Here is a 57671-nt window from a genome sequence, read left to right as displayed (position 1 = left end):
CCTTGCATAACACATAAACAAGCGCGGTTATACCAAGCCAGCGAGTCATTCTGATTCAATTGAATGGCTCGATCGAATGTCTCCATTGCTGACTCCAGCGATCCCAATTGCATCAGCGCCACACCCCGAATTGTTAAAAAGCTAGCAGATTGCTTGGGATAGTCTGCAATACTGTCGTCACAATAGGTTAAAACTGCGTTGTAGTCGTTTTGTTCGAGTAAATGCCATCCTCTTACAATAGCAGCCACGTCAGGCAGTAACAGTTGTCCCTGCTGGTAGTAGCCACTGTGCCAGCCATCGACAAACTCGATCGCAGGTTCGCTCGTGGCATGGAGTTGATTCTCATCATTTAAGCGAACCTGGCGAGGGCGATCGCAAACGATGCAGACGTTTTCGTAGGGAACAATCCAGCCGCAGGTTGCTAACAGTTGCCGCATCGCTGCTTGAGCCGCATAGTGAGATGCTTGCATCGGCGAAGCCTCTTGCTGTGCATACATCTGGCTGACCCCGATCACCTCAACAAGATCCTCTGGAGTCAGGTATGCTCGTGGTTTGATCGCATCAAAATCTGACCCACAAGCCACCATCTGCTCAGAGTTCAGAAACCATAGATAGGATTCAGCCGACTCTTGCCAAATTTGAGTCCCTAAGCTGGCGCGAATCGCTTCACCGGGCTGGAACTGCATCATCTCCCACATGGCTTTCCAGGCTGCTGACCCCGCAGGCATAGCTGACTGCACTAACTGTGCCACGATCGGCTGACCTAGAGTTTCACTGGGAACTTGGGTTTTCTGCTCCAGCCCACACCGTTCTACGCCTGCTAGGGGGCTGTCAAAGAAGTAGATTTCAGGGGTGGCTTGTCCGATTGCCGCATACATTGCTGTAACGGCAGCCGTCGCTTCAACGCGATCGATTGGGTGGGTCAACACCGCTTGATACTGCTGTTGTAGTTCTGGGGGTGGTGTGAGCGGGGTAGCGGGGTCATGATCTGCAGCAAAAACAGTGAGGCGCTGAATTCTCACCGAACTGTACTCCAGTTTGGGCAAGTTGAGCAAAGGACTGGTGTCTGCGATCGGATTACCGCTGATGTACAACTCGCGCAGGTTTATCAGCGATCGCAAGGGGCTGATATCGCTAATCTGATTGTTGACCAAATTCAACCATGTCAGCTTGGTGAGAGTTGCGAGGGGACTAATATCGGTAATTTTTGCACTCCGACAATCTATATAAGTCAGTTCAGTTAGCCCTTGCAACGGACTCAGATCTGAAACTAATTCACTTGAAAGATCCAGTTTAGTGAGCTTAGTTAAGAAAGCAAGCGGACTTAAATCTGTAATCGAGGTCTTCCAGCTACTGATTCGTAATTCAGTCAATTTGGTGAGAAACTTCAGCGGACTCAAATCTGCAAGACATTTGCTTCTAATCTCAAGATAGGTCAGCTTAGTTAGCGTTTGCAGCGGAGTTAAGTTCTCCAGTTCATAACCTTCTAGTTCCAGATGGGTTAACTGAGTTAGCGTTTGCAGTGGAGTCAAATCCTCAATTCTACGGACATTCAGCCTGGTCAACCGAGTTAGCCGACTCAGAGGTGTTAGATCGAGCCAAGATTCAGCCTTGATTTCGGAGTCAACCACCAATTCTAGATAGGTCAAATTTGTTAAGGTGGCTAACCGATCTAGATCCGCAGGCTGTCGGATCGTGAGTCGAGGCTCCCTTGGTAAATCCTGACAGCGACTTAATGGGCTAAAATCCGTGATGTCGTTGTCGTCAATTTTCAAATTCGTCAAATTTGGCAAGCTGACTAGAGGGCTAATGTCAGTAATTTGGTTGTCGTCAATGTACAGACGCTCTAGGGAAGTAAGCTGGGCGATCGTTTCTAAGGCGCGATCGGTTAGTTTGTTACTCGATAGATCGAGGCTCTTCAATTGCGTTAAGGCAAGCAAGGGACTGAGATCGATCACCTCCGTCAGTTGATGATCTCGATCGCCAGAAAGCTCAAGCTGGGTCGAATTCTTCAAAGCTTTGAGAGAGGACAAATCTGTGACAAAGCTTCGTGAGAGGTTTAACTCCCTCAACTCAGTCAAAGCAGCAAGAGGACTCAGGTCGATAATGCTGTTACCACCAATATTGGGGATACCACCTATATAAGTGCTACCACTTAGGTCGAGTTTAGTTAACTGAGTTAAGGCAGCAAGAGGACTCAGGTCGATAATGCTGTTACCACTCAAATCGAGTTCAGTTAAATTGGTCAAGGTCGAAAGAACGCTAATGTCAGATAGTTTGCTGCGATCTGCCCAATCCTTTGCATTACCCTTAATATCTAGGCTGGTGAGATGTGTAAAACATACCAACGGACGCAGATCCGTAATCTGGTAGGAATACCCACCACAGTCGCGGAGGCTTAGTTTTGTACTTGCTAAAATGATGCGTTCTGTAATCTCAGCTTCTAGATCTGTCCTAACTTCATCAGGTAGCAAATCCCATACATCGCTCAAAGTGAAGGATTTGTAGTAGTCGCTAAGATCTAATTTTGTGCAAGCTGAAGAAACGCATTCTATAACCACTGCATTATATGACTCTACTGGTTCGCCCTGCTCCCAGTTCAACAAGTACCCTAATTCGATCGTGTCTTTCAACGCTTCGACGGTACGTTTTGCTTCTGCTGGTAGGCGATCGATGGCGCGGCACCAATCAGCAAAAGTCTTCAACTTGCTCAGGTCATTTTGGTTCGTCATACAATCGACGCTCAGTTTTCGGATGGCTCGGATCGAAATAACTTCACAACTTCTCTATCCGCAAGTTCGTTTCCTTCCAAAACCTACACACCTCTTGCCCTACTCAAAGCAGCTAGGTTGCAAAAGGTTTGTTTCTGAGTAGGACTCAAATCTGCATAATATCAGCCTACTTTGCTGCCTAAATAGACTGCTTGGATAACAAAGTACTGTAGCTATTATTGAACTAGAAGTTTGTGCGTAACATACCCAAACGAGTGATTAAACTGAAAAAATTATCTACAGTGCCAAATTAAGATGACATTAGACGCATTTGTGTCGCTGTGCAAAACCCCTGCTGTTGCATAGTTGCAGAGAGAACTTGGTCAGTGACCGCATCAGTTATCAGAATTACCAAGCTTACTTTTCCACTTAAAGCTACCTAGCTTTAGCTATGCTTCTTTAACGACATTATGTGTCTCCACGAAAAAAGTCACTGTACACAACTTGTCAGGGTAGAAAATCAGAGAGATTTGCGTTTGCCAATGAAAAGCAAACGGTGGGACAACGAATCTACAGCTTGACTCGTGAGGCATACCATCAACTGCTGGATATGGTACACAGCTTATTGCTCAAAGTCGCACTTGAGGGTAAGTGTTGGAGATGCTAATGCCTGGTTAAAAAGCATTCACTCTTTTTATTCTTTCATTGGAACTTACCAAGTGCTGAGAACATCAAACTGGACATAGCCTTTGAATTTCGGCGCAACGAGAGCGACAGAAGAGGAGCAAGTTCTCCGCTGCTGGTGCAAGGTTGATTGACAGCTTGGATTGAAGTAACAAATGCGTTTCCACCTTTACCACTCCACTGATAGCGATTCTCTATATGGCGCAGGTTCTTCACCAGCTTTGAGATGATTATTGCTATTGAACAGAACTTTGGTCGGGCGGTCGTAAACAATGCAAACATCCTCAAACGCAAAATGCCAGGGACAATTTTCTATTAATGCTAGTAGTGTGTGCCACTGCTCTGCAAAATTATGATTACAACCTAATGTCTCAGTGAAGAAATCTAACATTGCAATATCACCAGCGGCTCCAGCGATCGCTCTAATTTGTTTGTGTGTTTCCACGACGAGTGGACATTTTAACTGAGCTTCGAGTGCAGCAATAGAGGGATGAAGTAAATAGGACAGTTTAGCACCGAGTGCATAACTTTGCCGTCGCCATAGCTGAGTCCATAGAAGAGGAGTAACTTGCTTCCTTAATTGCTCGTGCATACCACTGGCAACTGCAAACAGGTTACACGGAGGCGTACTTGAAGGAGGATCACCAAACTGTTGCAACACTTGGAGAGGACTGTTACAGAAAAGGATGTTGGGTTCCTCAAACCCCATAAGCTGATATGCAGATTTGATAGTATTTGCTGCATGCTCATGCTTCAGCTTATCCGTTGATAAGGCTATCGATTTCCATTTCTTCCAACAATTTAGGACTAAAAACCGCTGCTCTGGCGTTAATTCAGTAATCATTGAAATGCTTTCACTATGAACAATAAAAGTGACCTATTAAACTGGCACTGAACTGTAAAAAAAGACCGCCTCATAGCTAAAACTTTCACAATCTCCATGCCTTTAATTATGCTTCAACACTCCAATAGCAGTTTTGCCAGAGCAACAGTGGAAATTTTCCGTATACTAAGTTGTTAGCCTACTTCGTTTCTAGGCTGAGGTGCAGTTTAAAGGCTATCTGTTATTGCTGTATCAAATCAGGGTGAGCCTGTGTGAAGGGTCGTAATCGTTGAGCAACGAGCGGCTAAATTTTGATTTGTCAATATTTTATTACAACAAAAATAATCCATGAGGGTATTGTCAGGGTGCAATCGCCTTGCTTACGTTTGAACACAAACTCCAAAACGGGTAGCTGTGGAAGAAGTAAGCAGATAGAGATTTTGCAGATTGTAAATGCCAATTCACTCACCTGTGAAACCATGAGAGAACAAAAGCCTACGCTTGTCGATTTTCGTCAGGCAAATGCCTAGGATGCCTTGTTGCCAAATTCGGCTGTTTTTGCAAATGCAGCTTGGAACAATCTCTACCTTGAAGTTCATGAACAACCAAAGTTTGCACTAGATGAGCATCGGCAAACCATGTATGTGCTTGCTCATATGCTGTCGCGCTCATCAGGAGAGCGTTGGTTCGACGGCAAGCGCAACTATGAGCAGCGAAACATTGGAGATGTTGCCATTTGCCCTGAAGGAGTGACGCATCGCTGCAATTGGGAAACTGCGTCGCGATTCATGATTTTAGCAATAGAGCCTGAACTACTTAAACAAATGGGTCAGGATTGGATAAATCCTGACCAGATCGAACTCATTCCTCAGTTTTCAACTGGAGAAGATGTTTTGATGCATGGCATATTAACGAGATTCAGAGAAGAATTGGAAGCACAAGAAATCAGCAATTACTTACTCATTGATAGTCTCAAAATAGCAATGACTATTCACTTGTTGCAAAGGTATAGCACTACGAAACCGAAGCCTGCTGAGGCAAATAACGGATTGTCTAAAGCGAAGCTTCAGCAGGTGACAGAATACATCAACGAGCATCTTGTTCAGGACTTGAAACTCAGTGAAATCGCCGCGCTCGTCCAACTCAGTCCTTATCATTTTTCTCGCCTATTTAAGGAAAGCATGGGCGTAACATTGCACCAATATATTTTGCAGCGTCGAATTGAAAAGGCAAAATATTTGTTGAAGTACAACCACTTCAGCATTTCAGAAGTTGCTACCAAGGTGGGCTTTTTTGATCAAAGCCACTTGACGCGCTATTTCAGACAGATTGTTGGTGTCACGCCAAAACAATTCCTGAAAGGCTGATTGCTTGCGATCTCAGATTGAATATCAGGCAAGTTTCATTAGGGAGAGCGATCGCAAGATTTTCCTAAAAACTCCGCAAGATCTTCCTAGAACCTGACCTATTAAGTTTTTTAAGCTATCAACAGAATCTACATAACATCCCAAATTCAGGTATTTATGCGAGTTTTGATCAGTATGTAAGATCCCAATTCGGGCAGATATGCTTACTTTTTATCCGCATAAGATCGAAGTTTGCACACTTTGAAAAGACAGGGCTATTACGAGACCGATTTGCGTGGTTCGCGATATGAAACTGTGGGAGCAGGGTATACCTTTATTCTTTAAGGGAGATAAATAATGGGGATTCAAGAAGGTTGGAAGTGGTGTAACAAGTGTCAAGTTATTTCTTTTGCTGGGGATTCTTCACTTGGTAGATGCTCTGCTGATGGTCAACACGATTACAATGGAAGCGGAAATTATACGCTCAGACACGATGACTCTACTGTGGACTTGCAAAGACGCATCTTCAGCGTGTGCTCACCGTTCTAGCGATGAACTTGGCTCAGATTGTGTCTTGGCTTAAGGGAGAGCCATTACTTAAACTTCGGGTGTCACGTTTTGCAGCACTAGCACCGACATGAGATACCCATACCACACTCGCCAACAGCAACCATCCCTATACAAAGGTGAACAGCGAAGTGAATCTTTGCTTCATCCGACTGATGCTCAAACGGCTAGCGGTCAATTAAATACCAAAGGGGTTTTATAGAAATTTCAAGAGCGAGTTGTTAACTTCACCCTAAAGAGTGAGTGACGATAGTCCAATACTGTAGCTACCTTGAGAAGCAGTACTGTATCAGTTTGGCAAATGAGATAAATAGTACTGTTCTTCAATGCCTAGGTAAACCCACTATTGATTTCTGTGAAATTCATTGCATTGCAAAGGGCTGTATAGCGACATAGTGGTCAGTGTATTGACAGTTTGGCTTAGCTCCATCATCAATGTTTTACTTTCATGGCAAATTTTCGCGCCATTCATGCAGTTGGTGAATCATTAAGGAGCTACCTGCGTAATATATATCCTACCGATCTTCCGACTTTTGATATCCAGCTGATTTCTAGTAGCAAACTTGCAGGAACTGAGGAATTAAGTAACGCTTTAACTTTATTGTTGCACCGAGTTACTACTAATGAGCATCTACGCAATAGCCAGTTAGGTAATGGAAATGGACTGTCTGCTCGAAAAACTCCCCTTGCATTGGATCTGCATTACTTAATGACTGTGTGGGCAGATAATGCAGCCGATGAGCAAATTGTATTGGCTTGGGCAATGCAACAGCTTCATCAGTATTCTTGTTTTGATGCATCGTCTCTGTCGCCAGAAGCAGGTTGGGGAACAGGAGAAACGATCGAACTGGTTCTGGTCGATTTGAGTAGTGAGGAAATCATGCGAATTTGGGATCGTTTGAAGCCTTCGTACCATTTGAGTGTGGCATATGTTGCTAGAGCCGTGCGGATTGATCCCGGACATCAGGAGGATGCCCTTCCAGTTGTAGCGACCCGCTTTGCTTGGCAAGCACAGGAGGAAGGGTGATGCTGGTTCAGTCCATTGATCGCAGTGTGTTGGGAACTGTGCGGTTTCTAGATGCAATTACAGGAATTCCGATTCGCGATCGTCTATCAGTCACGGCACCCGGAATACGCTTGATTCGCAATCGCAGCGGTGATTTTGTGATAGCCGATGTTCTCGGCAATCCAAATTTACAGGCGTATTGTTCGACCTTTGTTCATCCTACGGGAACACCTGATTTAGAATTAGAAAGCGTTTCAATTCAATTACAAGTAGTCGATCCAACGCTTCGATATCTCCCCCGTCAGCGAATTATTCGTCTGCCTCGTAATTCTAATCCTGCTACTGAAAATTCCTTGTTTCAACCCGTTGCAGTGCAGTTGTATCGTTCACCCATTGCTCAAACTGCACCGGGATGGGGGGTTCTTCGCGCCACTGTCGTGAATCAGTCGAGCAATGAGCGATTGCCCTGGGCGTTGATTCGAGTGGTGCAGAGCAGTCCTGCGAACATCACGCTTGCCCAAGCTGATTGGCGTGGTGAAGCACTGATTGCAGTACCAGGAATTCCGATCCGAGTTTCTGCCACCGGAACTGACTCTGTGTTAACCAACGAAGTCAACGTCACGTTGGAGGTGTTGTTCGATCGAGAATTGCAGCCCATTTCTGCTACTGCTGATCTGTCGTCACTTACTGATCCAAATCCGAACTATGTTCCAGATCCTGATTATTTAGAAGCCACAAAGGCGAGTATTCGCTCTGGAAGCCTGACTTATTCGTTGGCTTCTGGTCGCGATCGCTCTGCCACTCTAGCCGTTTCGTTGTCCTGAGTCATTGTCTGCCATACCTTTTGTTAGTTAAGGAGAAACGACTGTGCCTGAATATCTTGCTCCCGGTGTCTATGTTGAAGAAACCAGCTTTCGCTCCAAATCGATTGAGGGAGTTGGCACTAGTACGACTGCCTTTGTCGGTCTAACCCTGAAAGGTCCGGCTGGGATCACACCCGATTTGCTGACCAGTTTCAGTGATTTTGAGCGGGTCTACGGTGGACTCAACGACATCAATGGCAAACCGAATTACATCGCTCATTCTGTACGAGCTTATTTCGACAATGGCGGTTCCCGTTTATATGTCTCACGAGTTCTTGCCAGTGGTGCGGAGGCTAGGTCAGACAATTTACTGCCTAGTGGCGAGAAAAAAACCACAGCGTTGTTCAAGTCGCGCTTTGAAGGGGAAGGCGGAAATGGCAAAATCAGCCTAATTCAAAAGGAATCTCCAACCAGTAAACAAACCTTGGGTAATGCTCCGGTTGGCAGCATTCTGCAAGTCAAAGAGACAGAAAAGGGGACAGAAAAGAAGTATTTTCTGAAACAAGCTGATACCAAACAGTTGGATGACTGGAAGGCAGGCGACACTGCTTTGAACCAGAATGATTTAAACCCTCCTTTGCCCTCCGGTGTTTCGCCCCTGCCGCCACTCCCACTTCCACCGACTCTGGATCTGATTACAGTCACAGTCGTCGTTCGTGATCCAAACGGCACCGAAGTCATTTACGACGATCTGGGGTTAGATGCTCGCCATCCTCGCTATATTGGCACTGCTTTGGCGATGTCTCCCCAGCGGCGATCGGACTTTATCAGCAATCCGTTTGCCCTTGTGATCAATCCAGGCGATCCAACTGCTCCAAGCAGTACAAGCGTCAATGCGCTTGAGTTGCGAGCGGCAATCTTTGGCGCTACTTCTCTGCGAGAGATCACCCTAACGGGAGGCACCAACGGGAGCGATCCCACTGTGGGTGGTTACAAGTCTGCCTTACAGGCTCTGGAAGCGTTAGAGGATGTCGCGATCGTCGCAGCTCCGGGACATTCTGCCTATTCAGAAGAGCTGTTTTTAGCCGTTCAGCAAGAACTACTCAATCATGTATCGCGGCGAAAAGCGTATCGTGTGGCAATCCTGGATACGCCTAAAGATGCAAATTTAACCCAAGCTAAAGCTGTGCGAAGTCGGATTGATTCAACCTACGCCGCCCTTTATTATCCCTGGGTTGTAGTGGCGAATCCGCTAGCAAAACCAGGAGATGTCGCGCATTCTGAGTTAGCACTTCCGCCTTCGGGGTTTGTTGCTGGTATCTATGCCCGCAATGATGTGGAACGGGGGGTTTATAAAGCGCCGGCTAATGAGATTGTCCGGGGTGCTTTGCGGTTTGAAACCGACATTAATTTTGCTCAACAGGAAGTCTTGAATCCGCTTGGTATTAACTGTTTGCGTTTCTTCTCTGGTCGCGGCTATCGCGTCTGGGGTGCCCGGACTGTGAGTTCTGATCCGGAGTGGAAATATATCAACGTGCGGCGCTATTTCGTCTATTTAGAAGCTTCTATTGATCGCAACACGCAATGGGCAGTCTTTGAACCCAACGGAATGAGTTTATGGACAAATATTCGCGACACAATTTCTGCATTCTTGTACAACGAATGGCTATCGGGGGCACTGCTTGGCAGTACTCCTCAAGAAGCCTTTTTTGTGCGGTGCGATCGCTCCACGATGACCCAAAACGATTTAGACAATGGGCGGCTGATTTGTCTGATCGGCGTTGCCGTGATTAAGCCCGCTGAGTTTGTCATTTTCCGAATTGGTCAAACCACTGTAGAAGCGCGGAGTTAAGAGACTTTCACAGACACAGCCTGTAACCCAGCAATTATTCATACAGGAGACGACTAATGGCAGCACGAGATTATCCATACGGGGCGTTCAACTTTCGGGTGGAAATTGGTTCGGGGGAAACAATGGGAGGCTTCTCAGATGTTTCGGGGCTCAATACTGAAATCACGATCGCCGAGTATCGCAATGGCAACGAAAAAGAAAATCACGTTCGCAAAGTGCCAGGAATGCATAAGGTTGGAGATGTCACTCTCAAACGCGGCATTATCGACTCGAAAGGTTTGTGGGAATGGATCAAAGAAACTCGCCGCAATGGTTACACCACTAAAAAAGAGGTAAAAATTGTGCTGCGCGATGAAGCAGGCGCAGATGTGCAAGCTTGGAAATTGCGCGGTGCCACCCCAATAAAATATACCGGACCTACGCTTGCTGGAAAGGGTGGGAGTGATGTGGCGATGGAAGAATTGGTGCTGTCTGCGGAAGCGATCGAGATTGAATAACCCGTTGCTGCTTTTATCTGAGATTCACCTGCATGAACCGTCTCGTCTTTGAAACTCAATCGGTTGTGCTGTCCAGTGACCCGAATCGCACTGATGTTGCGTGCTTTATTGGGTTCGTGGGCAGGCGAAACACTCCCTTGCCAGCCAACGTGCGTCGCTGGTTGGAACAGGGATGGGCAGGGGCGGATCTAGATGCTCTGCTAAACATTCCTGTCTTGATCGATCGCTGGGATCTGTTTGATCAACTGTTCGCCTGGGATCAACGGAATTACAACAATCAGGGATTACAAGGCGCAACTTATTTGGGGGCAGCCGTGCGATCGTTCTTTGCTCAGGGAGGCAGCAGGTGTTATGTGGTGCGGGTCGGCGACCCGTGGACTGCCAAGACTGAGCGGGTTGATCGCCTGGCACAAATCAAAAAGCTAATTCCAGGCTATCCAGAGCGTTTAGAGGTTGCGGCGATCGATCGCCGCAGTTGGGCAGGAATTGGACATTTATTTGGTTTGCCGGATGTTTCATTTGTTTGTTTGCCTGATCTACCAGATGCCGTGCAAGTGCAAATGCCTCCCGTTGAAGAACCAGAAATTGCTGCCCTTGAGCAGTTTGTTGAATGTTCTGAACTCGCAGCACCCCCGCTTAAAAATCGGGTAGCTCTCTCCTTGCAGGTGCCGCAGTGTGATGCAGCCGGATATGCAGATTGGGCGAGAGCCGTGCATCTTGTGGCTGAATTGCTGGTGCAGTCGCATCGCAGTACACCTTCTTTACGAGAAGTGCAGTTGGTCGTTGCGGTTCCGCTACCAATTCCTGGGGTTGCAGTAGAACGAAATTTACTAGCATCAATGACTGGGGCAAATCCCCCCCTCGCAAATCATCCTCGCGATCATCAAGATGGAATTGCCAGCGCATTTGTCCAACTTGTCTATCCTTGGGTGCAAACACCGGGATCATTGAATCTCCCTCAACAGCTTGAAAGCCCTGATGGAGTGTTGGTTGGAATTCTTGCCCGCACTGCGATAACTCTTGGCAGCTTTCGCAGTGCTGCGAGTTCGCATCTTGCCGATGTGCAAATTCTCTCTCCGGTCCTGACTCGTGACCAACTGTATCAGCCCTACCTAGATCAGCCGACCGCTACGGCTGCACATCATAGCCTGATTGAAAGAGTTTCTCTGTTGGGTGCCACTCCGGCTGGGCTACGGCTCTTGTCGGATGTGACAACCAGCCTTAACGAAGAGTATCGGCTTGCCAGCGTCAATCGCTTGGTGGCGCTAATTCTTCGCACTGCCCGTCGTTTGGGTGAGGAATATGCCTTCAGCGCTTCTGGGGCAACCCTTTGGAGCCAGATGAAAACGAGTTTAGATCGTGTGCTGCTTGGTCTTTTTCAAGCAGGGGCACTGTGGGGAAAAACGGCTGCTGAAGCATTTCAAGTTCGCTGCGATCGCACCACGATGACGCAATCCGATCTGGACAATGGTCGAACGATCGCCACTGTGCAGTTTACAGCCGCAATGCCTATCGAACAAATTACCCTCACCCTTGCCATGAACGAGGGCGGACAGTTGTCTTTGTCTCGCGACCACTAATTTTTACTCAAATCACTGTTTATCCTCATGCCAGACCTACTTTATCCGCTACCAATGTTTCGCTTTTGGGTGGACTTCGATGAAGCCCGCCTCAGCGGCAGTAGCAATGCCTCGATTCCTCTCTGTGGAGGAGCATTTTCAGATTGCACTGGATTGGAAGCCACGATGGAGCCAAAAGTGATCAAAGAGGGGGGACGTAACTATGGAGCTGCCCAACGAGTTGGTACCGTAACCTTCGCCACCGTCATTCTCAAGCGTGGCATGACCACAAGTCGTGATTTGTGGAGATGGTTTGAAATAGCAAGCCTGCAAGGGGCTTACACCTATCGACTAACTGTCACGATTACCTTGTTTGATACCGCAGGAGATGGAGTTATGTCTTGGCAACTCGACAAAGCCTTGCCAGTTAAGTTCAAATCAGCCGATTTTAATGCCAAATCAACTGACATTGGAATTGAAGAGTTGCATCTCGCCCACGAAGGGTTGCGATTACTCGACATTCCCCGACGATTCTCTTTATCCGGCATTGGAGGGTAAGCATGACTGAAATTCAGCTTGCAAAGCTTACACCGCGATCGGGTAGTCGGTCTGCGATCGAAGTGCAGTTTAATCCAGTTTCTCTGGACTACAGCGTAACTAATTCACTAACGCCTAAAGCCGATAGTAAGACGCAGTACACGACTAAAACTAGCGCGAAGCTGTCGCTAGCTTTAGTTTTTGATACGACTGATTTAGGTCAGGATGTGCGATTGCGGACGCAGAAGATTGCTAACTTGATGAAACCAGATTCGGACAAGGCTCCGCCAGTGGTTGTATTTGAATGGGGGACATTCAAGTTTGAAGGCATGATCGATTCTTACAAGGAAACACTGGATTTCTTTGCCCCCAGTGGCGTTCCCCTGCGAGCAACGATTAATCTATCGTTTGCTGCACAAGATGAAGTTTTTGAAGGAGATCAAGACAACGCCAAAGAGCGCTCCAAAGATCCTCTAGTTATGAGTGTCTCCAGCGGAAACAGTCTTGCTGATATCACCTCTCTTGGTGGCAATCCTGCTGCTTTTCGCGCTTTGGCATCTGCTAATTTTCAAGAGACGATTCGGTTTCCCAGCGGCGCGATCGCGCTCGATGCCAGCATTCAACTTAATCCTCCAGTTGCCTTTGCCACCGGACAGGTGAGCATAGGGGCAGGGGTGGGATTGGGAGTCAGTGGTGGGATTACAGCCGGAATTAGTGGTGAAGCAGGCATTAGTGGTGGTATCGATGCCGGGATCAGTGGTGGTACAGGTATTGAGGGTGGTATTGGCATCAGCGGTGGCGCAGGAATTCGCGGCAATGACAGTTCAATCGCCCGTATAAGTGGCAGTTCGTTTGCAGGTTTGCGATCGCCTGTGCAATTGACGCGATCGCAAGTTCGGTTAAATACCAGACACCTGATTCAGTCCAGCGAGTCATTTAGCTATGCCACAGGTGCGGGAGCCAGTTTTCAGGTAGGCGGACAAGCGAGTAGCGAAGGTTCTGCCAGCCTGAGTGCTGATGTGGGGGGGGCTGCCAGTTTGCAAGGTCGTATTCAATTTAATGGAGGTTAGTGATGCCCGTTGTGTTTGATGAAGTGCAAGGCAGTGTTGTTGCAGATGAAGCGACTCCTTCTACTGAGCCACACCCGGACCCCCGACCGACTCAACCAGATCCCGAAAAACTGCATCACTGGCTCCGCCACCGCGATCGTCGAGCGGCTCGATTAAAAGCTGATTAAACCCTTCTCATTCACCTGTTGCCCTATGCCTGAAGCTCCTACTACAACCCTGGCAGTCTATAGCGCCCGTCCCACGGTGCAAATTAACTTGCAGTCCTACGCTAAGGTCAGCGAGTTGCTGATTGGGATGGAGATGGTCGAGCAAGAGGGGGGGCTGTCATCCTTAGAGTTGCGATTTAACAATATTGCTAGCGATCCAGAGGGAGGGGCAGGGCTGGCATTTGAAGACGATCGCATCCTTAAACTGGGAGCGGCGATTGCGGTCTATAGCGGTGATGAAATGGCTCCCCAAGAGATTTTTCGCGGCATGATTACTGGCTTGGAAGCAGAATTTTCAGCGGATGGCGCACCGACCTTGCTGGTGCTAGCAGAGGACAGCTTGCAGCAAGCACGCATGGCAAGACGCACCCAGATCTATGAAAATCCCTCTATTGCGGATCTTATTCGCCAACTTGCTCAACGACTGAGCCTGACCCCTATCATTACGGGCTTTACCGACGCGATTACTACTCAGGTGCAGATGGATGAAAGTGATTTGGCATTTTTGCGGCGAGTGCTAGCAAGGTATGACGGTGACCTGCAAGTGGTGGGGACGGAACTGCATGTTTCGCCGCGTGGAGAGGTTCGGCGTGGTAGCTTAGAACTGCATATTCATAGCCAACTGCGGCGAGTTCGTATTCTTGCTGACCTTGCCCATCAGGTAACTCAGATAACGGTAAGCGGTTGGAATCCAGAGCAGGGGCAACCATTTGCGGTGAGCAGCACGGGTGTTCATCGCGGTCCAGGAACTGGATGGATGGGTGCTCAGATTTTGGCAAATGCGGTTGGAAGTCGGTCGCATCATATTGCCCATCTCGCGGCAACAAGCGAAGCCGAAGCTCATGCGATCGCGGATGCAGCGTTTGATGCCCGCGCTCATCGCTTTGTCCAAGTTGAGGGTACGGCAGAAGGCAATCCGGCTTTGCGGGTGGGAACGCATGTTTCATTACTGGGAATGGGCGATCGCTTTGACAACAGTTACTACGTGACTCGCGTGTGTCATCGCTTCGATGGTATCCGTGGCTATGAAACAGATTTTGAGGCAGAGAGCGCCTTTTGGGGCGGTGGTAGGTAAAGGCTGAAATCACAATGCACAAATCATCGTTTGGAGTTGACGGATGCAATCAACACTTTTTGAAATTCCCACAGCAGGCACATTTAATAGTCATTATTTGGCAGAAGTGGTATCGGTAGACGATCCACTTAACTTAGCGAGGGTACAGGTGCGGCTCTTCAACTTCAACGGTGTAGACGATCAAAATGCCGCAATCTGGGCACGCGTGGCAGTTCCGTTTGCGGGTGCAAATCGCGGTGCCTTTCTGCTGCCCGACGTGGGTGATGAGGTATTAATCAATTTTGTGAATGGCGATCCACGTTTGCCGATCGTGGTGGGGAGCTTGTGGAATGGCAATGCCAAGGCACCAGAACGTTTGGGGGGCGATCGCGTTGATCGCTGGACGCTGGTCGGCAAAGCTGGAACCCGAATCGCGATCGTTGAGGAAAGTGCTGGAACTGCAACGATCTCGTTTGAAACACCAAACGGCGTTAGCGGCACATTGACCGATGCAGACGGAGGCAAGATGGAATTTCAAGCAGCAGGGACAATAATTACCGTCGATCCATCTGGTGTCTCAGTCCAGACACCCAGCAAGCTAACCGTGAGCGCGAGTCAGGCTGAGGTTACTGCGGGCATGGTAACGGTAAACGCTGCCTTGTCCCAATTTTCGGGTGTTGTGAAATGTGATGTGCTGCAAGCTACAACCGTTATTGCCAGCACTTATACTCCAGGAGCCGGAAACGTATGGTAATGCAGGTAAATGTACAGACAGAACCGAGAGTGCATCATGAGATTGTTTTACAGGGAGTTGGCAGCAGTCAACTGCAAGACAAACCCAATTCAGGATTTGCAGAGGGTCTCAAACCTGTGATTTTGAAGCGCACTGATCCCGATTTTATTGCTGGGATTTTGACAGAATTGGCAGGCGATCGCGGTGTTGCTGACCTGTCTGGGCAAATTCAACCTTCGCCAAATCAGGAATTGACGCTCCTCCAACCCGTACATCGCACCTTCTATGTTGCCATGTTGGAAGTAGTCTGTGATCCGCTTAGAAATCCTCATTTGCAATCGCGGCTCGATCCGCAAAAAATTGAGAGTGCTGGTTTAGTGGTAAGGCGCATATTTGAAAAAGATAAGGAAAAAGATGATTTACTAGAAAGCAACTTATCTCAAAGCAGCAGTTCGTCGAAAGAAGGTACATCTAAACCGATTCACATGGGCTGGCGACAGCAACGCATTTGGAACGACCAGCAGCGGAAATGGACGAGATCGCAGAGCTGGGTCGAGTTTGTTCCGCCCCTCTCAGAGAATGAAGATCTCGACCCTGACCCTAGCCGCCGACCTAGACAAACGGTTTTACATCCTGAGATTGATCGGTTTTCGCCAAAATTTTCAGAGACTGTGTCTTCATTATTTGTTGCACCGCCGGAAATCTGTACCAAGACTGGACGCACAATTTTGTATGGCTTAATTCCCGTAACTAGCTTCGAGGTGAGTGAATCCCCTCCGCTTCTTCCTAATCTAACTCTAGACAAGCAATATCAACTTGATCGCCTCATCAAAAGACTCTATTTACCCTACTACCTTCACCGAGGCAAATCTCGCCCTGAAACTAATGCAGGAAACCGGTTTATTGTAACTGCGGTAGATGCAATCTTGACCGATCAAAAACGGTTTACTGTAACTGCGGTAGATGCAATCTTGACCGATCAAAGCAGTGCTGAGAACCGTCACCTGACTAAGTTCATTACCTCGTTACAGCACTTAAAATTGCAGTTCAATGCGTTTGAGCAGGCTGACTTTCTGCTGTTGCTCAATCAGCTTTCGATCACAACTCAAACTGAGCAAGTTCAACCCTTGGGGGACTTTCTTCAGCAGGCAGCCCGCATTTTAGTCGATCGCGAAGAAGGAACCTTTGAAATGCCCCTGATGTGGTCGAAAGTATCATCCGCTCAGAGCCAAGCAATCGTGGAGATGATGCGATCGCAGTGGATGAACCACCTTGCCAAGATTACAGCAGGCGAAGGACGCTACGACGATTTAACCGCTCGATATCAAGTGCGAGCATTTGTCCGGGTCAAATCGCCAGATAGTTGTCCGCCTAAAATTACCTGGAGTGAATATAGCAACCCATTCACGATCGCTCCTTGGTACGCCAACAACCCCGATCTGCCGCCCGTCAGAATTACGCTGCCTGATGTTCTCGACGCTAAAGCGATCGCTGCCATTAAACCTAACGTTGCGTTTGCCGTACCGCCCAGGCTATTTAATTTTCTGCGAGATAATGATGACTTAAAAAAACTGCTTGACGGCAAGGGTAGCAATAGCGACGACAGCGGCTTTGACTGGATTTGCTCGTTCAATATCCCCATCATCACGCTATGTGCGTACATCGTTCTCAATCTCTTTCTCAAACTGTTTAACTTTGTGTTTTGGTGGTTGTTCTCGATCAAAATCTGTATTCCGGTTCCCAAAGGGATTTTCCCCAAGAAATAATGTTTCCCTCGTTATCACTAAATTCTTTCCTATGTTGCCTCCTCCCCTGCTCAGTTTTCCACTCTTGCCTGTCCCCGACGATCACGGACAACTCACGTATCCCACACTAGAAATTAGTGTGCGCCAGATCATCCAGGTGATTTTGCGAACGCGCCCCGGTGAGCAATTAATGCGTCCAGAGTTTGGTGCGGGGTTAGAAAACTTTTTGCATGAACCAAATACCCTAATGACGCGACGAAGAATTCGCGATCGCATCGCCGAGTCGCTTACTCGCTGGGAACCGCGCATTCTACTCGATCGTGTGGAAGTTGAAGAAGTACCTGATCAACCGGCTCATTTACGAGTGGGGATTTTGTACCGACTGCGACGATCAGGCGTTGTTCAAGAACTCGGGTTAACGATGCAGCTAGAAGATAACTAGAGGAATAGACAATGCCGATTCCCATTCCGTCGCTTGATGATCGCAACTTTGAAGACTTAGTTGAGGAGCTTATTGCCCGCATTCCGGCACATACCCCGGAGTGGACCAATCCCCGCTCAGGCGATCCGGGGCGGACGTTACTGGAACTGTTTGCCTGGTTGGGCGATACCCTGCTGTATCGCGCTAACTTGATTCCAGAGCGGCAACGATTAGCCTTTTTACGATTGTTGGGAGTACCCCTGCGTCCAGCGGTTCCAGCTCAGGGCATTGTCAGTTTGGCGATCAATGACACGATCACAACAGCCTCATCAACTCTACAACCCTATGTCACCATTAAGGGTTCGGTAAACTTTGAGACCCGCAGTGAAATTACCGTATTTCCCGTCACGGCGATTGCCTATCACAAAGCACCTCTTACCCACGCTGAACAAGCCAAGTATGCCAACGTGGTGACGGGTTTACAGCAAATTTATCAACTGCCACCAGGAGCCGCTGCCCCATACTTCACCAAACCTGTGTTTGCGAATGGACAACCAGACATCGCGGGATTTGATATTGTCCAAAAAACGTTAGATCACTCTCTCTGGGTGGCGTTACTTGCGCCAAAACTGGAATCGGATGTCGTTCGTCAAGTGCGGGAAACGTTGGGCACAAATCCTACAGGCGGGCAACCGCTGCTGAATGTGGGCGTTGTACCTACGATTGCCTTTGCAGATGAGTTTGAAGAGATTCGTTCCCGCATTCAGATTCCATTTGTTTGGGAAATCAGTACGGGTCGTACGATAGCTGGCAACCCCCAATATATACCGTTGCGGGTGGTGGCAGATTCGAGTGCAGGCTTGACTCGGCAAGGGGTGATGCGGCTAGCGCTGCCTGCTACCAGTCAGATTGGTGTTCCTAGCAATGACGTGCGAACTTCGGAAGGATTGATGGCAGGCACAGGCGACTCTCCCCCGCGTATTGATACGCCACAAATTGCTAATCGCCTAGTGGCATGGTTGCGCTTGCGTCCAACCCGGTTGGATACGCTCTCGCTCTCGCTCAGTTGGGTCGGCATCAACGCGGTCGAAATTGACCAGCGCCAAACCTTAACTGCACGAGTGATTGGAACGAGCGATGGCAGCGCAGATCAGGTCTTCGCGTTACCCGATACATCTGTTGAACTGGCGACGCTGCAAATTGAGGTGGAAGAACCGGATCAGGGCTGGCAACCGTGGAGCGCGATTGAGGATTTGGCACTAGCGGGACGGGAAATCACCAATGGTTCAGTTTACCAACCAGATAGTGAAGCCGGAACGATTCGATTTGGGGACAGTTTGCGGGGCAGAATTCCCGGAACAGGGCGGCGAATTCGGGTTGCCTTCATGAGATCGGGCGGCGGTACTAGCGGCAATTTACCCCCCGGACACTTAACCGAAGTGGCAACTGCCAAATTGCTAGACGGCAAACCACCCACCGCAAAACTCAAAGTTGTGCAACCGCTCGCCACTGATGGCGGCAGTGATGCAGAAACTCTAACAGAAGCCGAACGACGAATTCCAGATTTGTTTCGCCATCGTGATCGCGCTGTGACCGAAGACGATTATCGCCGATTGGTCGCGACTGCACCGGGGATTCGAGTCGGACGAGTTGAAATCTTGCCGCGCTTTAAGCCACAGCAGCGACGAATGGGCGTTCCCGGCGTGATTTCAGTTATGGTTTTGCCGCAGCAAGGCTCAACGGAACCGCCTAACCCCCGCCCCGATCGCCTGCTTTTAGAAACCATTCATGCCTACCTTGACAGTCGCCGCCCGTTGGCAACCGAACTTTATGTGATTGGCTGTGACTACCAACCTTTGGGAATTAGCGTGGCAGTGCAGATTCAGGATGGCTTTGGGCAGGACAGCGTTTTGGTAGACGTGCGAGAAGCCCTGCGTCGCTTCTTGTGGTCATTACCATCCGGAGGTTCTCAAGGCAAAGGCTGGCAATTGGGCAGAGCCGTATCTGATCGGGAATTAGAGGTAATTGTGGCGCGGGTGCCAGGAATCAGTACGGTTGAGGAACTGTATTTATTTCGGAAGCAGCAAGGACACGGTGACTGGCAGCTAATAAAGGCAAACGGCAAGGTTGCTAGCCTGACCCTGGCTCCATGGCAGCTACCGGAATTGCTAGCTGTGGTTGCAGTGGTGGGTTCAGCAGCCCCTAAAACCTTGGTTCCGTCCTCGACGGGAAATGGAACTTGGAATGGAACGGTTCCGGGTGCAAACGATGCAGGCGCAGGTGGCTCCGACAATGGAACCGGAACCACTAGCGTCGCGGTGCCTGTTGTGCCGGAGGTGTGCTAGATGGATGCGAACGGACTCCGGTTCTGGATGCTGACGCAGGCGGAACATTGGCAGATTGCGAGTGATTCACCCTCGTTGGTATATAACCGTGAGTGTGATCGTTTGCACCTTGCCAGTCGGCGACCTAGCAGACTTGCCTCACCTGCACCTAGTGGAGCGACTCCCGAATCTACCGCCCGCTCACGCTTGGAGCAAGTGCCTCAAACCCGCGATCGTTACGATACTCGAGCCTTTTGGGACGCAACAGCAAAGCAGATCAAAGCAACCGGGGCACTCCCGACTGCTATTCCAATTATAGGTTTGTCCACTGATGAGCGCCCGACTAGCTTAATAATGGGCTACGACGATGTGCTATACGGGGCGCTGGAAACCGGAGTGGTTCTACTGGTTGATCGGCGCGAACGCTGGCAGCCTTTTCGCCTGATTGCAGAAAACTTCCATCCTTGGCGATTAGCTGCCGACTCTTCTGGTGGTGTGTGGGTACTTGATCGTACCCGACATCTAATTGGACGTACCCAGGGATTGCCTCGTTCTCCTCATACCTTGATTGCGTCGCCATCTGATCAGTTTCGTACTTGCCCCGATGCGTTGACCGCTCCAAAACTTACGATATGGACTAAAGCGATATTGCCCGTTGGCGAAGAACCCGTGGCGATCGCATGCAGTCCTGATGGCGTTTTGGCAGTATTAACCTGGGTAGGGGAGCGATCCCAGATTCGTTGTCTGAATCAGTTTGGTGAATGGACAACCGCTGTCATTCTGGAAGATACACAGTTTGCTTACAGTTTGACTTGGGTAGACAATCAGCGCATCGCGGTTTTGTTGCCACACCTTACAACTGAAGCGCTAGTGTACGAAGTTGTTGAGTCAATCAACCAGTCCCTAGCTTCAATGCAGCAAGACGGGGTTTTATCGTCAGTATGGGTAAAGACGAAGCATCCTAGCGTTGCGGCGATCGGAGATTTTCATCCCCTGCGCGACTTTACTAACAGTGCGTTTGTTGCGGGTGTCACTCTGCCGCCGCACTATCTCGTACCAAAGGGTACTGCCCCGCTCTATCCCCTCTCCCTCCAAACGTTTGTAGAATCTGGGGAAACCCTGGGTGGATCTCAAGTCGGCGATCAGTGGTTGCCCATTGATAGCGGTAGTACGCAAACCGTTTGGCATCGTTTGTACCTAGAAGCCATAATTCCGCCTCATTGCGGCATCCAAATCTTCCTAGCGGCAACCGATAGTCACCAGATTGAAACGGTGCAGAACTGGTATGAACATCAGGTGGGGGAAACATTTGCAGCAGGGGATGGCACCACTCCACGCGCCGTTTGGATGTCCGCCACCTCAGAAGTGCCCTACCATCCTGGCTTACTCAATATGCCTCCAGATCCCCAAAAATCGGGACTGTTTACCGTGCTGATTCAACGAGCTAATCGGACGGTGAGATCGCTGCAAGGTCGCTATTTATGGGTGCGAGTGCGACTCACAGGAGATGGCAGCCATACTCCAGAACTAGCAGCACTGCGAGCGTATGGCTCTCGCTTTTCCTATCTGAATCAATACCTGCCGGAACTGTATCGCGAACAGGTGTTTGGCAGCGATCGCGATCAGGTTGGACGTAGTACCCCTGCCGATTTTCTCGAACGCTTCCTGGGCAATATTGAAGGCATTCTCACGCCGCTTGAAGACAAAATTGCCAGTGCTTACTTATTGAGCGATCCCCGGACTGCCCCCGAAGAGGTGCTGGAATGGTTGGGGAGTTGGATTGGGATTAGCTTTGATTCAGTTTATCCAGTTAATCGACGCAAGCAGTTGTTGCAAGCGGCTCCCACATTGTTCCGTAAAAGGGGCACGTTGGCAGGCTTAAAGTTGGCACTAGAACTAGCAACTGGTAGTATCTCCGGCGGTGAAATTGTGGTGCTGGAAAACTTTCGGCTGCGGCGCACTTTCGCCACAATTCTAGGGGCTGACTTGGCGAATGAAACCGATCCGCTGTTGGGCGGTCTTGTCATCAGCGGCAATTCTTACGTGGGTGACACGCTCATTTTAGGTGATGAAACGCACCGGGAATTTTTAGCACTGTTTTCTGCCGATTTACCAAACCGTCTGCTTCAGCGGGCTGCTCCTGCGACTCAGACACGAAGACCCAACGCAACCACGCAATCCACAACAGCAGCGATCGGCGAATTTTTTGATGAACTTGCCTATCGCGTCACTGTGTTTGTGCATCAGGAGGTGGAACCGCAAAATCTAGGTTTAATTCGACGGGTTGTGGAACTGGAAACGCCGGCGCATGTAGAAGCCCGAGTAGTAACAACCTCCCATCCCTTTTTAATTAGTGTGGCATCGCTAGTAGGTGTAGATACTTATTTAACCTCTGAAGTCAAACCTCGTGCAGTGAGAGTTGGACGTAGCCGCGTTGGACTAAATGATGTGATTCAGCGTCCTGCCAGTCTCGATCCTCGACTAGAGGGCGGCATCGATCCGGCAGTCTATAAGCAGCGATCGCCAACGGCTGACATTGCCGCTCCAACCGCGATCGCTCAAGGGCAGTCTTTCCAACTTGATGCCAGCACTTCTCAAGCTACAACAGGGAGGAATCTTACTCGTTATATCTGGAAGCTTATTCAACAACCGTGACCGTTTTTCTCACTCAGGTTTACCCAGGAGATCCCAATGGCAACTTTTAGCTTAAATACCCCTATCGAAACGATTGAGCCCAAAATTGAAGTTACGGTTGATCCCGCACAGCCCCTCGCGGCAGGCGTTTACCGCTTTCAACTCGTGGTCGTGGACGACAGCGGCAACGCGTCCGATCCTCAAGTTGTGGAAGTGGTAGTGAAGGATTTGCAACGTCCAACTGCTGTGATTGACGCGCCCCCTCAAGCTGAATTTGGCAAAAGTTTTACTCTGTCTGGTGAGCGCTCCACAGATCTCCCCCCTGGAAAGATCGCTAAGTATATCTGGCAAATGGTGCCGATTCCGCAGCGTCCAATCCCAGGTCCAATCCCAATTATTCGCCGTCCTCCAGTCTCGCCAACTCCACCCAATCCTTAACCTTATAAAGGACAAACCTGTCATGCCAACCTTTGCGCCCGATCAACTGATTGTTACTCAAACCCCCACTGTTGTTGTAGAAGCGGGTCTACAACCGGGTAAATACACGTTTCAACTAATCGTTGAAGACGAGGCAGGCAATCAAAGTGTCATCAGTGAAAAAGTTGTTGAAATTACAGCGCGGAGTTAAGGATGAGTAATCACAGTAATGGGTCAAACTCGCTACCAGAAATGGTCGATCCCCTGGTCGAATCCTCTGATACAGCATCGCCAGATCGTCTGTACTATGCCACTGGAGTGCTGCTCGATGCGGAAGATTTTCAAGCCGAGCAACTTTATCACCGTAGTCGGCTGGCGCGATCGCTGGCGTATTTACAGGGAGGCGGCACTCTAGCAGGGTTGCGTGTCCGATTTCAACCTGATCAACCTGCAACCACAGGCACCAATCCGCAGCCTGCCAAAGAGGAAGAGGTGATTGTGGAACCCGGTTTAGCCCTCGATCGCCTTGGTCGCCTCATTGAGGTTCCGAAACCATCTTGTATTCGGCTTAAACGTTGGCTCGTCAACCAGCGAAAGAACGCAAATAGTTTGAACGTTCACACGGAGGGCAGCAACCAATTTGTGATTGCCGATGTATTTCTCCGGTTTGTGCCACATGAACGGGGCAGAACGCCCGCGTTTGCGGCAGGTGCATTTGATGCCTTAGATGCCGTCGCGCCGTCGCGGATTCGCGATAGCTATGAATTGAAACTGATTTTGCGGCAGGAAGACCAGCCCCAACTGCCGCAACAACCGTGGCATATTCCCGATTCATCCGCTGCCAGCAGTCCCCCCAAGCCGCTATCAACGATCGCCAATTCTACAGAGCGATGGACTAAACTCCGCGACCTGATTTTCGATTCCTGGCAGTCTGGAACTCAACATTGGGAGCACGATAACCCAAACCGCTTACCTGAACAAGGCGACGAAAAAAGCCTAATTCATCCCACATCTCTGTTTCTTGCCCGCTTCAAAATTCCCGTTTCCCTCGATAGTTCCGGTAAACCCGTTCGCACTACTACCAGTCCTGAACTTAACAACGATGATCGCGTCTTTGTCTATACGACGGGCGCGATCTCAAGCTGGCTTGGCATTCATGTTTAAATTCACCCCTTAAAACAATGGTTAAATTCATCCAAGGTTCTGCCCGTGAACGCATTGATACTGCTGAACTCGCCGATTTGATCGACTCTGGTGCGATCGTGGTGGACAATCGTCGCCGTCGTCCGTTCTATCAGGACGGTCGTTTTTTGACCGCTGACGATTTAACCCGTGACCAAACCTATTTTTTAACGCGACAGGCAGATTTGAGTCGGGCAGGTGGGTTTGGCGTTGTGCAGGGCTTAATGGTGAGTTCTGACACGGCAACCTCAGTCCGCATTACGGCTGGGCATGGAGTCACACCATCGGGTGAACTGGTAATTTTGCCAGAGTCACGCTTTATCTCGTTGACGGATGCAGCGCGGATGCAACGTTTAGATGCAGCGTTTGGGCTGTCGCGCCTGCCCAACGAACCTGCTCGGAGCTTATCTGGAATGTTTGTGATCGCGCTACGTCCAGTAGAGTATACTGCCGACCCGATCGCCACTTACCCCACTTCCATCACTGGACAGCGCACCGTTCAAGATGGCTACATCATTGAAGCTGCGGCAGTCACGCTAATTCCCTACGCGGCTCTGGGTGGTGCCGATCCTCGCTTAACGCGCGCTCAGGTCGCCCGCGAGATCTTTGCGGAGCGATCAACAAAAGGGATGCGAGATGATCTGCTGCCACTGGCAATGGTGTCCTTACGACGGGGGGTTGTAGATTGGGTTGATCCGTTTCTGGTACGGCGAGAGGTGGGGGTGGATCAGAGCACCATTTTGAGTTTGGGTGTGGCTCCTCGCGGTTTACGAGAAGCCCATATTCAGCAGCACGATCGCCACTTACAAGAGGTTTTGCAGCAGCGGAACCAGAGCGGAGAGGGCTGGCGATTTAGCGCGTCACAGCATTTTGCAGTGTTACCCGCAACTGGACGGTTCCCAGCGGCAGCGATCGACACCAGCGGGGCTGACTTTACTCAGATCTACTTCCCGGCAACCGTTGATGTAGATTTGGCATTTATTCCGTCTGATGAAGTAGCTGCTCTAGTCGAAGAAAGTTTACTACTGCCCCCGATCGACCTAACCCTGAGTAATGACGATCTTGATTCCACCGCCATCTTGGTGTTGATTCCGACGTTTCGTGAACGGGTGCGCCAGTTAAAAGCCACTTTGCCCCAACAGCCTAGTCAGAACAATCTTATGCGACGGATGATTCCGGCGGCAGCGGGACTGGTTGCCAAACGTCAGCCGTTACAAGTTCTGCAAGGACTGCGGCTGCCCCGCTTGCCCGTACGACCCGGACTAGATCGTCAGTCACAGGCAGATCGAACTTGGCGTGAAGCATTGGTAGCCGTACCGGATGGACTGCTGTGGTATGTGCGACGGCGCAGTTTGCCTTACCGTACTGAGGTGCTAGGTACTCGCATCTTTGGCGGCAATCGAGAATTTGAGGCAGAAGGGTTACTAAATCAATCACTCGGTCGGTTTGTGTTGCGCGATCGCCTCACGAATTTGCAACGTGATTCCAGTGCGGCTGCCAACTCAAATGTCATGTCGTTGCTAACTTCGGAAAAACTGATTAATTCTAAGCTGTTGCTAAACGCAGCGTTGCAGGAGTTAGAAATAGCAAAAACTCCCGTCGATCCGACTGTGGTAGGTGGAGAGCAAAAACTGGATCAACAAGGCGTTTTCAAGGTCGCTGGACGCTTTGCTGATCCTAGGTTTGGCGAAGGCATCCAGCGGCTACAGGCTAACAATGCGCCGCTGGACGATGAAGCCATTGCTAACACGCTAGCGCAAGCTCGCATCGTGCCAGAACTCGATCGCCTCGGCAGAACGATTCCAGTCGCCGAACTGCCTGCGTTTAATGAACGGTTAGCGGCGATCGCCCGCACAGGTAATGCCCAGGATGTGAGCAAACTAATCCGACAAAAATTGGAGGAAAGCGGACGATGAGCATAGACCCAATTCAAAATCCTCTTCCTGGTGAACGAATCCTTGATGTGGTGCCGATGATCCAGCCTCAGATTGAACCGCCTGTCTGGCATCGGCATTTGAATCTGTTTACAGGGCGATCACTCAGCAGTATTGCTCTGACTGCCGAGCAGCAGGGACGTGCTGGACGGTTGGCAACCTATGGACAGATAGTTTCAGCAGGCGTGGTGCAGGGACTGCAAGTAGACACCGAACGTGAAGATGCCGTCTGGTTCGGAGATGCCTTGCCGCCCGGAGCTAAACCCTTTCCAGAGGATGGTGAATCCTGGAACTGGGTGGCGACCAATCCTACTCCGTTGGCAGGACGACGATCGCACCAATCCCCGCTCACGGCGGGTTTCCATCAACATGGTTTTATCGGGGCGACCAATCGCCTGGTGATTCATCCAGGTGACTCGCTGATCGCCTATGTGTATCTCGACCCCAGCAACCCGCCCAATGAAATCTTGCTGCAATGGCATGACTGGGAAGCAAACAGTTGGGAGCATCGGGCATTTTGGGGTGCGAACAGGATCGCCCTTGGCACCGACAATACCGAAAGCCGACACCCAATGGGCGCGTTACCAGAGCGTGGGAAATGGGTGCGACTGGAGGTGTCCGCTCGTCAAGTGGGGTTAGAAGGCAAGATTGTGGATGGCATGATTTTTAACTTGCTGGAGGGACGTGCCGTTTGGGATCAGATCGGGAAGGCGCGATCGCTGTGTCGGATTGCCGCCGGATTCGGCATCACGGCGCAGGGCGAAGACGTGATTGTGCTGCAAGAAATGCGGTTAGCCCTCAGTGATTTACCGGTTTATAACCAGCCAAAACTGCTGGGACAATTAGTACAGCCGTCTGAGAATCCGTTGCCTGCCACCGTCGGGATTCTGGTGCTGCAACCCGTGGTGATCAATATGGTAGGCAAGCCTCGGTTGCCCGATGACGAGGATGACCAGGGTGATGCCTTTGACGATCTAGAACAAATCGACGGCAGTCGGTTGCTCTACTACCCTTGGTCGTCGGACTGGTTTGCATTGCCAGAAGCGGGCGATCGCTGGCGCAACCGTCTTGCCTATGCCATCTTCAGTGCCGAGAAAGGGAACGGGCTGGGCGAGGTGATGCCGTGGGAAGAAATTGGCGTACCGCTGGCGCTAATAGCCTTTGATGATGCCTGGAATCCACTGTTTATTGATTCTGCAGCGGTGGTGCGTTCTGGCGGCAAACCCAAGGCACGAACCCCACTGGTTTCAAATGCTGGCAGTCCGTTTTTGTGGCAGGCGCGGATGCAGCAGTTTGCCGAACAACTGGCAGAACTTGATTTAAGCCAGATTTCGATCACTCAGGCAGCCAACCAGTTTCGCTATCTGCCACCTGTAGGCGTTTTACCCAAAGAGGCGATCGATGCGCGGACGAACCAGGACAACTTTTTCCCTGCCCCTTACGTAGTGCAAGCGTTGCCAATCCCCGTTGAACAACTGGATTTAGTGATGCAGGCGAGTGCATCGCTGCTGCCGTTTGACTTGTTTACACCCGATCAAGTGCAAGTCCTGGTGCCCGTGCCGCAGCAGTTCTATGACCCCAATTTACTGCAACGTGAGGCGGTTGATCCCCTATTTGAGCAAACCATTCAGGAATTTGTAAACCGACGCGCCGACTGGTTGCAACGGCGAAAGCTAGTACGGAAGCGACAAATGGCGATCGTGCGTGCCATTACGGGCAGCGCTCCAACTTACCCAGCCTCCGACCCAGCGCGATTAGAAATCGAATCCGACGTTCCCCTTTCGCCCCAAAGCCGAGTGCATCTTTCGGTCGTGACAACGGGACTGCATCAACATTACTTTGAGGGTGCAGACCCAGCGTTAGCCGTAGCAGCTAATGAGGTCTGGGCGGTGTGGGTCTATCTAGATCGCGACCATCCACCCCGACAGATCATGCTTCAGTGGAAAGCTAACGCGAGTTGGGAACATCGTGCTTACTGGGGCGAAAATCTGATTGCGTTTGGTGAAAACGGTACTGCCAGCCGACAATTTATCGGAATGTTGCCCGAACCAGGGCAGTGGATGCGCCTGGAAATTCCAGCGAATTTAGTCGGGCTAACAAATACTCAGGTGAACGGGATGGCGTTCACCTTATACGATGGTCGCGCTGCTTGGGGCAAGGTGAGTAAGCAGACTCCCGGAACCCCCGAAGCGGTCTGGGTGGGAGACAGTTTGCCTAATGACCAAGATGGCTGGGTATGGGCTACAGGCGAAGACCAACTCTCTCCATTTGAATCTAGCTACCAAACTGAATCGCAGCAAACTGAGCGAATTGCACTCCCCTTAGTGAACCTGCGGACAGAATTGGAAAGCGTGCTGCCTGCTGAGGTTAGCAATCTCACAGATGATAAAAGTATCGGTCGATTCGTCAATGAGCTGGAGGTTAAGGTCAACCAGGCAAACGATAAAATCGACTTCTTTTTCTTGCAGGCACGAACCGATATCTACCGAGTTCGACAGTTGGTGTTAGGCAGTGATGCCGCTAGCCGTCTAGTCACGTCGCCAGCTTTGGCAGAAATCGCTCAAGGTGGTAAAAGTGCCCGTGCAACTCAGGAAGAGATGATTGAGTTCTATCAACAGGCAAAAACAATAGAGATTCTCACTCCGATAAAAACTAAAGATTTGATCCCCAAACCTTTATCGCCTGCTGTAGGAGGTGTGCCCCTTGTGAACGCCGCTTTGCCCCAGAATCTATACAGTCCGAAAATGAATGTGAACCCAGTCTCCTTAGGGTTTTCGCAAGGTGGATCAGCATCAAGCGCTTTCTTTAGTGAGCTTGGGCAAATACTAGGAAAGGGACAGATGATGACCTCCAAGTTTCCAGGGCAAGGCAAGGGGGGAACTAGCGCTAAACCAACATTTACCGCTGATGATGTGATTGAGCAATCTCCTACTGTGGGACAACCAATTCATAACGTAACCGTGGGGGAAAGGTTGCAAAATCCCGCAGCGGTGGAAGCCAGAAAATTTGCGATTAAAGGACGCTATGAAGTGATTGTAAGCCTGATCGCGTTAAATCTGAACTTTGGTGATAAACCGATTCCCGGCATTCGGGATAATAACAAAGACATTACGTTTAGTGATTTAGAAGATGCGAATCTACGCAACCCAATTCTTCTCAAGATTCAAAAGGGAGATTTTGATCCGCTTCCTACCCTTTCGGATCAGTCTAATCAATCGAATCAATCCAGCCAATCCAATCAAGTTGAGGCAGATCAATCCAATCAAGTTGAGGCAGACTATTTCTCAGCCAGCATCAAAACGATTGACGACACGATCGCAACCTTACGGATTGCCGAAGGCGTAGTGCAAACCTACCGTTTGGCGATTGTAGCATGTCGCAAAACCTTAGCAGATTTGCAGGTGCTAGCCAATCAGATCAATCAACGGTTGCAGGCAATTGATGATGGATTGGCGGAGGCGCGTCAGGATGTGTCGATCGCGCGATCGCTGCTACGCGAAGAAACGGCTCGTGTGCAGGCACTCAACGATCGCCGCGACCAGATCATTCGCGACTTTGTGCCCTTTTTAGTGTTTCAGCGTCCACGGGAGATCGATGCCCTAATTCAAACACCGACGCGAACTCTTAATCCCGGTTTGACAGAATCGCCCGTTCCCGCCTGCCTCAACCGTAATATTGCTGTTCCGGCTGAACTACAGGCTATGATTACCGTAGTGCGCGAAGCTCCCGTGCAGTGGTTTACGCGACTGCCGCGCCTGTTGGATCAGCTTAATCAGATCGAAGGACTGTACCGCGTCATGCAAACGGCAATCCAGCGGGTGACGGTGTTGAGCAACAGAAACGAGGTGATCACGAACGATCGTACCGCTGTGGGTAGAGGAATCAATCGCCTCTACACCGCTCAACAGCAGATGGTGATTTACCAACGCATCCGGATTGGGCAAACGGATCTTAACCGCCTGTCACAGCAGAATTGGCAACAATCTCGCCAGCAAGCAGAGTCCGTTGTATCACTTGGTGACTTGATCGAAGGTCAGGGCGATCGCAGCGATTTGAGTCAGCGTGCTGCTCGTGAATTGCAGGATATTGCTCATGTGGCTGCTTGCCTCTACGCCAATATTGGTGAAGTCCTGCCAGTGATTCGGTTGGAGTGGGCAGAGATACTCAGTCAATACGACGATCCGGTGAATCTGCAAGATTTGGCAGATTTGCCTCGATGGACAGAGATTTCCTATTTAGAGCGCCGTGAAACCCAAACCCTAGTGGATTGGCTCTACCAGCAGATCAATCGTAATCAACCAGAAGCCGTTGCCCTGATTAGTGATCTGGTTCGCATTTGTATTCTGCTTGCCAGCCATGCGCCGATCAATCAGATCATTACGGGACGGGTAGCTCAACCCGCGATCGCCACTCAGGGCAACCGAGTTGAGTTGGAGATCAATCCCGCGCTCGTTCGGATTGGGATGCAAGTTCTTCTATATTCCGAAACTAACCAGATCGTTGCTCAGGGAGTTGTCGAAGACCTCGCAGTTGGACGTGCCAGTGCCCGCATTGTTCAAGCCTATGAAAAGAACGCTCAACTAAAAGAAAGCACCCGTGTCCAGTTTAGCGAATCACACCCCCCCAAACGTTTAGATTCTAGACGTTTGTGAGCTTGCACTTTAGTTCTACCTAACCCCATGCCGCCCCCTTCTCGTCACGCCCGTAGAGTTTGTTTGACCGCTTCCAGTGAGGCGCTGATTCGACGCGGCGCAATTTTGCTGGAAGATGCTTTACACACTGCTTCGTTGCCAGAGTCAACTGGAAGCCGAGTTTTAGTGGTGAGATCGCTCCACGTGGGCAAAATTCACAATCGGCAAAGTTCGGCGAGTTTGGCAGTGGCGATCGAAAAACGGTTGTGGCAACTTCATTCGACCGCTGTTCATGCGGCAGATTCTGCGGCTGTGCAAGCTGCTGCCGTCTATTTTTGGGATGAAACCGAGCCGTATCGCCAACTCGCCAGTCGGTTAGCGCGACAGGCAGATGTCAGCGCCTGGTTTTGGACACTTGCCGTTCCAGAATGGCAGCCAAATCTGCCCAGGGCGGAGGCATTTCGTCGCATACTGGTGGGCGTTGCTCAGACTCAGCCCGGTGCGATGGCAGTCGTCGCATTGCTTCAGGAATTACAGCAGCGAGGTGAAATTGCTCCCCTGCTTGCGGCTCTCAACTGGCAGGATGGCGCTGTTCTATTAAGTCAAAGCGGTTGGCAAAAACCGAATTTACCGCTTTCTTTGGTAGAACCATTCTCGCCCTCCGAAATGCAGCCACTTACTGTCTGGCGTGCGTTACTAGTGGAATGGACAACGACTTGGGGGACAGACGATACGAGATCGCTTTGGTTAACTGCGATCGCCCTACTTGCTGATAATCCTGCTCGTATACTCGATCCACATCTGATGTATCGCGCTCAACAGGTGATTAAGGCAGCGCAAGCGGTCTCACCTGATCTGACCACTTTGCACTCCTCTGTGTTAGAGCCATCATCCTCACAGCCAGATGAAAAAGTTGCTCAATCTTCCGTGACTGAACCTGAAGCGGTATCTGCATCCGATTCAATTGAGTCAGATGCGATCGCCTTAGACCAACCGACATTAGAACCATCAGCATCGCTAGTATCAGAAGCTGTTGACGACTCGTTATTCCCGACTTCGATCGCGCTCACAGAATCCAGCCCTATCTCAGAACTTTCAGGTGTTAACTCCCTACCCCATACTCCCAATCATCAAACAGCCGTTCCTTTCCCAGAGTCGCCTGCGTTCTCCTACACAGAATCCTGGGACAATCCGCGTCATACCGAGTATGCAGGACTTTTCTTCCTCATGCCGCTACTCAACCATCTCAGCCTGAATGAGTTTTTGGAAACCCATCCTCACCTGATCGAGATGCAGTTTCCCCAATACCTGCTGCACACGATCGCCCACCGCCTTGCTATCCCCACCCACGATCCCATCTGGCAAGCCTTACCCAATTGTCAGATTGCCCTACCCTGCCAATTTGCCGAATTCGTCGTTCCGCAATCCTGGCAGCACCATATCTACAACCCCGAAACTGGATTGACTCGATTTAGCGGAAGTGATTTTGAGATACTCTGCGATCGCTCCCAGCACCTTCCCCTTGCTCTCTGGTACAATAGCCCACCCGCGATCGTTCAAACCTGGTTGGACACTTTTCCAACCTCCTCTGCTCCTCATTCTCCCTTTCCTACTCCCCATTCTTTATCCTCTATCCTCCACACCTGGTTAACCGCTATCCGTCGCTGGAGTCGCCGCTATGCCCAAATGGGATTGCTTAACCTGGTTCAACGTCCAGGACAGCTTGCTTGCACTCGCACCCATATTGACCTGCTGCTGAACCATCAGCAAGCAGACATTCGGATTCGCCGAGTGGGGTTAGATCTCAACCCCGGTTGGGTTCCCTGGTTAGGGCGTGTGGTTTCGTTCCATTACCTATATGGGGAATAGCTATGCCAGACCTGCAAACACCTACGGCGGCAAACACGGCAGAGAATTCTGCACAGCCCCCGATAACGGTTTCTCTTAGCACTTACGCTCTAGCGGCGATCGCTACTAGTCTAGGTAATGCCCTCACCGATCCCGCTCCGGAACTGCAATTTTTGCAGCAGCAGCTTCAGGCAGTCACCCGCAGCCAGCCCGATTGGAAGCAGAGTTTGCAAATCTACACCCGTCAGCCTTCTGCCAAAGATTATCCGCTGATTCAGTTAGCAAAGATACTGAATCTCCAGCTAATCGAAGTGCTGACGATCGCTCTGGCTGCCGCTGTTGAGGAAGACGTGATGGTGGGGCGATCGCTGGCGCGGCTTCAGGCTCCTTTAGGCGGTTCTCGTCCGACTCTTGGACTCGTGGCATCTGCGTTCGCTGAAACTGTATCTGGATCGCTGCATCCGATTCAGTCACTGGTGATTGGGGTCGCCGTGCAGAGTGGATTGCTGAGCCTGCTGAATGAAGCTGCTCCATTGCCAGAGCGAACTGTGAGTGTGCCCCTGCATTTGTGGTTAGCATTGAGCGAACACGATGGACATGTGCCCGAAACGACGATTGGGCTGGGAAACTTACCTGCAATTCCATTATCAACTTCGACACTGGCAACTGCGGAAAAATACGCTGTTAGTCTCAAGTCTTCTACCCAGCGAGTTCTGGTTTTACGCACAGGTTCGCCAACGGAAGGGCGATCGGTGGCACAGGCGATCGCTCAAACGCTCGATCTCCGTCCGCTGTTGATCGAAACTGACCAGGTTAAGAGTCTGGGACCGTGGCTGCTGTTGCGCCAATTACTACCTGTGTTTTGCTTGGAGTTGGCACCGGGAGAGCGGAAACTGCTACCGCCGATTCCCTTTTATGTCGGTCCTATTTTGGTTCTATGTGGACCCGATGGCAGTGTGGAGGCAACTGGAGAAACTGCCCTCAGTTGGGTGCTGCCTGTGCCTGATCAGTCGGAACGTCAACAGCTTTGGCAAGAAGCATTGGGAAATGAAACACTGGCGACGAGTTTGGCGCAGCAACATCGCCATAGCACCGGACGCATTGCCCAACTTGGACGGTTGACCCAGCACCAGCAACTATTGCAAGGGGATGATCAACCCCAATGGGGGCATGTTGTTGCGGCGGCGCGAACTGGAGAAGGCGCAGGCTTGGATGCCCTGGCACAAGCGTTGACGGACGACATTCCCGATGATGCACTGGTGATGACCCCGGCGCTGCAAGCGGAATTACAAACGTTGCTGCTGCGTTGTCGATCGCGCGATCGCCTCGTTGAGGGGTTGGGGGTGTCTGCCAGTGCTCGCTACCATCCGGGGGTGCGGGCGTTGTTGGTTGGTCCTTCGGGTACGGGAAAGACGCTAGCAGCGGGCTGGCTGGCAACTCAGTTAGGCTTGCCACTCTATCGGGTCGATCTAGCTTCGACTACCAGCAAATATATTGGAGAGACAGAAAAGAATTTGGCGCAACTGCTGGCACGGGCAGAGCAGGCAGAAATCATTTTGCTGTTTGATGAAGCGGATTCACTGTTTGGCAAACGCACCGATGTGAAGGACTCGAATGATCGCTTTGCTAATGCCCAAACCAATTATCTGCTCCAGCGGATTGAATCCTACGACGGCATCACGCTGCTGACCAGCAACAGCCGTAGTCGCTTCGACGCTGCCTTTGCTCGTCGATTGGACATGATTATTGAATTTCCCCTACCGGGACCGGAGGAGCGGCGATCGCTGTGGCGATCCCATTTGGGAGACGGTCATCACTTGACGCAAATGGAGTTGAACCAATTGGCGGCTTCGGTTGATTTGACGGGTGGTAATATCCGTAATGCGGTGTTGGCGGCGGCTGTGGTAGCGCAGAGTCAGGAGCGGGCGATCGAGTTTGCGGACGTAGTGCAGGGGGTGGCGAGTGAGTATCGTAAGCTGGGACGGCAGTTACCGACAGAATTGAAAGGCGATCGTTCACTTATTCTTTCTTAAGAGGCAGAAAGCCTATGAAAGCAGCGTTTACTAAACAGAATGCACCTGACAAAAGAAGTCAACACACGATAAAGCCACCTACCGTTAGTCGAGTAAATTCTCCTGAGAACGAAGCAGGAGCAGCGGCTGGAGTACCTCTATTTTTGCAGCGATCGAGCGTTTCACAGGCTAGTCCGACTGAGAACCTTAATAGTTCACTCCAGCAGCATATCCAATCAGCATCCGGCAGAGGAGATTCTCTAGACACAGGCATTCAGCAGCATTTAGAACAGAACTTAGGAACCAATCTATCTAGCGTACAGATTCACACAGATTCAGAAGCCGATCGATTGTCTCGCGCTGTGAATGCGATCGCGTTTACCACAGGTCAAGATATCTTCTTTAGTACAGGTAGCTATAATCCCCGATCGTCGGAGGGTCAGCAGTTGATTGCTCACGAAGTCGTGCATGCTGTGCAGCAAGCGAATGGAGCCGTTGCGGGTACTCCAACTCCAGACGGGATTTCGATTAGCGATCCGGCTGACTCGTTTGAACAAGAAGCCGATCGCGTAGCTCATCAAGTAATAACCTCTCCTCAACCTGGTTTGATTACAAGCCCAAAATCGGCGGCTCCAGGCACAGGATCACTACGCCACCTCCACCGCAAGGCGATGACTCTGTTTCAAAAACGCACTGACAAGGATTGGTACCCAACCCATAGGCTGAACTGGAGAGCAAGTATTGGAAAACTCTCAACCACAACGAATACGTTTGTCAAAGCTGCTATCTTTAACACGCAGAACAATCATCCTGAAGAGTATACAACGATCGCTGAAAGAAGCGCCTACTATGATGTGATTGATGCCCTAGCAGCAGAGGGGGTCTTACCCAAGAAGATCAGATTTTTTGGGGCTGCTGCCAAAGTTACTGATCGTTATGCGGTCGGCAGTATCGAGCCTGGGTCATTCAGCGGCATAGTTAGCTGGATTCTACACTCCAAAGAGTCAATTCAAGTTCTCAAGGATGTCAACAAAATCCTGTTTGAGTCGAACATCAAAATCATCAGTCGTCTGATGAGTCGAGGCAAGCCGACTGATCCTAAAGATTCTACCTCAACTGCAGAACTGTCACCGATGCAGTTTGACCTCAACATGGTGGATGTCGAACAGGGAATTGTAGAAACCTATCTGAAGGGAAAGACCGCTAGTTTATCGGCTGAAGCCATCAAGGGTATCAATGATGATCTCAACTTCAAAGGCGCGGTTAGAACATTCGGAGAATACACATATGCAGACCCGCAGTCAATCAATTGGGCAAAAGCAGCACTAGGAAAAGATCCCCTAGACTTCATGATAAAAGAAGATCGAGTCGCGATCGGTAAAGCACTCGTATTTTCTCTACACGCTAACAGCTTGGATGAATATAAGACCTACGTGAAAGATAAAACTACGCCAGTCGATCACCTAAAAGACGATTATCGCAATGCCTTCTCAAAAAGTATCACACCCAAGCAATAAACTAGGAGCGCCGTATGGGAGACAAATTTGAAGCTAAAACAGAAGATGAGTTGCCTAAGCGAAGGAGTCGCCCCCTCCGCTCGGCTGCAAAACCGTGCGTGAAAGTTTCCCTTCACGCGGCTCCTCGTATAGTGAGACCGCCCGTAAGTTGGGTTAATGTATAAAACCCAACACTTGTATAGTTACGCAATCTCTAATCCATCCTTTGCTCTTCTGAGTTGCGATAGAACCAGAGATTTAACCTTCTTCAGGAGAAAAGCTGATGAACTATACATTCGCGCAACAGCCAGAATCTAAGAAAAAGCCTTCCCATGCAGCGAAACCTTTAGAAACCACCTTCTCTCCAGCAGTGGAACCGGGTGCGGTGGCTGGAGTGCCACTGTTTTTACAGCGATCGAGTGTTTCACAAACCAACGCCATTCTGCAACCGAAGCTGACTGTAAGTGAACCAGGAGATATTTATGAGCAGGAAGCTGACCGTGTAGCTGAGCAAGTGATGAAAATGCCCAGTCCTGCTTCTATTATTCAGCAAGAGCCATTGCTTGAAGGTAAAGAGGAGCAGGTGCAGGCTAAACGACCTGTCATTTCACCCAAAACAAGCATATTCGGCAAAGTGGCAAATAATTCAACGTTACTTCAACGACGGCACCCAAGAGGCGCGAGTGATGTGTTTAATACACGAACAAATGAAAAGCTGCTAGACGAGTACGAAGATGCAGTGGATGACTTACAGGATTTCAAGAAGCAGAATTACTCTAAATACTCTTCTCCTGGAGCAATATATTTTCCTAGTCAAAATAACTTACGAGTAAAAGTTATAGTTGGCTTCAAATTTCAGCCTGAGGAAAAAATAAGCATTACTCCTGAAGAGATAGAACGTGCAAACGCTGAGAACCGTCCAGCAACTCTCACAAAAACTTTAATTGAATGGACATCGGAGGAACAGCAAGAATTTAAAGGTAGGTTTCTGCGCATTGCTAGCGCTGATTGGTCATTCAACCATATCATGTACGCCCATAAAGACTGGTGGGAGAATTTACGGGCAAGTGTGATTGTCAATTTCGTTGAGGGCGTTTCTGCCCTCTCTAATAAACCTGATCGTCTAATTACTGTGTCGAAAGAAATTGCTGAACGAAGCCATGTTTTCGGCGCAAATGTTTTACTACATAAAGAGGATGTCGAAGGTACAGGCAAAAAAGCAGGACATGAGGCAGGTCATATGCTAGGTCTGGGTGATGAGTATGGAGAAGCGGAGAAGACTGGTCAAAAAGTTCGCCATAGCGAACTTATAGAAGAAGAGTTTGGTCCAAAAAGGATAATCATTCGCGGTAGCGAAGATCCAGAAAGTATTATGTCAACTGGAACAAAGATTTTGCCAGAGCATGGAGTTGTATTCTTAAAAATTATACGAGATCTTGCTCCCCAAGCTATTTGGCATTTGTACCCGAAATCTCCTAGACCGATACCGTGATTACAAGTTGTGTTCGATGTCTCAACGCTTCAATTGTTAATCAAGGTGTGTGGCTACTTAATACTTAGTTGCAACTTCATACCTCATAAATTGAATTAAAGATCAGTCTCTAAGACATTTGTCTTGACATATTTAACAGATTTGAAAATCAATCATCATGCCATCAATTCTTCTGTCTAAACATACATAACTCAAATGGCAATAACTTCTTCCAAGCAACTTAAGCCCGCCAGAAAAAGCAACACGCTGAAATCATCTGCAACTACTCATGCCAGTTCTTCACAGAACGAAGCAGGAGCAACATCGGGAATGCCTCTGTTTTTGCAGCGATCAAGTGTTTCGCAGACTGGTGCTTTTCTGCAACCAAAGCTGGCTGTAAATGAACCGGGAGATATTTATGAGCAGGAAGCTGACCGTGTAGCAGAGCAGGTGATGAAAATGCCCAGTCCTGCTTCTGCCATGCCGCAAGAGCCGTTATCTACTGAAGAGGAAGCGGTACAGATGAAACCAACCACCATCTCACCTGTAAGTAGTGCTTCTCTCCAACAGAAGTGTTCAAAATCTCAGCGAGAAGGGCAAGTGCAGCGTTCAGGCAATGGCACTGCTGAAGTCGGTAGTGATATCGAGAGTCAACTGAATAGCAGTAAGGGTGGGGGAAGCCCGCTGTCGGATGAAGTGCGATCGTTCATGGAGCCACGCTTTGGAGCTGACTTTAGCCAAGTTCGAGTGCATACAGGCAGTGAGGCGGCGCAGATGAATCGAGATTTGAACGCCCAAGCTTTCACCCACCAGCAAGACGTTTACTTTGGTGCAGGGAAGGCTTCTGGAAAGGACGCGTTGACTGCTCATGAACTAACTCATACGGTTCAACAAGCTGGAGAGCAACTAGTTCAATTACAAAGTAAGCCAGATCAGTTTAATAAACTAATTCAGAATGGTGATTGGCATGGTGCAGCGTGGACTCTTGCTCAACGAGATCCACAAGAGATTACTGCAAAAGTACGTTCAATGTCGTCGATGCAACTTATTTATCTTGTTGAAGGTGCTCGACATGGTGAGGGAAACTGGAGTATTGATTCAATCATATCCACGGTTGATAAGATTAGCCACAGGGAGTTCGTTATCGGTAGCGTTAGGTTTTTTGTATGGAAACACCGTTGGAGGGAAGCTGGCACATATTTGTGTGGTCTAAGTGATGAGGATATGCGTCAAGTTGCCATCAATTTAAAGTTAACACTTTCAGATATAAATGCTATGGCTGATGAGCAACAAACAGACAACCCCCCGGCGGCAGGGCGAATTTTTTCTATGTTGCTTCTTAATACTGAAGTGCGTCGTCAGGCACCACGCGACTCAATCGGGAAGGATGGAGGAAAAAAAGTCGAGCTTTGGCTTTTAAATGATCCATTAGTGGGACAGTATGCTAAAAGCAAATTTGATGCTGGTATTGCAGTTAGAGGGCATCTACACATTATTCCTGAGGCCAAGTGGGCTGATACGCGTGTGAAGCATACTCTCGGACGGAGACACCCTGACACTGGCAAAACTGAGAAAGATAAAGACGAACTTAGAAAAGAAGCAATAACCGTACGTGGGTTTACTGTAGATAAAAAAGAGATTTATATCCGTCAAGGAGAAGACAGTCCTAGTACAGTTCTTCATGAAGTGATCCATCTTATTTCAGAACAAACCTTCATAGAAGACTATGGAATAGCAGTCAACGAGGGAACAACTGAATACTTTGCTCGGTTAGTCGCACGTCGTGCTGGTTTTCATCCAGGTCGCAACTATAATGAAGAACATAATGGAGTCGCTGCACTTGCCTATATTGTCGGAGATGTCGCTCTTGCTGAGGCTTTCTTTACTGGCAAAGTACTCTCGATGCAACAAGCAGTTGAGGATATCAAGGGACCAAAGATATTTCGAGAATGGTGTGAGGTGATGCGTGATGACAGCCAGCGTAAGAACGCTCCAAAAATTCTTAATGGCGCTCCAAAAACTTCTAAATAATGATGCTCGTGACAGACTTACACAACGTTAGAGCGATCGCTCGCCCATAGGTTAGGTTAAAGCGTGAAACCCGCCGCTTATATAGTTACGCATCGCTAACCTACCCTATCCCTTTGCTCTTCTGAGTTGCGACCGAACCAAAGATTTAACCTTCTTCAGGAGAAAAGCTGATGGAATCTACATTCGCGCAACAGCCAGACTCTGAGAAAAAGCGTTCCCAGGCAGCGAAATCTTCGTCGGGAATCACCTTCTCTCCAGCAGTGGAACTGGGTGCGGTGGCTGGAGTACCGTTGTTTTTGCAGCAATCAAGCGTTTCTCAATCTAACACTTCTCTGCAACCAAAGCTCACTGTGAATGAACCGGGAGATGTTTATGAACAGGAAGCAGATCGCACTGCCACTGAGGTAATGCGAATGCCTGATCTGCCCACACAGCAAAAGCCGCTATTTGAAGAGGAGGAAGCGGTACAGACGAAACCAATCGCCATCGCATCTGTAAGTAGTGCTTCTCTCCAGCAGAAGTGTTCAGAATGTGAGCAAGAGCAAGTGCAGCGTTTAAGTAATGGCACTGCTGAAGTAGGTAGCGATATCGGGAGTCGGTTGAGCAGTAGTAAGGGTGGGGGAAGTCCGCTGTCGGATGAAGTGCGATCATTTATGGAACCCCGCTTCAGCGCTGACTTTAGTCAAGTTCGAGTGCATACAGGCAGTGAGGCGGCGCAGATGAATCGAGATTTGAACGCCCAAGCTTTCACCCACCAGCAAGACGTTTACTTTGGTGCTAGCAAGTCTCCTGCTAAGGATGCATTAACTGCTCATGAGTTGACTCATGTAGTACAGCAAACGGGGCAAGTTCAGATGAAACCCAAAAAATCTGAGAAATCCAAACCTTTAAAACCCTATGAACCACCAGCAGGATCTTATATTTTGGCTAAACCCCCCTTGATTCCACAGCAAGGAGAAACTTGTTGGGCTGCTTCTTTACTTATGTGGTTGATTGCTGGATCAGCTGGGGGAGGATTAGCGTCATTGGCAACTCCAGAAGGTATAGTTAGACGCTATCGAGATAAGGGATATTTAAAGGGTTCAGATCCTTTTTCAGACACCTTGCTTCCTAGCTACTGGAAGGATGTGGCTTCAGACTACGACATGGGGCAACGCGAGGATATTTCTGGTTCGGACATAACATATGATTTTCTGGCGGAAAAATTAAGCAAAGGACTATACTTATGGGTTACTGAATCTTTATCCCCATATGCTCATGCTTATGTTGTCTACGGTGTTGAAAGAGGTGATGAAGATGTGGCAGCTTGGCACCGTGCTGATCCTAACAAAGGTGTGACATTTACTGAACCACTCACTTCAATTCAAGCTGCAAGAATTTTTAAGATAGGGTTCTAATATGACATTAAACATACTCATGGATTGATCTGCGTAAAGAGGTACGATCGCCCGTTTTATAGTGCGATCGCTCATACCAAAAAGAGACGATTTGCGTAAAAGAGACAGATGTTGAAGGATTGAGGAGCAATCTCTTCTTCAAAAGGGAAACAATTTTTGTGAAAGAGATGCCCAATGCCAACAGCAATAACTGTAATCGAGTCACCGATGATGGCGGCGATCCCTGAGATTGAGCGAAATCATGATGCTCGTTGTTGCCTCTCACCAACTACGCGATTGGGACTTTAAGACGTTTCAATTAAAATTTGATGTAACCATTAACACAAGACCGGAAGATCGTAGACCAGGAACAGTTTTTGATAGTGCAAGAAAACGCTACTCCTTTGTAAATCGTACCGTGATTGCTTCTCACTCACAGTACACGTTCTTCATTTTCACTGATGTGAATTACTACTTTATTTCAACGAGCTGCTTGTTGAGAATGGTTTTCTCAATATGGTATTCTTTGCCAGTCCAGGAAAAAACAATCTGTCGAATGCGGTTATCTTCAACTTGGTTGGTGATCAAATTGGGAAACTCGCTTGACCGAAGCTCTTCAGACTCCTTGTCCTGAAATAAAACAGGTATGCTCTTGGGTAGCAGTGGTTGCAAATAATGTTTCCAAACCAATCGATAAGGTGCTTGTTGATCATTACTCAGAGCAAGGGCAGATTGATCTTCCGGCAGTTGAGTATAGGCGACAAACAAACAACCTGCCGCGCCACAAAGCTGAGGAACCTTGGAAAAGTTGAAGACAATTACCTGTCCGTGTTGTCCTCTTATAGTGCTTGCCAGCACAGGCAGATTGGGTTGTTCCTCTTTGGGTACGGTGGTCAGATCATCAAACGCTTGCTGAAGCAATACAGGCACGGTTTGCTGAGCATCTGCCCACTGCAAAGGCTGTCCATTCAATGCCAGCACACGTTCCACACAGCCCGTCAGTCCTAGCAGAGAGCCAAGCAATAAGAAACAGGCAAAGCCAACCCGAAACCACAGTGCAAAACGCACTAACCAATGGGGCGGAGGTGGAAGAATTGGCTGTTCTGTTGGTTTGGATATCGCGTCGCTAACGATCAATTCACTTGTATTTTTCGTTGAAGATAACTGAGTCATGACACTCTCCTATTGTTGATACTTACGCCAATTTGGGTCATATTGATTCAGCAGTTTCTCAGCCGTTTTTTGAGGCACACCCGATTGTTTCAACCCTTGTAATCCGAGGTATCCTCCACCCGATGTGATCACTGTCCAACCACTGCTGTTCTGCTTGAGTAGCGTATTGCCACCCATTTCGCCGCGTGCCCAACCCACAAGCGCAAACCTATCTGCGATCGCCACCTCATGTAATTTGGCTTTGATAGTGACACCTTGACGATTGAGGTATTGCAGAACCGCTTTCTGAACTGCCGCTTTGGCTGAGTTAGCTTGAGCTACCAATGCTGGCTGAGATGTTGCCCTTGCAACTTGAGTCGTCTGTATCCACGGCTCGATCGCGATCGTTGTGAACAGCATTGCTAAAACCAGCAGCATAAAAGTCATACGTTTGTAGTGAGACATGATTAACCTCCTTATTTGACAACTCGATAAATCTCTTCCGTTGGTGCTTCCCGGATGTAAGCACTGTTGTTGTAGTACCCATTAAAGGTGCGGTCAGACTTCCAGCGAAACGAAGCTCGACTGGAGGAATTGGATAACACTTGAGAGCAGCCATCATTCTGACAAATGCCAATGTGTTCATACCCTTTTGCCAGAATGATGTCCCCTGCTTTTGCCTGACTTGGACTGACCCGCACTCCACGCCCCGCTTTCAAATCCGCTGCCACCGATGGCACGTAATCCGGGTTTGCTCCAACGGGTTGAATTCCGGCTTTGCCCAATACCCGATTCACCGACCAGGCGCAGGCTTCTCGACCACCTTTCGGTCCCGCACTGGTGTCCATCCCATACGCACTGGCAGACGCATTCGCAATTTTGGCATTGAGGCTACCAGCGGTGACTAATTTGTTCCCAACACTCGGTTCCTGACATTTCGCCTTACTGCTTTGCCCATAATTGCTGCGCGCCTTCACTCCATAGCCATAGGTTGAGGTGCCCAAGTCATCACCGCCACCGCCATCTACGGCAGAATAATCCCCAGCAAAATGCTTCTGTGCCACCCGCTCAATCAAGCGATCGCCCACAAACGGCTTTCCAGTCTTCAGATCAATTTGCTTGGCTGTCGTTTTCAGCTTGTCTGCCAATGACCCTTGAAACGCCGTATCCTGATCTTCTGGCGGAAAGAAACGGGCGAGGTCATTGGCAGTGGGGCGATCGCCTTTTCTCACCCGATCTAAAAACGCCTGTCCACCCGGTCTAGTCGTAATCCGAGTAGTGGCGTATTCGTTGTAATTCATGAATTGGTACTTGCCCAAGCCCCGACCACATAGCCCAGCACCATCACAGCCATACGTTCCCACCGCGCTGTAGCCACCACTCCCCCGACTTTCAATACTTTGAATGGCACCAGCGAGAACATCAAGGCTAACCCCTTGCACCACTTTGCCTGAACACAACGTCAGGCTTTCCTCCTCATCCCCATCATCCCCGCCAAAGCCAGGGTCGCTAAAGCCCTTGATTGGAACCGCATCCTCCACTTTTGCTCCCGTCGATTCAGAATATCCTCGACTTGCCCCTTGCCAATTGGGGCGACCGATAAAGATTGGCATCCCGACTTTGTAGGTGAAGAATGGTACGGGTCCAATAAAGTAGGGTGTCGCACCACACTTGGCTTTGAAGCGGAAGTAGAGTGCTGTACTAACCGTATCAGCGGTTTCAGACGGCTCTAGGACTACCACCTTGAACGCCGGACCAAACGAATGTCGCCCCGTCGGTTCCTTCCCCCCATTTGCCCACTGGAGACAACCCTCTCCCCCTTCCACTTCCTGATACTTTCCCGATACCCATTGTTTGCCTTCAAAACTACCTCGCACACGCCGCCCTGAGTTCTCCAAATCATCGAGTTCAATGTAGGCACAGTCTTTTTTGCAACCCACGCTAAACCCGGCTTGATAAGAACCAGAAACCGTTCGTTTGGTTCCTCCTGACCCTTCTGCTGGACTGTACGCTGCATCAATGCGGGCAAATAGGTTGCCGATGTCCGCGATCTCTGTAGGAAAGTCTGTCAGAGATAAATCCCCTAACCCTGGCACGCTGGCAATCTGCGTCTCGATCCAGCTCCGGAACTCGCCCAACTCCACCTGACCTAGATTGGGAATGGCATTGAGGGGATACCGACTTTGATCAACCGTATTGAGAGTCGTGGTTGCCAAATTGGGATGCTGGCTAAGAAGTTGTGCCAGAGTTTCGTTGCCATTTATGGTTCCAATCGCCTTTTCCACCGCTGCTTGAATGGGTGTGACTGCCTGTATCTGGAACTCTTTGAGCGCTGGCACGATCGCTGCGAGATCCCCCAAGGTTTGTTTACCTACCAATGGAAACTGACTCAGCAATATCGTATTGATATCTGCATTGGTTCGTTGACTAATCGCATCCAACGTCAGACGATCCACCCGCAGGTCACTCAAGTCACCCAGGTGAAGAACCTGATCGAGTGCTTGACCCGCTTGCCAAGTGCGTTGCTGATCACCAATCCGAATGCTGCCCCTTTGTTGAATTGGAGGCAGATCGGAAAAGCTGATACTGCTCCAGTCCGGCACCAGTGTTTGTACAGTGGTCAGGTTGCCTTGGCGATCGCGAAGCTCAATCTCCTGAATTTGGGTTGGTAGCCCATTGGTGGTTGAAGTGGGAGCCGCCAATGCAGTTGGGTTCACAGCAACTATCATCAACAGCCAGTAGAGAAAGACCTGGACAGCAATGAGCAGGACTTGCTGTAAACCCTTTATGGGGTGCTTTCGAGCCTTGCGCGATCGCCTATGTTGTTTTGAAGAAAATCGCTGGGTACAGGTGGAGGACACCGAGTTCATGGGAATCTTGCCAATGAAATTCGCTACGTCCTTTGTTTTAGAGAAGTTGCGCGATGATTTCGCCGGGCAATCAGGAGGTTTTGATCCCTACCAACCAGGAGAGTTGCATGAGTGAACTGAAAAGATCCCCCAATCTGGTGACTAGCTTCCTGCCAGTTGGTTGAGAAACGATGCCGCATATATTTGATTGACTAAAAGCTGAGTTGTTTTGATTACCCATGCAAGATATTCGTGCGATTCCAACTTTGTTTCACGCAGATACGCCGCTAGTGGCACTCAAATCTCCGTTGACCGAGCGTCCCTATGTCCTGGCGCATTTATGCCATTGGGCAATCGAAGCCGATGTTTCTCTCTATTTCTGGAGCGTCGGTTATCGCCAAGTGCAGCAGGTGACGTATATCAATGGGCAAGTGCAATGTACCGTTGTCTCTGAGCAACTCGTCGATTGCATCTTTCCATTTCTCTGCAATCACCACGAGCCGAGTTGGTTCGTCCTAGAAGGCTTGCTGAAACCTGATGATTTGGGTGAGCTATCCGTAGAACGAGTTGCAGAACTGACCGATACCTTCTACGCGCTCAGTCAACACGTTCAGCAGCGAGTTTTGTTGCTGAATGACGATGTGCCTTTGCCCATTTCCTTGATACCCCTGATTCCTGTGCTGGAGAATCCGTTACCCGATGCAGAAGCCGTGATGCAATCAGTGCAAGCTGTCTGTGCTCAATATCCACATTTAGTTAAAGAGAGTGAAGTCCCAGACCTGAACCCGCTAATGCGCGCATGTTTGGGATTACCTCGATTAGAATTGCGACTGGCATTGACACGACTGGCACTCTTTTGTCATGACTTGGCTTGCTTAGCAACGGCAATGCTCGACTACAAAGTCTCCAAACTTAAAGGGCGGGGATTGGAGTTCATTGCCCAACCCGATGTTCCGACTGGTGGACTCGATTTGCTAGAAGCCATCCTGGAGCGAGATTGCAGCTTGCTCTCACCCCACGCTGCCCAGTACGGTTTATCTCTGCCTAAAGGCATTTTGCTCTGGGGACCGCCCGGAACTGGAAAGAGCCTGTCTGCTAAACATGCAGCGCTCAAACTGGGGGTGCCGTTGATTGCTGCTAATTGGGGCAGCTTGAGATCGCCCAAGCCCGGTCAATCAGAAAATAACCTGGATTTTCTGCTCCAACAATGCGGCATCAATGCACCCGTAGTGCTGTTCTTTGATGACTTCGATAAAGGCTTTGCTGGGTGGAGTTCCGACACTGATGGCGGCGTAGAGAGTAGATTGGCGAACAAGCTGCTCACCTGGATGCAGGAACGGGTAGAGCCGGTCTACGTGGTTGCGACTTGTAACCGTCTGGAGAAACTTCCACCCGAACTGATCCGGCGATTTGACACGATCGTCTTTGTCGATCTCCCCCATGCCGGAGCCATGAAGGAAATCTTCGACCTGCATTTGGCAAAATACTTTCCAGCGTTTCGTGACTCTGCCCACTCACCGTTGAGCGATCGCGACTGGCGACGATTGCTTAAAGCGACGCATCTTTGTACGCCAGCAGAAATTGGTCAGATCGCTCAAAAAGCAGCACAGGAAGCGTTTTATCAGAATAGACCAGGGTATTGCACAGTGGATGACTTGCTGTATCAGCGATCTCTCATGGTGCCAGCGATGGTACGGGAAGAGGAAGCAATTCTGGCAATTCGTAATCGGGCAGCCTTTGCCCGTCCGGCGGCTTCCCCCGACACCAGTCAGTGGTCAACCCCACAGAAACGGTTATTGCGCCATCAAGCAGCAACCGAGTTAGAGCCAGTGGATGACTGGCAAGTGTCGCAGTTTGTGGTTAGTCATGGAGAACTCAAATGAATAGTAATGAACAAGACCCCAATTACCCATCGGGCTATGGTGGGGATGGCTATGGCAACGATGAGGAAACTGGTGCCGAAGTTGGTTATGGAAAGAGCGGCTATGGCAATGTGGGCTATAACGGCACAGGCTACAGCACTGAAGGCTATGGCGGCAATGCTTATACTATGCAATCTGCTGTTGATGGGTCAAGTACTGCGTTTGACCCCAACCCTTCAGACTCTGGTTACACGCCAACCGATGTATGGAGTTCCGGCTACCAGGAAAACGTTTATGACCAGGCAGCTTTACTCGATACTCCTTACCTTGATACCGCTGGTGATCCCAATCGTGGCGGCAATCCAGCCTATAGATACTCCATTTCCGATGAGTCGCTGGCTCACCTCAAACCGATAACGCCATCTGGGTTTGAGCAATTAGAGCTTGCTGTGCCGATTCAACCGCAGCAGAAGTTACAGGTGACTGAAGCTCAGAAGGCGAAAGAAGTAGAGCAGTTGCGGCGATCTCAACCCAAAGTGTATCGCTCGAAGGTGTTTGATGTGGAATTAGAACTGTAGCGTCATTTGCGTTTCAAGTTTTTCAAGTAGAGACTGTGATGAATGCCACCACTTTTGTAACGTAAGTAGGGATAGGGACCACAGCCATTGATGATTTTCCACTCAATCCGGGGGCTGGCTCCTGCTTTTGACTTGCGCGATCGCGGGGGCATAGGCTCTAATTCATCAGGTGTTGCTGCTTCATCATCCAGAGCATCCCGCAGTGCCAGGAGTGCTGCGATCAGTTCATCCAGTTCTGGGCGCGGCAGCCCAGACGCTAGGGCAACCAAACTTTCGACATTGACCGCTTGAGTTGTCTTTCTGGGTTTGCGCTGACGGGGCATGAGGAACTCCTAAACCCAGATAAATTTAGGGTACGCAGTAATCCCTGAACAATCGGACTTTCAAGCAATTTAGCACCCTAAATTTAGACCATCAATTTAGCACCCTAAATTTAAACCATAAAAAATAACTTTAGGGTACGCATTAATGCTTTCAGGTAAGGAATTTAAGCCTTATCTGTACCCTAAATTTGTAGAAATAGCTAAATTTAGGGTGCGCTTTAATTCTTGTATATCAATAGTTTAGCCCTTATTTGCACCCTAAATCTTATGAAGGCGCTCAAATTTAGGGTACGCCTAAATGAATATCTATCAGGCATTTGAGACTTATTTGCACCCTAAGTTTTTAGCATCTGTATCAAGACCCTCCGCCCGTCACCTCACTTAGCTACCGTTCCAAGCTTTAAGTGAATTGCCCGCAGCGACTGCTGCTGAAGTCATAGTCCCACCACTTTCCCAGACTATGACTCAGCAATCAGATTTGCTTAACGCCTTATTCCCAGATGTAAAAGATATTCCACTGCCAGAACCGTCATTCACACCCCAAACCCTCTGCATGATGCGGGCGATCGCCCAGCTTGAACCCGTCAGCCCTGGTTTTCTCAGCGTCCTGCTGCAACTGCTGGATGTCAAAGCGGCTCACCTCAGCTACTTTCGCGGTCCGATCATTGTTGGCAAAAGCGAATGGACGAATCTGGATGTGGTTGCCAAACTCCGACCCGCTGTCATGCAAGAACGGTTCCTGCATATCTTGGATGAAGTAGAACAGGGAACCCTGACTGAAACGATCACACCCGCTGAAATTGTTTGTGCGCTGCAACCCCTAACTCTAGTTTCGCCCCTATCTAGAGACTATGCTGACCTCTGTGTCTGGGCATTCAATCAAGTCTTGAACCGTCATCCCAGTTTATTTGGAACTGAAGCAGTCCAGTCCTTCACAGCAGATGCTTATTCAATCGAGTTTCGTCGAATTGAGCATGTGTACAAAGACTTGAGTATTCAGATTCGCCGCAAAATTGTGAAGCTGGCACCCAAACGGGAGCGATCTCAACCAACGAAATCGAATGTAACCGACGCTGCTCTGATTAACCAGCTAACAATAGACGAAATGCCTCGTCTGCTCCAACAGTCTTTGTTCTAACAAATCACTATGAACCCGGCACACTCTAGCTCGATGTCCCTGTCGAGTGTAAATCGGAGTTAGTTCTGTTGGTTGAATTAAACCAGCATTAATCAGTGCTTGCATGATGTCTTGCTTGGTTTCAGGAATTAAGCATTCATGCTCCAAAAGCTCTAAAGCTGGAATGTCAATCGTACATTCGATCGCTGCTTCAGTGATTGTGTTGATAAGTTGTAAGGCGATGTTTCCATTGGTATAAGAGCTACTTACCAGACTCAATGTTTGTTCTTTATCGTGGATTGATATCGTCACCCAGGAATTCAATGTTGTTAGGGTTTTCATGTACTGCTTAATTGGTTGATCTTTGGTATACCGAATCATGCCAATGCCAGTCCTGCCCTATCTGACCGATTACTTCTCCCCCAATCAGCCGAATTGCCGCAACTTCAGCTACAATTGCAGTGCTGTATAGGACGGATGAACTATGGCTGTGCGGTGGCTTATTCCCGGCGAATCCCTGCTTGTCAATGACCAGATATTCCCCCTAGCGGGTTGCCATATTGTATTGGAACGTAAGACCAAGCGCTGTATGGATGAAGCGGATCAGGTGCCGACGGTTGAATTGTGGTTTGATAAGCCGCTTGATGGATCGGTTGGGTATGCAGTCTCGGTAGACTCCATTGGCGCTGTCAAGATGCAGCGAGTCACTCAACCGGAACCGCAAACGGACCGATTTCGCTATCAGTGGTTAGTCTGCGTGGATGGGGAAGATGCCGTGAGTTTGCGACAACTGATTCGGCTTCATGCTAAGCAAAGTACTCAACAATGCCTGCGTTTCAATGATGTGCCAACCTCTGCTGTCTCTACTATTGCCAACACAGATTGCCGGATGCAGACTCACCCAACTCGACAACCGCTCAACCGTTGGCTGGAAGAATGTCCTAACTACTGGGATTACATTGACGTGGATCATCCCAGTTACCAGTAACCCTTGCCTCAGTGCCAGTGAGCCTTAACTGAATCGCTACCGCCCCTCTTCGGCTGAAGTTTTGAAGGAAGAAGAGAGGGACGACTCATGACTGATATCAACCCCAGTTCCACAACGGTTGATGTGCCATCTGATGGTACTTTGATTCATTCCATTGTTCCCCCTATTTCCAGTCATCTCCAGCTTGACCTGACCGAACAGCAAGCAGACGCAATCCGGAGATTGCAAGCTTTTGTGCAACCGACCTGCCTGGAGAAGTTTCTACTGATTGCCGGGTTCCCGGGAGTGGGCAAAAGCACCGTCATGGTTTACGCCATCCAGGAATTACAGAATCCCAACCTTGAGTTTGTTCTGACCGCGACCACCAACAAAGCCGTGAATGTGCTCAGCAAAATGGCAGCTCGAATTGGACTTCAAGTTCCCTGCATGACCATTCACCAGTTTCTCGGACTAAAGCTGGTCAAACGCCAGGGCGAGAAAGTGCTCGAAAAAGGTGCGAGTGATTTTGCCCTGCTGCACTACTTCTCAGGCAAACAGGTCGTCGTCTTTGTCGATGAATGTTCCATGATCAACGAAGCTCTCTGGAACTTTTTGGTGCAAGAAACCCAGCGTTCTTATTTAGCACCCAAGTTTGTGCTGATGGGAGATCCGTTTCAACTCAATCCAGTCAATGAGGGTAGATCCCCCAGCTTCAAAGTCACAAACAAAATTATCCTGAACCAGGTTGTGCGGCAGGCAGCCCATAATCCACTGTTAACGATACTCAAGTCATGCCGAACCGCAATCCGCCAGAAAACACCCTTTGAACCTCAAACGAGAGTTACCGCAGATAAGCAACAGGGACTCTTGAAAACCAATCAAAAGACTTTAGTAAGATATGCTCAAAAGCTGGTGATTGAGAACTTTGACACCAATCCAGATCGGTTTCGGATTCTATGTTGGACGAATAGGCGAGTTGATTTTTATAACACGATTTTGCGCCGTCATCGGTATGGCAATGATGCTCCCCGGTTTGTGGTGAATGAGCGCCTGATCAGCACCGAATCCGTCGTTGCCCCCAACAAGAAAGACATCATCTTAAACACCGCAACGGAAATGGTAGTGACAGCGATCGAAGAGCAGTTGCATGAAGGCTATCTTGCCTATCGCCTGACCGTCCTGCCCGAAGGCTACCCCTGTGCCCGTCAGATTTTTGTGCTGCATGAAGCTGACCAGGATCGCTTTGATAGTGAAACAGAACAGCTACTTCAATCTGCCAGACGTAGCCCGGTTCTATGGCGCAAGTATTACGAACATCTGGAAACCTTTGCCCAAGTTCGTCCCTGCTTTGCCGTCACGGTGCATACCTCCCAGGGCAGCACCTTTGAAGAAGTGGCGATCGATGCCGATGATTTGAGAAAACGACTGCGAGATGGGACTCAAGAGAGCCTGACGGAATATAACCGACTGTGGACAGTCGCCGTATCTCGTGCCCAGCGGCGGGTACTGTTTTGTCGCGAAGACGGATAAAGTCGAACTATCATCCCTCAAGTCAATCCGGCTACCGCTCCTTTTAGCTTGATGTCTATTCATTTTTCACTATGGCAACCCGATCCACGACACAAGCTCGATCTCAAACTGCATCCGCCAAACAGCCTCGCAAGAGCAGAAAAGCGGCGGCTGAATCCCAGACTCCTGATGTAGCAGGCGAGTCTCAGGAACAGGACAATCCACAAAGCGATCGCTCTACAACAAATTCAGTCAACCCCTCTGCAAATCAACTTTACGGCACTGTCTCTCAATCGCGTCTGTTTGAAGCATTGAACTTTGTTGTAGAAGCCGTTCCCAGAAAACCCACTCACCCGGTGCTGGCGAATGTCCTGATCACGGCTGATGCGGCTTCCAATCAGATCTCGCTCACCTGCACCGATTTAGCCACAACACTGACCACTCGGTTTGACGCGGAGATTGAACGTTCTGGCACTGTTACCGCTCCAGCAACCTTACTCAAAGACGTGGTGAGTAAATGCCCTGAAGGAGCACTGACTTTGTACTCTGAGTTAAAAGGACAAGCCATTACAGTCGTCGTCACTGATCCACAAGCTGGCATCGTGGAACTGGATGGACTGGCAGCCGATGAATTTCCCACCATGGAGACGATCGCTAAACCCAAACCCGCAATCCTCAACGCTAAAGCGCTGGCAGTTGGGCTAAAGAGCGTCTTGTTTGCAGTTGCCAGAGACCAGGCGAAAGGCATTCTGACCGGAGTAAACTGGCACCTTAGTGATGAGCAACTGACCTGCACTGCCACGGATGGATTACAGATCGCGATCGCCCATTTGGATCTCAAAGGCATTGGGCGGAGCAAACGCTCAAAGACTGCGGCAGCCATCCACTGCACCTTGCCAGCCAGCGCTGTCAAAGCCGTAGTGAAAGCGATTGAGGGGATGTACGTGGACGAATGCAACGTCGCCTATGACGACCATACCCAGAAACTTCAGGTGCAACTGGAGAGCGATCGGCTGCATCATACGATTACCACCCAAGCTTTGCAGGGCGATTATCCCGATGTGGTTGCGATTATCAACCAGCGGTTTAACTTCACCCGGAGTGCCACCCTCAGTCGCGGTGAGTTAGTTGAACGCCTCAGCCGTCTGAGCGCTTTGACTCATAGGGATAAACATGACCTGTTGCTGACGTTTGAGGGCAGCACCCAGACCTTGACTCTTACCATTGAACAAGTGGGCAGTAAGGGCAGGCAGGTGATTGAAGCAACCTTGGATAATCTGGGTTCATTTGCCATCAAACTCAACATCCACCAACTACTGACGATGCTCAAGTCTTTGGGGAGTTCCGGGGTGAGGCTGTGGATGGACAGACCTGACACCATCACTAAACTGGAAGCCGTGGGTGATTGCGAGATCAAAGACTTGGCGATGACCGCCACCTACTTTACCTTACCGTTTGAACCCGCTACGGACACAAATGCTGGCAAGAATGGTGAACCTAGCCAAGCGCCTGAGTCGAATGTTGCGACCATGGACGAAGAGGATGAAACTGCGGCGGATGACGATGAAGAAATGAACGACGAGGAGATAAAGGATGAAGCGGATGAAACTACGGTTGATGAAAATGACGACGAGTAACACATCCAGCCATCTTTACTAACGCTACATCTGGCGACATGAATGCTCCAGCGCCACTTCCCCGACTGGGGCACAAGCTTTGACCTTCACCCTACCTGAATTATGACCACTACCCTTCATCTGGCATACCGACCGCAAACGCTCAAAGATTTGGTCGGACAGCCTACGATTCAGCAAACCTTGAGCAATGCCATTACTCAACAACGGATTGCACCTGCCTACCTGTTCACTGGACCCAGAGGCACGGGCAAGACCAGCACTGCCCGAATCTTTGCTAAGTCCCTCAATTGTTTGAGCGAAGAACATCCCATCCTACAACCCTGTGGTCACTGCCAGTCCTGCCGCTCGATCGAAGTCAGCAATAGCCTGGATGTGACTGAAATTGATGCTGCGTCTCACAACGGCGTGGATGATGCCCGAGAACTGACTCAACGAGTGCATCTATCTCCTGTGCTCGGTCGCTATCGCATCGTCATTGTGGATGAGTGTCACCAACTCACCAATCAGGCGCAAAATGCCCTGCTCAAGTGCATTGAAGAACCGCCCAACCATGTGGTGTTTATCCTCTGTACCACGGAAGCCCATAAAGTACTGCCGACGATCGCCAGTCGCTGTCAGCGGTTTGAGTTTCGAGCCTTGGCAGTGAGGACAATCGTGGCACACCTGCGCTGGATTGCGGACATCGAAGCGATCTCGATTCAAGAGCAGGCACTCCTGGCGATCGCTCGTCTCTGCGATGGTGGGCTGCGAGACGCATTGCAATTGCTGGCACAGGTGAGACTGTTAAGCGATGAGGTAACCGTAAGTCAGGTGATTGAACTGGCAGGCGGAATTGCCGAAGATGATTTGCTGGATTTCTTGCAGGCAATATCCGCAAACGACACCTTTCAACTTCTGCAAACGGCTCGTCAATTGATCGATGTAGGTAAATCGCCCAAACTCATTCTCTCCAGCTTGCTGCAAACCTATCGAGACTTACTGATTGTGCAAGCCGCTCCAAATCAGCGCCATTTACTGACCAGTTCTGTTAGTTCCAATCAGCTTCAAGCGATCGCCCAGGAATGGAGCCATGAAACAATTCAAGCTGGACTAGCGCAACTGCATACCAGTGAGGGACAGATTCGTTTCAGCGGCAACGCCCAGGTCTGGCTAGAAGTCTGTTTATTGAACCTGCTGCCGAAGCAGGCTCGTAAACCCGTATCCCCAGCACCGAAGCTTTCTAGTCAGAACAACGGGAATGGTCGAATCAGCCCTGAGTCGCTTTGGCAGAAGGTGATTGATGTAGCTCCAGGCAATGCCAAACGACTTTTGAGCCGAGCCAGGATGCAAAGCTTCAACGGTAATCATGCTGTGTTTGCCGTCGAAGAACGCTATTTAGAGAAGTTTGAAGCGAATGCTCCTCAAATTGCTCGTCTGATTCAAAAGGTCGCCAGTTGCAGCAATTCTGTAAGTTTGGAATTTAAATTGGTAAGCCTCGTTTAAGAATCGGTATGATCCATTTACAAGCGAACTCCCTTCACTGGACTATCGATGGAAGCCTCAACGATTTCTCAACCTGTTAGCAATCTGGCGCTCAGCGATCTGAGGGATAAATTTCAATTGAGCCGCGATCGGACTGATCCATTTTTTGAACGATGGTTGGATGACGCAGAGACGCTGTCCGACTTTGAGCAACAAGCCCTCGATCGCCTCAAGCGCAACTACGAAAATATCATCGAAACCAATCCTTTAGAGGAAGTGGTCAAACTGGTTGTGGTCGCCCCTCTACTGGATTTAGCGGGGTTTTATCAACCGCCCTTCTCGATTCGTGCTGAAGTTTCGACCAAGTTAGTGGTGACTGAAGGAAGTCAGACGTTCACGGGCAGCATTGATGTGTTGGTCGTTAAACAACGCTTGTGGGTGCTGGTCGTCGAATCCAAGCAATCTCGCTTTGATGTCACCTCTGGTATCCCTCAAGCCCTCAGCTACCTGCTGAGTCAGCCATCTGAAGCTCAACCTCCTGCGACCGACGATCGCTTTGGCATGGTCACTAATGGTCGAGAGGTGGTCTTTCTGAAGCTCAAGCCTGAGCAACCACCCGCCTACGTGCAATCGAGAATCTATCAGGTAATTGAAGTGCGGGAAGACCTGACTCAGATTCTTCAAGGGCTGAAGGTGATTGGTTACCAAATAATCTGATGAAACCAAGCATTGTCAATTAAGCCGTTTCATGTTCAATTCGATGCCTTACTTGGGCTTCTACGGTATCTGCCAACGCCTCAATTTCTTCAGGACGTAACAGATTGTCTAGTTCTGTTTGGAGGAAAGAGACCAATTTAGAGCGATCAATATAATTCATCCGAGCAGCAAGGTATTGACCTAAATGAGGACCGTGATCAACTCCTGCTCCAATATCGCAGTTCGTTTCTTCTTCGATCCGGAGGAGTTCGTCTCGGCGACTTTGACTAATCTGGAAGGTCATTATCCTCTCCTGTTTGCTCTCAGTCCTCATCTTCCCAGTTTATCTCATCTTCCCAGTTCTCACGCACTGACGGCTTGTACCATTCAAAATAGACTAACTGCTCTTTCTCAGAGTCAACTCCACAATCAATCATCCCTAAGCGTCGGTAAAACTCTTCTGCTTGCAGCAAGGCATGAACGCCAACCAGTCCATCGTATTTTAGTTCCTCACTCCGGTATCGAGCAAACTCCATCAGGGTTGAACCCACTAACCGATACCGAGGTGGGTTTTGGATAGAAGGGCGATTCCAGGGAGCGGTCGCTAGCGAATGAACGTAGAGAATCCGACGATTTGAGGCAAACCAGGAGCGATAACCAAGTGTTTCGATCAGCATTAATCCCTGCATCATTTGGTTATGGACAATCGCATAGGTTTCAGCACCTGGTCGAGCGCCATAGGTGCGTTGCTTACGGCTCCACTCCCAGTACCGATCCTCCTCAACCGTTTCAATCAGCATGGGTTTCCAGCAACGTTCAAACTGTTCCAAGTGGCTTTCATTGACAGAACAAAGCGACGCATCGACCGATTGGCGATCAGAGGATTGAATTTGGATCGGGTACTCGATAGACATAAATGAAGCGGTGGTCAGGAAAACTTTTTCATTCAGGAAGTGACAACTATTATGCCCACATTACTTTTAATCGGAGACGACTCCTATCACATTCACCAGGAGATTCGCCAACTCAAACGTCAACTAAATCCAACCTGGTTAGCGTTCAATCATCATCGCTATGGGGCTGAGAATTTGAGTGATGCGATCGCCACTGCTCGGACTCCACCCCTAGCCGATAACCAGCGATTGGTGATTGTGGAAGACTGTTCGTTCAATCAGTTCGGTGACCGACAACTCAACCTGTTGCAAGTGTTACCCCAATTGCCTCTCAGCACAACGCTAGTCTTCACGGGCAAAAGCATCGACAAACGGTTGAAACTCACCAAGCACCTACTCAAGTACAGCATCCTCCAATCCTTAGAACTCATTCCACCCTGGCGAACTGACTTGATTGAAACGGAGATCATGACCAGAGCCAAGTCAATTCACCTGCGTCTCTCCGCTGACTGCATCGAATATCTAGCACAGGCGATCGGCAATAATCTGGCACGCATGGACGCTGAACTAGAGAAACTGAACCTGTATGCTAATGGTCAGCCCTTGAGTCTTGCTGCTGTCAAATCCTTGGTGCCCAACACCACCTACAGCAGCTTACAACTAGCAGAAGCAATCAGACAGGGCAACACTGCCCAAACTGTGCAACGGCTGCATGCGTTACTGTCCAGAGCCGAAGTGCCGCTGGTTATCCTCTCCACGCTGCTAACCCAATTCCGTACCTGGCTTTGGGTCAAATGTGCCTTGAGTGACAAGACTCGACGCAAGGACTCAGAAATTGCTCAACTCTGTGCAATCGGCAACCCAAAGCGGCTTTACTACTTGCGCCAAGAAGTCGCTAAAACATCCATTTCCAGCTTGACTCAAAGTCTGACCCAACTTTTTGAGTTAGAGGTAACGCTCAAGCAGGGGGGCAATTCTGACGTGATGCTACCGACGCTTGCCGGGATTGCACACCTGTTTCAACCGATTAAATAGGCTTCATTGTAGTCGTCGCAGTGTCTTCTCTTTCTTCTTTTCCCCTGCCGGGGATCTTTTTTAGACCTGCAAGCGTGGAAGAAAAAGACGATGGCAACGCCCAACTACAACACCCTACTCCAAAGCTTCTGGACTCCAACGTTGCCTAGCCCAGAAGCAGCGGATAGTCCTCAATCGCTCAACCCTGAACCATCCCCCGATGATATTGCCCAGTTCTTGGGAGACCAACTGCTGTGGCAAGAAACAATCCCAGCCCAGGTAGGAGAGGCGTACCCCATGCCCAAGTCTCTGCCACCCGCACTGAAGCAAGCCTTGACTGCTCAAGGATTTAGCCATCTCTACTCCCACCAGCTAAAAGCGCTTAAAGCTATCCGTGCCGGAAACGATGTGATTCTTACCCCTCCTACCGCAGCAGGTAAAACTCTGGCAGCCTATGTCGGCATCCTGGAAGGCTGTCTGCAACAGAGCTACCGATGCCTGTCGTTCTATGGGTTAAAAGCATTGGCAAGTGATCAGAACAACAAGCTGCAAGCCCTAATCAACAGTAGACCTCTTGCGTGAATAGAGGGAAGTGGCTACAAATAGATCAAGGAGGACTGATGACCTACAAACAACTGAGCCA

The 57671-nt window shown here is 49.6% G+C and carries 46 protein-coding genes (1 of these 46 running past the window's edge); 36 read left to right on the top strand and 10 right to left on the bottom strand.

Annotated features, from left to right (window positions below):
- Positions 1–2732 carry the 5' portion of a leucine-rich repeat domain-containing protein gene (locus AB3R30_RS07325; protein WP_458648506.1) on the bottom strand. Its footprint begins 142 nt before the window's first position, so only the first 2732 of its 2874 coding nucleotides appear in the window; it begins with the start codon at positions 2730–2732; the stop codon falls past the left edge of the window.
- Between the two features lie 832 nt (positions 2733–3564).
- Complete coding sequence (locus tag AB3R30_RS07320; protein ID WP_458648505.1) at positions 3565–4239, bottom strand: hypothetical protein; 675 nt, start codon at positions 4237–4239, stop codon at positions 3565–3567.
- Positions 4240–4757: 518 nt separating this feature from the next.
- Here AB3R30_RS07320 and AB3R30_RS07315 point away from each other — a divergent pair.
- From AB3R30_RS07315 to AB3R30_RS07190, 26 genes are all read left to right on the top strand, one after another.
- Positions 4758–5585, top strand: a complete 828-nt coding sequence (locus tag AB3R30_RS07315; protein WP_458648504.1) for a helix-turn-helix transcriptional regulator — start codon at positions 4758–4760, stop codon at positions 5583–5585.
- 994 nt (positions 5586–6579) lie between these two features.
- Complete coding sequence (locus tag AB3R30_RS07310) at positions 6580–7158, top strand: DUF4255 domain-containing protein (protein ID WP_458648503.1); 579 nt, start codon at positions 6580–6582, stop codon at positions 7156–7158.
- Positions 7158–7961, top strand: a complete 804-nt coding sequence (locus AB3R30_RS07305) for a hypothetical protein (protein ID WP_458648502.1) — start codon at positions 7158–7160, stop codon at positions 7959–7961. Before AB3R30_RS07310 ends, AB3R30_RS07305 begins: the two co-directional genes overlap by 1 nt.
- A 43-nt stretch (positions 7962–8004) precedes the next feature.
- On the top strand, positions 8005–9792 hold the full coding sequence (locus AB3R30_RS07300; RefSeq protein WP_458648501.1) for a phage tail sheath family protein: 1788 nt from the start codon (positions 8005–8007) through the stop codon (positions 9790–9792).
- Positions 9793–9848: 56 nt separating this feature from the next.
- Positions 9849–10289, top strand: a complete 441-nt coding sequence (locus AB3R30_RS07295) for a phage tail protein (protein WP_458648500.1) — start codon at positions 9849–9851, stop codon at positions 10287–10289.
- A gap of 32 nt (positions 10290–10321) precedes the next feature.
- On the top strand, positions 10322–11869 hold the full coding sequence (locus AB3R30_RS07290) for a hypothetical protein (protein WP_458648499.1): 1548 nt from the start codon (positions 10322–10324) through the stop codon (positions 11867–11869).
- 27 nt (positions 11870–11896) lie between these two features.
- A complete protein-coding gene (locus tag AB3R30_RS07285; protein WP_458648498.1) occupies positions 11897–12406 on the top strand; it encodes a phage tail protein in 510 nt (169 codons plus the stop codon).
- A gap of 2 nt (positions 12407–12408) precedes the next feature.
- Positions 12409–13455, top strand: coding sequence for a CIS tube protein (locus AB3R30_RS07280; protein ID WP_458648497.1), 1047 nt, complete (start codon positions 12409–12411; stop codon positions 13453–13455).
- Positions 13456–13457: 2 nt separating this feature from the next.
- The gene (locus AB3R30_RS07275) at positions 13458–13622 is read left to right on the top strand and encodes a hypothetical protein (RefSeq protein WP_458648496.1); all 165 of its coding nucleotides are present in this window, start codon (positions 13458–13460) and stop codon (positions 13620–13622) included.
- Positions 13623–13647: 25 nt separating this feature from the next.
- On the top strand, positions 13648–14736 hold the full coding sequence (locus AB3R30_RS07270; RefSeq protein WP_458648495.1) for a phage late control D family protein: 1089 nt from the start codon (positions 13648–13650) through the stop codon (positions 14734–14736).
- 43 nt (positions 14737–14779) lie between these two features.
- Positions 14780–15469, top strand: coding sequence for a phage baseplate assembly protein V (locus AB3R30_RS07265; protein ID WP_458648494.1), 690 nt, complete (start codon positions 14780–14782; stop codon positions 15467–15469).
- Entirely contained in the window at positions 15463–17214 is a 1752-nt protein-coding gene (locus AB3R30_RS07260) for a hypothetical protein (protein WP_458648493.1), read from the top strand. Before AB3R30_RS07265 ends, AB3R30_RS07260 begins: the two co-directional genes overlap by 7 nt.
- A 31-nt stretch (positions 17215–17245) precedes the next feature.
- Positions 17246–17635 carry a GPW/gp25 family protein gene (locus AB3R30_RS07255; protein ID WP_458648492.1) on the top strand — a complete coding sequence of 130 codons (390 nt, stop codon included), beginning with the start codon at positions 17246–17248 and terminating at the stop codon, positions 17633–17635.
- Positions 17636–17646: 11 nt separating this feature from the next.
- The gene (locus tag AB3R30_RS07250) at positions 17647–19959 is read left to right on the top strand and encodes a putative baseplate assembly protein (protein WP_458648491.1); all 2313 of its coding nucleotides are present in this window, start codon (positions 17647–17649) and stop codon (positions 19957–19959) included.
- Positions 19960–22593 carry a phage tail protein gene (locus AB3R30_RS07245; RefSeq protein WP_458648490.1) on the top strand — a complete coding sequence of 878 codons (2634 nt, stop codon included), beginning with the start codon at positions 19960–19962 and terminating at the stop codon, positions 22591–22593. It begins immediately after the preceding gene.
- Positions 22594–22629: 36 nt separating this feature from the next.
- Entirely contained in the window at positions 22630–23010 is a 381-nt protein-coding gene (locus tag AB3R30_RS07240) for a hypothetical protein (protein ID WP_458648489.1), read from the top strand.
- Positions 23011–23032: 22 nt separating this feature from the next.
- Positions 23033–23200 (top strand): hypothetical protein, encoded by a 168-nt coding sequence (locus tag AB3R30_RS07235; protein WP_458648488.1) that lies wholly within the window; start codon positions 23033–23035, stop codon positions 23198–23200.
- A 2-nt stretch (positions 23201–23202) separates the two neighbouring features.
- Positions 23203–24153, top strand: coding sequence for a hypothetical protein (locus AB3R30_RS07230; RefSeq protein WP_458648487.1), 951 nt, complete (start codon positions 23203–23205; stop codon positions 24151–24153).
- A gap of 17 nt (positions 24154–24170) precedes the next feature.
- Complete coding sequence (locus AB3R30_RS07225) at positions 24171–26087, top strand: hypothetical protein (protein ID WP_458648486.1); 1917 nt, start codon at positions 24171–24173, stop codon at positions 26085–26087.
- Entirely contained in the window at positions 26084–30757 is a 4674-nt protein-coding gene (locus tag AB3R30_RS07220; protein WP_458648485.1) for a hypothetical protein, read from the top strand. The genes AB3R30_RS07225 and AB3R30_RS07220 overlap by 4 nt, the downstream gene beginning before the upstream one ends.
- Before the next feature lie 27 nt (positions 30758–30784).
- Positions 30785–32605, top strand: a complete 1821-nt coding sequence (locus AB3R30_RS07215; RefSeq protein WP_458648484.1) for a hypothetical protein — start codon at positions 30785–30787, stop codon at positions 32603–32605.
- Positions 32606–32607: 2 nt separating this feature from the next.
- A complete protein-coding gene (locus AB3R30_RS07210) occupies positions 32608–34617 on the top strand; it encodes an ATP-binding protein (RefSeq protein ID WP_458648483.1) in 2010 nt (669 codons plus the stop codon).
- Positions 34618–34631: 14 nt separating this feature from the next.
- Positions 34632–36113, top strand: a complete 1482-nt coding sequence (locus AB3R30_RS07205; RefSeq protein WP_458648482.1) for an eCIS core domain-containing protein — start codon at positions 34632–34634, stop codon at positions 36111–36113.
- 262 nt (positions 36114–36375) lie between these two features.
- Positions 36376–37584: a hypothetical protein gene (locus tag AB3R30_RS07200; RefSeq protein ID WP_458648481.1), complete on the top strand. Its 1209-nt coding sequence runs from the start codon at positions 36376–36378 to the stop codon at positions 37582–37584.
- Between the two features lie 195 nt (positions 37585–37779).
- Positions 37780–39594, top strand: coding sequence for an eCIS core domain-containing protein (locus AB3R30_RS07195; RefSeq protein ID WP_458648480.1), 1815 nt, complete (start codon positions 37780–37782; stop codon positions 39592–39594).
- 170 nt (positions 39595–39764) lie between these two features.
- Positions 39765–40991 carry an eCIS core domain-containing protein gene (locus tag AB3R30_RS07190; RefSeq protein ID WP_458648479.1) on the top strand — a complete coding sequence of 409 codons (1227 nt, stop codon included), beginning with the start codon at positions 39765–39767 and terminating at the stop codon, positions 40989–40991.
- 7 nt (positions 40992–40998) lie between these two features.
- Here AB3R30_RS07190 and AB3R30_RS07185 read toward each other — a convergent pair whose 3' ends face one another.
- The 4 genes from AB3R30_RS07185 to AB3R30_RS07170 form a co-directional block, all read right to left on the bottom strand.
- Positions 40999–41256: a hypothetical protein gene (locus AB3R30_RS07185; protein ID WP_458648478.1), complete on the bottom strand. Its 258-nt coding sequence runs from the start codon at positions 41254–41256 to the stop codon at positions 40999–41001.
- Between the two features lie 185 nt (positions 41257–41441).
- Positions 41442–42143 (bottom strand): hypothetical protein, encoded by a 702-nt coding sequence (locus AB3R30_RS07180; protein WP_458648477.1) that lies wholly within the window; start codon positions 42141–42143, stop codon positions 41442–41444.
- Between the two features lie 9 nt (positions 42144–42152).
- On the bottom strand, positions 42153–42587 hold the full coding sequence (locus AB3R30_RS07175) for a hypothetical protein (RefSeq protein ID WP_458648476.1): 435 nt from the start codon (positions 42585–42587) through the stop codon (positions 42153–42155).
- 11 nt (positions 42588–42598) lie between these two features.
- Positions 42599–44992 (bottom strand): hypothetical protein, encoded by a 2394-nt coding sequence (locus tag AB3R30_RS07170; protein WP_458648475.1) that lies wholly within the window; start codon positions 44990–44992, stop codon positions 42599–42601.
- A gap of 218 nt (positions 44993–45210) precedes the next feature.
- Between AB3R30_RS07170 and AB3R30_RS07165 the strand changes: the two genes are divergently transcribed.
- Both AB3R30_RS07165 and AB3R30_RS07160 read left to right on the top strand, forming a co-directional pair.
- Positions 45211–46854, top strand: coding sequence for an ATP-binding protein (locus tag AB3R30_RS07165; protein WP_458648474.1), 1644 nt, complete (start codon positions 45211–45213; stop codon positions 46852–46854).
- The gene (locus tag AB3R30_RS07160) at positions 46851–47411 is read left to right on the top strand and encodes a hypothetical protein (RefSeq protein WP_458648473.1); all 561 of its coding nucleotides are present in this window, start codon (positions 46851–46853) and stop codon (positions 47409–47411) included. The genes AB3R30_RS07165 and AB3R30_RS07160 overlap by 4 nt, the downstream gene beginning before the upstream one ends.
- Positions 47412–47413: 2 nt before the next feature.
- Here the strand turns inward: AB3R30_RS07160 and AB3R30_RS07155 are convergent, their stop codons facing one another.
- A complete protein-coding gene (locus AB3R30_RS07155; protein ID WP_458648472.1) occupies positions 47414–47734 on the bottom strand; it encodes a hypothetical protein in 321 nt (106 codons plus the stop codon).
- 460 nt (positions 47735–48194) lie between these two features.
- On the opposite strand from AB3R30_RS07155, the gene AB3R30_RS07150 reads away from it, so the two are divergent.
- A complete protein-coding gene (locus tag AB3R30_RS07150) occupies positions 48195–48872 on the top strand; it encodes a hypothetical protein (RefSeq protein ID WP_458648471.1) in 678 nt (225 codons plus the stop codon).
- Here the strand turns inward: AB3R30_RS07150 and AB3R30_RS07145 are convergent.
- Positions 48825–49232, bottom strand: coding sequence for a hypothetical protein (locus tag AB3R30_RS07145; RefSeq protein WP_458648470.1), 408 nt, complete (start codon positions 49230–49232; stop codon positions 48825–48827). The two genes, AB3R30_RS07150 and AB3R30_RS07145, sit on opposite strands and share 48 nt — an antisense overlap.
- A gap of 103 nt (positions 49233–49335) precedes the next feature.
- On the opposite strand from AB3R30_RS07145, the gene AB3R30_RS07140 reads away from it, so the two are divergent.
- The 5 genes from AB3R30_RS07140 to AB3R30_RS07120 all read left to right on the top strand — a co-directional run bounded on the left by AB3R30_RS07140 (position 49336) and on the right by AB3R30_RS07120 (position 55142).
- Positions 49336–49839 carry a hypothetical protein gene (locus AB3R30_RS07140; RefSeq protein ID WP_458648469.1) on the top strand — a complete coding sequence of 168 codons (504 nt, stop codon included), beginning with the start codon at positions 49336–49338 and terminating at the stop codon, positions 49837–49839.
- An 87-nt stretch (positions 49840–49926) separates the two neighbouring features.
- Positions 49927–51348 carry an ATP-dependent DNA helicase gene (locus AB3R30_RS07135; RefSeq protein ID WP_458648468.1) on the top strand — a complete coding sequence of 474 codons (1422 nt, stop codon included), beginning with the start codon at positions 49927–49929 and terminating at the stop codon, positions 51346–51348.
- A gap of 71 nt (positions 51349–51419) precedes the next feature.
- On the top strand, positions 51420–52964 hold the full coding sequence (gene dnaN / locus AB3R30_RS07130) for a DNA polymerase III subunit beta (protein WP_458648467.1): 1545 nt from the start codon (positions 51420–51422) through the stop codon (positions 52962–52964).
- A 102-nt stretch (positions 52965–53066) separates the two neighbouring features.
- Positions 53067–54446, top strand: a complete 1380-nt coding sequence (gene dnaX / locus AB3R30_RS07125; RefSeq protein ID WP_458648466.1) for a DNA polymerase III subunit gamma/tau — start codon at positions 53067–53069, stop codon at positions 54444–54446.
- 48 nt (positions 54447–54494) lie between these two features.
- Positions 54495–55142, top strand: coding sequence for a type I restriction endonuclease (locus AB3R30_RS07120; protein WP_458648465.1), 648 nt, complete (start codon positions 54495–54497; stop codon positions 55140–55142).
- A gap of 19 nt (positions 55143–55161) precedes the next feature.
- On the opposite strand, the gene AB3R30_RS07115 is transcribed toward AB3R30_RS07120, so the two are convergent.
- Positions 55162–55425: a hypothetical protein gene (locus tag AB3R30_RS07115; RefSeq protein ID WP_458648464.1), complete on the bottom strand. Its 264-nt coding sequence runs from the start codon at positions 55423–55425 to the stop codon at positions 55162–55164.
- A gap of 19 nt (positions 55426–55444) precedes the next feature.
- Positions 55445–56035 carry a hypothetical protein gene (locus AB3R30_RS07110; RefSeq protein WP_458648463.1) on the bottom strand — a complete coding sequence of 197 codons (591 nt, stop codon included), beginning with the start codon at positions 56033–56035 and terminating at the stop codon, positions 55445–55447.
- A gap of 51 nt (positions 56036–56086) precedes the next feature.
- Between AB3R30_RS07110 and holA the strand changes: the two genes are divergently transcribed.
- Together holA and AB3R30_RS07100 are read left to right on the top strand one after the other, a co-directional pair.
- Complete coding sequence (gene holA / locus AB3R30_RS07105; RefSeq protein ID WP_458648462.1) at positions 56087–57049, top strand: DNA polymerase III subunit delta; 963 nt, start codon at positions 56087–56089, stop codon at positions 57047–57049.
- Between the two features lie 90 nt (positions 57050–57139).
- Complete coding sequence (locus AB3R30_RS07100) at positions 57140–57610, top strand: DEAD/DEAH box helicase (protein ID WP_458648461.1); 471 nt, start codon at positions 57140–57142, stop codon at positions 57608–57610.
- The last annotated feature ends 61 nt before the right edge of the window (positions 57611–57671 follow it).

Source organism: Sivoneniella epilithica UHCC 1019, assembly GCF_040830845.1.
GTDB lineage: Bacteria > Cyanobacteriota > Cyanobacteriia > Leptolyngbyales > Leptolyngbyaceae > ULC077BIN1.
This window is presented reverse-complemented; position numbering and strand designations above follow the sequence as displayed.

Excerpts from the sequence above, each read along its gene's own strand:
- AB3R30_RS07320 (WP_458648505.1), bottom strand. The coding sequence starts at position 4,239 with ATGATTACTGAATTAACGCCAGAGCAGCGGTTTTTAGTCCTAAATTGT.
- AB3R30_RS07310 (WP_458648503.1), top strand. The coding sequence starts at position 6,580 with ATGGCAAATTTTCGCGCCATTCATGCAGTTGGTGAATCATTAAGGAGC.
- AB3R30_RS07305 (WP_458648502.1), top strand. The coding sequence starts at position 7,158 with ATGCTGGTTCAGTCCATTGATCGCAGTGTGTTGGGAACTGTGCGGTTT.
- AB3R30_RS07295 (WP_458648500.1), top strand. The coding sequence starts at position 9,849 with ATGGCAGCACGAGATTATCCATACGGGGCGTTCAACTTTCGGGTGGAA.
- AB3R30_RS07290 (WP_458648499.1), top strand. The coding sequence starts at position 10,322 with ATGAACCGTCTCGTCTTTGAAACTCAATCGGTTGTGCTGTCCAGTGAC.
- AB3R30_RS07285 (WP_458648498.1), top strand. The coding sequence starts at position 11,897 with ATGCCAGACCTACTTTATCCGCTACCAATGTTTCGCTTTTGGGTGGAC.
- AB3R30_RS07280 (WP_458648497.1), top strand. The coding sequence starts at position 12,409 with ATGACTGAAATTCAGCTTGCAAAGCTTACACCGCGATCGGGTAGTCGG.
- AB3R30_RS07275 (WP_458648496.1), top strand. The coding sequence starts at position 13,458 with ATGCCCGTTGTGTTTGATGAAGTGCAAGGCAGTGTTGTTGCAGATGAA.
- AB3R30_RS07270 (WP_458648495.1), top strand. The coding sequence starts at position 13,648 with ATGCCTGAAGCTCCTACTACAACCCTGGCAGTCTATAGCGCCCGTCCC.
- AB3R30_RS07265 (WP_458648494.1), top strand. The coding sequence starts at position 14,780 with ATGCAATCAACACTTTTTGAAATTCCCACAGCAGGCACATTTAATAGT.
- AB3R30_RS07260 (WP_458648493.1), top strand. The coding sequence starts at position 15,463 with ATGGTAATGCAGGTAAATGTACAGACAGAACCGAGAGTGCATCATGAG.
- AB3R30_RS07255 (WP_458648492.1), top strand. The coding sequence starts at position 17,246 with ATGTTGCCTCCTCCCCTGCTCAGTTTTCCACTCTTGCCTGTCCCCGAC.
- AB3R30_RS07250 (WP_458648491.1), top strand. The coding sequence starts at position 17,647 with ATGCCGATTCCCATTCCGTCGCTTGATGATCGCAACTTTGAAGACTTA.
- AB3R30_RS07245 (WP_458648490.1), top strand. The coding sequence starts at position 19,960 with ATGGATGCGAACGGACTCCGGTTCTGGATGCTGACGCAGGCGGAACAT.
- AB3R30_RS07240 (WP_458648489.1), top strand. The coding sequence starts at position 22,630 with ATGGCAACTTTTAGCTTAAATACCCCTATCGAAACGATTGAGCCCAAA.
- AB3R30_RS07235 (WP_458648488.1), top strand. The coding sequence starts at position 23,033 with ATGCCAACCTTTGCGCCCGATCAACTGATTGTTACTCAAACCCCCACT.
- AB3R30_RS07230 (WP_458648487.1), top strand. The coding sequence starts at position 23,203 with ATGAGTAATCACAGTAATGGGTCAAACTCGCTACCAGAAATGGTCGAT.
- AB3R30_RS07225 (WP_458648486.1), top strand. The coding sequence starts at position 24,171 with ATGGTTAAATTCATCCAAGGTTCTGCCCGTGAACGCATTGATACTGCT.
- AB3R30_RS07220 (WP_458648485.1), top strand. The coding sequence starts at position 26,084 with ATGAGCATAGACCCAATTCAAAATCCTCTTCCTGGTGAACGAATCCTT.
- AB3R30_RS07215 (WP_458648484.1), top strand. The coding sequence starts at position 30,785 with ATGCCGCCCCCTTCTCGTCACGCCCGTAGAGTTTGTTTGACCGCTTCC.
- AB3R30_RS07210 (WP_458648483.1), top strand. The coding sequence starts at position 32,608 with ATGCCAGACCTGCAAACACCTACGGCGGCAAACACGGCAGAGAATTCT.
- AB3R30_RS07205 (WP_458648482.1), top strand. The coding sequence starts at position 34,632 with ATGAAAGCAGCGTTTACTAAACAGAATGCACCTGACAAAAGAAGTCAA.
- AB3R30_RS07200 (WP_458648481.1), top strand. The coding sequence starts at position 36,376 with ATGAACTATACATTCGCGCAACAGCCAGAATCTAAGAAAAAGCCTTCC.
- AB3R30_RS07195 (WP_458648480.1), top strand. The coding sequence starts at position 37,780 with ATGGCAATAACTTCTTCCAAGCAACTTAAGCCCGCCAGAAAAAGCAAC.
- AB3R30_RS07190 (WP_458648479.1), top strand. The coding sequence starts at position 39,765 with ATGGAATCTACATTCGCGCAACAGCCAGACTCTGAGAAAAAGCGTTCC.
- AB3R30_RS07180 (WP_458648477.1), bottom strand. The coding sequence starts at position 42,143 with ATGACTCAGTTATCTTCAACGAAAAATACAAGTGAATTGATCGTTAGC.
- AB3R30_RS07175 (WP_458648476.1), bottom strand. The coding sequence starts at position 42,587 with ATGTCTCACTACAAACGTATGACTTTTATGCTGCTGGTTTTAGCAATG.
- AB3R30_RS07170 (WP_458648475.1), bottom strand. The coding sequence starts at position 44,992 with ATGAACTCGGTGTCCTCCACCTGTACCCAGCGATTTTCTTCAAAACAA.
- AB3R30_RS07165 (WP_458648474.1), top strand. The coding sequence starts at position 45,211 with ATGCAAGATATTCGTGCGATTCCAACTTTGTTTCACGCAGATACGCCG.
- AB3R30_RS07160 (WP_458648473.1), top strand. The coding sequence starts at position 46,851 with ATGAATAGTAATGAACAAGACCCCAATTACCCATCGGGCTATGGTGGG.
- AB3R30_RS07155 (WP_458648472.1), bottom strand. The coding sequence starts at position 47,734 with ATGCCCCGTCAGCGCAAACCCAGAAAGACAACTCAAGCGGTCAATGTC.
- AB3R30_RS07150 (WP_458648471.1), top strand. The coding sequence starts at position 48,195 with ATGACTCAGCAATCAGATTTGCTTAACGCCTTATTCCCAGATGTAAAA.
- AB3R30_RS07145 (WP_458648470.1), bottom strand. The coding sequence starts at position 49,232 with ATGATTCGGTATACCAAAGATCAACCAATTAAGCAGTACATGAAAACC.
- AB3R30_RS07140 (WP_458648469.1), top strand. The coding sequence starts at position 49,336 with ATGGCTGTGCGGTGGCTTATTCCCGGCGAATCCCTGCTTGTCAATGAC.
- AB3R30_RS07135 (WP_458648468.1), top strand. The coding sequence starts at position 49,927 with ATGACTGATATCAACCCCAGTTCCACAACGGTTGATGTGCCATCTGAT.
- dnaN (WP_458648467.1), top strand. The coding sequence starts at position 51,420 with ATGGCAACCCGATCCACGACACAAGCTCGATCTCAAACTGCATCCGCC.
- dnaX (WP_458648466.1), top strand. The coding sequence starts at position 53,067 with ATGACCACTACCCTTCATCTGGCATACCGACCGCAAACGCTCAAAGAT.
- AB3R30_RS07120 (WP_458648465.1), top strand. The coding sequence starts at position 54,495 with ATGGAAGCCTCAACGATTTCTCAACCTGTTAGCAATCTGGCGCTCAGC.
- AB3R30_RS07115 (WP_458648464.1), bottom strand. The coding sequence starts at position 55,425 with ATGACCTTCCAGATTAGTCAAAGTCGCCGAGACGAACTCCTCCGGATC.
- AB3R30_RS07110 (WP_458648463.1), bottom strand. The coding sequence starts at position 56,035 with ATGTCTATCGAGTACCCGATCCAAATTCAATCCTCTGATCGCCAATCG.
- holA (WP_458648462.1), top strand. The coding sequence starts at position 56,087 with ATGCCCACATTACTTTTAATCGGAGACGACTCCTATCACATTCACCAG.
- AB3R30_RS07100 (WP_458648461.1), top strand. The coding sequence starts at position 57,140 with ATGGCAACGCCCAACTACAACACCCTACTCCAAAGCTTCTGGACTCCA.